The sequence below is a fragment of the Pseudomonas sp. NY15372 genome (genome assembly GCF_048068215.1).
Classification (GTDB): domain Bacteria; phylum Pseudomonadota; class Gammaproteobacteria; order Pseudomonadales; family Pseudomonadaceae; genus Aquipseudomonas; species Aquipseudomonas guariconensis_A.
Genome location: NZ_JBLUPY010000003.1, coordinates 170,711 through 228,381 on the forward strand (window position 1 = coordinate 170,711; position 57,671 = coordinate 228,381).

Annotated in this window: 43 protein-coding genes (2 of these 43 running past the window's edge); 18 read left to right on the forward strand and 25 right to left on the reverse strand. The window is 63.2% G+C overall.

The features are described 5' to 3' along the window. The 13 genes from ACNFG0_RS04015 to tagH all read right to left on the reverse strand — a co-directional run. Positions 1-220, reverse strand: partial view of an NAD synthetase gene (locus ACNFG0_RS04015; RefSeq protein ID WP_416764050.1) — the 5' end (the start) only. The gene continues 686 nt to the left of window position 1, outside the view; the window shows 220 of its 906 coding nt (coding positions 1-220); the start codon lies at positions 218-220; the stop codon falls past the left edge of the window. A 73-nt stretch (positions 221-293) separates the two neighbouring features. Next, positions 294-1,202: a type VI secretion system-associated lipoprotein TagQ gene (tagQ, locus tag ACNFG0_RS04020; protein WP_196143909.1), complete on the reverse strand. Its 909-nt coding sequence runs from the start codon at positions 1,200-1,202 to the stop codon at positions 294-296. Between the two features lie 77 nt (positions 1,203-1,279). Next, the gene (locus ACNFG0_RS04025) at positions 1,280-3,064 is read right to left on the reverse strand and encodes a formylglycine-generating enzyme family protein (protein WP_196143908.1); all 1,785 of its coding nucleotides are present in this window, start codon (positions 3,062-3,064) and stop codon (positions 1,280-1,282) included. Further along, positions 3,057-4,259 carry an FtsX-like permease family protein gene (locus ACNFG0_RS04030; protein WP_416764090.1) on the reverse strand — a complete coding sequence of 401 codons (1,203 nt, stop codon included), beginning with the start codon at positions 4,257-4,259 and terminating at the stop codon, positions 3,057-3,059. The genes ACNFG0_RS04025 and ACNFG0_RS04030 overlap by 8 nt, the downstream gene beginning before the upstream one ends. Then, a complete protein-coding gene (locus tag ACNFG0_RS04035; protein WP_230381023.1) occupies positions 4,259-4,975 on the reverse strand; it encodes an ABC transporter ATP-binding protein in 717 nt (238 codons plus the stop codon). Before ACNFG0_RS04035 ends, ACNFG0_RS04030 begins: the two co-directional genes overlap by 1 nt. Beyond that, positions 4,975-7,962 (reverse strand): protein kinase domain-containing protein, encoded by a 2,988-nt coding sequence (locus tag ACNFG0_RS04040; protein ID WP_416764051.1) that lies wholly within the window; start codon positions 7,960-7,962, stop codon positions 4,975-4,977. Before ACNFG0_RS04040 ends, ACNFG0_RS04035 begins: the two co-directional genes overlap by 1 nt. Positions 7,963-7,969: 7 nt before the next feature. Beyond that, a complete protein-coding gene (locus ACNFG0_RS04045; protein ID WP_196143905.1) occupies positions 7,970-8,689 on the reverse strand; it encodes a PP2C family protein-serine/threonine phosphatase in 720 nt (239 codons plus the stop codon). Continuing rightward, positions 8,689-9,348: a type VI secretion system-associated protein TagF gene (gene tagF, locus ACNFG0_RS04050; protein ID WP_416764052.1), complete on the reverse strand. Its 660-nt coding sequence runs from the start codon at positions 9,346-9,348 to the stop codon at positions 8,689-8,691. Before tagF ends, ACNFG0_RS04045 begins: the two co-directional genes overlap by 1 nt. Further along, positions 9,345-12,851: a type VI secretion system membrane subunit TssM gene (gene tssM / locus ACNFG0_RS04055; RefSeq protein WP_416764053.1), complete on the reverse strand. Its 3,507-nt coding sequence runs from the start codon at positions 12,849-12,851 to the stop codon at positions 9,345-9,347. The genes tagF and tssM overlap by 4 nt, the downstream gene beginning before the upstream one ends. Beyond that, entirely contained in the window at positions 12,848-14,167 is a 1,320-nt protein-coding gene (locus ACNFG0_RS04060) for a DotU family type VI secretion system protein (RefSeq protein WP_196143902.1), read from the reverse strand. The genes tssM and ACNFG0_RS04060 overlap by 4 nt, the downstream gene beginning before the upstream one ends. A 6-nt stretch (positions 14,168-14,173) precedes the next feature. Beyond that, positions 14,174-15,508, reverse strand: a complete 1,335-nt coding sequence (tssK, locus tag ACNFG0_RS04065) for a type VI secretion system baseplate subunit TssK (protein ID WP_416764054.1) — start codon at positions 15,506-15,508, stop codon at positions 14,174-14,176. 15 nt (positions 15,509-15,523) lie between these two features. Further along, on the reverse strand, positions 15,524-16,021 hold the full coding sequence (tssJ, locus tag ACNFG0_RS04070) for a type VI secretion system lipoprotein TssJ (protein WP_196154497.1): 498 nt from the start codon (positions 16,019-16,021) through the stop codon (positions 15,524-15,526). Positions 16,022-16,070: 49 nt separating this feature from the next. Beyond that, entirely contained in the window at positions 16,071-17,429 is a 1,359-nt protein-coding gene (tagH, locus tag ACNFG0_RS04075) for a type VI secretion system-associated FHA domain protein TagH (RefSeq protein ID WP_416764055.1), read from the reverse strand. A 395-nt stretch (positions 17,430-17,824) separates the two neighbouring features. Between tagH and tssA the strand changes: the two genes are divergently transcribed. The 16 genes from tssA (at position 17,825) to ACNFG0_RS04155 (ending at position 39,308) form a co-directional block, all read left to right on the forward strand. Next, positions 17,825-18,859: a type VI secretion system protein TssA gene (gene tssA, locus ACNFG0_RS04080; RefSeq protein ID WP_196143898.1), complete on the forward strand. Its 1,035-nt coding sequence runs from the start codon at positions 17,825-17,827 to the stop codon at positions 18,857-18,859. Between the two features lie 72 nt (positions 18,860-18,931). After that, positions 18,932-19,447, forward strand: coding sequence for a type VI secretion system contractile sheath small subunit (tssB, locus tag ACNFG0_RS04085; protein ID WP_196143897.1), 516 nt, complete (start codon positions 18,932-18,934; stop codon positions 19,445-19,447). A 10-nt stretch (positions 19,448-19,457) separates the two neighbouring features. Continuing rightward, a complete protein-coding gene (gene tssC, locus ACNFG0_RS04090) occupies positions 19,458-20,951 on the forward strand; it encodes a type VI secretion system contractile sheath large subunit (protein WP_196154499.1) in 1,494 nt (497 codons plus the stop codon). 86 nt (positions 20,952-21,037) lie between these two features. Further along, the gene (locus ACNFG0_RS04095; RefSeq protein ID WP_196143895.1) at positions 21,038-21,526 is read left to right on the forward strand and encodes an Hcp family type VI secretion system effector; all 489 of its coding nucleotides are present in this window, start codon (positions 21,038-21,040) and stop codon (positions 21,524-21,526) included. A gap of 70 nt (positions 21,527-21,596) precedes the next feature. Next, positions 21,597-22,037: a type VI secretion system amidase effector protein Tae4 gene (locus tag ACNFG0_RS04100; protein WP_196143894.1), complete on the forward strand. Its 441-nt coding sequence runs from the start codon at positions 21,597-21,599 to the stop codon at positions 22,035-22,037. A 23-nt stretch (positions 22,038-22,060) separates the two neighbouring features. Continuing rightward, positions 22,061-22,474: a hypothetical protein gene (locus ACNFG0_RS04105; RefSeq protein WP_196143893.1), complete on the forward strand. Its 414-nt coding sequence runs from the start codon at positions 22,061-22,063 to the stop codon at positions 22,472-22,474. Next, on the forward strand, positions 22,468-22,983 hold the full coding sequence (gene tssE / locus ACNFG0_RS04110; RefSeq protein WP_196143892.1) for a type VI secretion system baseplate subunit TssE: 516 nt from the start codon (positions 22,468-22,470) through the stop codon (positions 22,981-22,983). Before ACNFG0_RS04105 ends, tssE begins: the two co-directional genes overlap by 7 nt. Further along, positions 22,980-24,842, forward strand: coding sequence for a type VI secretion system baseplate subunit TssF (gene tssF / locus ACNFG0_RS04115; protein ID WP_416764056.1), 1,863 nt, complete (start codon positions 22,980-22,982; stop codon positions 24,840-24,842). Before tssE ends, tssF begins: the two co-directional genes overlap by 4 nt. Continuing rightward, entirely contained in the window at positions 24,806-25,855 is a 1,050-nt protein-coding gene (gene tssG, locus ACNFG0_RS04120; RefSeq protein WP_416764091.1) for a type VI secretion system baseplate subunit TssG, read from the forward strand. The genes tssF and tssG overlap by 37 nt, the downstream gene beginning before the upstream one ends. Continuing rightward, complete coding sequence (tssH, locus tag ACNFG0_RS04125; RefSeq protein WP_416764057.1) at positions 25,848-28,523, forward strand: type VI secretion system ATPase TssH; 2,676 nt, start codon at positions 25,848-25,850, stop codon at positions 28,521-28,523. The genes tssG and tssH overlap by 8 nt, the downstream gene beginning before the upstream one ends. Before the next feature lie 23 nt (positions 28,524-28,546). Next, a complete protein-coding gene (gene tssI / locus ACNFG0_RS04130) occupies positions 28,547-30,481 on the forward strand; it encodes a type VI secretion system tip protein TssI/VgrG (RefSeq protein ID WP_196143889.1) in 1,935 nt (644 codons plus the stop codon). Positions 30,482-30,496: 15 nt separating this feature from the next. After that, positions 30,497-30,931, forward strand: coding sequence for a DcrB-related protein (locus tag ACNFG0_RS04135; RefSeq protein ID WP_196154502.1), 435 nt, complete (start codon positions 30,497-30,499; stop codon positions 30,929-30,931). 13 nt (positions 30,932-30,944) lie between these two features. Next, positions 30,945-35,216, forward strand: a complete 4,272-nt coding sequence (locus ACNFG0_RS04140; RefSeq protein WP_416764058.1) for an RHS repeat-associated core domain-containing protein — start codon at positions 30,945-30,947, stop codon at positions 35,214-35,216. Further along, positions 35,216-35,566 (forward strand): hypothetical protein, encoded by a 351-nt coding sequence (locus ACNFG0_RS04145; protein ID WP_416764059.1) that lies wholly within the window; start codon positions 35,216-35,218, stop codon positions 35,564-35,566. Before ACNFG0_RS04140 ends, ACNFG0_RS04145 begins: the two co-directional genes overlap by 1 nt. A 467-nt stretch (positions 35,567-36,033) precedes the next feature. Then, positions 36,034-37,419 (forward strand): flavin-containing monooxygenase, encoded by a 1,386-nt coding sequence (locus ACNFG0_RS04150; protein WP_416764060.1) that lies wholly within the window; start codon positions 36,034-36,036, stop codon positions 37,417-37,419. Between the two features lie 224 nt (positions 37,420-37,643). Then, complete coding sequence (locus ACNFG0_RS04155) at positions 37,644-39,308, forward strand: FMN-binding glutamate synthase family protein (RefSeq protein ID WP_416764061.1); 1,665 nt, start codon at positions 37,644-37,646, stop codon at positions 39,306-39,308. Between the two features lie 144 nt (positions 39,309-39,452). On the opposite strand, the gene ACNFG0_RS04160 is transcribed toward ACNFG0_RS04155, so the two are convergent. Further along, positions 39,453-40,760 (reverse strand): OprD family porin, encoded by a 1,308-nt coding sequence (locus tag ACNFG0_RS04160; RefSeq protein WP_416764062.1) that lies wholly within the window; start codon positions 40,758-40,760, stop codon positions 39,453-39,455. Positions 40,761-41,271: 511 nt separating this feature from the next. On the opposite strand from ACNFG0_RS04160, the gene ACNFG0_RS04165 reads away from it, so the two are divergent. Next, positions 41,272-43,362 carry a TonB-dependent receptor gene (locus tag ACNFG0_RS04165; RefSeq protein ID WP_416764063.1) on the forward strand — a complete coding sequence of 697 codons (2,091 nt, stop codon included), beginning with the start codon at positions 41,272-41,274 and terminating at the stop codon, positions 43,360-43,362. A gap of 535 nt (positions 43,363-43,897) precedes the next feature. Here the strand turns inward: ACNFG0_RS04165 and ACNFG0_RS04170 are convergent. From ACNFG0_RS04170 to ACNFG0_RS04205, 8 genes are all read right to left on the reverse strand, one after another. Further along, positions 43,898-44,887, reverse strand: a complete 990-nt coding sequence (locus ACNFG0_RS04170; RefSeq protein WP_196143880.1) for a sulfate/molybdate ABC transporter ATP-binding protein — start codon at positions 44,885-44,887, stop codon at positions 43,898-43,900. A gap of 3 nt (positions 44,888-44,890) precedes the next feature. After that, entirely contained in the window at positions 44,891-45,763 is an 873-nt protein-coding gene (cysW, locus tag ACNFG0_RS04175) for a sulfate ABC transporter permease subunit CysW (protein WP_416764064.1), read from the reverse strand. A 14-nt stretch (positions 45,764-45,777) separates the two neighbouring features. After that, entirely contained in the window at positions 45,778-46,596 is an 819-nt protein-coding gene (gene cysT / locus ACNFG0_RS04180) for a sulfate ABC transporter permease subunit CysT (protein ID WP_196143878.1), read from the reverse strand. 187 nt (positions 46,597-46,783) lie between these two features. Continuing rightward, positions 46,784-47,791 carry a sulfate ABC transporter substrate-binding protein gene (locus ACNFG0_RS04185; RefSeq protein ID WP_416764065.1) on the reverse strand — a complete coding sequence of 336 codons (1,008 nt, stop codon included), beginning with the start codon at positions 47,789-47,791 and terminating at the stop codon, positions 46,784-46,786. 48 nt (positions 47,792-47,839) lie between these two features. Next, positions 47,840-48,022 (reverse strand): sulfur starvation response protein OscA, encoded by a 183-nt coding sequence (oscA, locus tag ACNFG0_RS04190; RefSeq protein WP_070092048.1) that lies wholly within the window; start codon positions 48,020-48,022, stop codon positions 47,840-47,842. 296 nt (positions 48,023-48,318) lie between these two features. Continuing rightward, on the reverse strand, positions 48,319-51,369 hold the full coding sequence (locus ACNFG0_RS04195) for an efflux RND transporter permease subunit (protein ID WP_416764066.1): 3,051 nt from the start codon (positions 51,367-51,369) through the stop codon (positions 48,319-48,321). Then, positions 51,366-52,433, reverse strand: coding sequence for an efflux RND transporter periplasmic adaptor subunit (locus ACNFG0_RS04200; RefSeq protein WP_416764067.1), 1,068 nt, complete (start codon positions 52,431-52,433; stop codon positions 51,366-51,368). Before ACNFG0_RS04200 ends, ACNFG0_RS04195 begins: the two co-directional genes overlap by 4 nt. Then, entirely contained in the window at positions 52,430-53,518 is a 1,089-nt protein-coding gene (locus tag ACNFG0_RS04205; protein ID WP_196143874.1) for an efflux RND transporter periplasmic adaptor subunit, read from the reverse strand. The genes ACNFG0_RS04200 and ACNFG0_RS04205 overlap by 4 nt, the downstream gene beginning before the upstream one ends. 146 nt (positions 53,519-53,664) lie before the next feature. On the opposite strand from ACNFG0_RS04205, the gene ACNFG0_RS04210 reads away from it, so the two are divergent. Further along, on the forward strand, positions 53,665-54,825 hold the full coding sequence (locus tag ACNFG0_RS04210) for an AAA family ATPase (protein WP_416764068.1): 1,161 nt from the start codon (positions 53,665-53,667) through the stop codon (positions 54,823-54,825). Positions 54,826-54,905: 80 nt separating this feature from the next. Here ACNFG0_RS04210 and ACNFG0_RS04215 read toward each other — a convergent pair whose 3' ends face one another. The 3 genes in view from ACNFG0_RS04215 to ACNFG0_RS04225 are tightly spaced (each overlapping or abutting the next) and all read right to left on the reverse strand, a layout consistent with a single transcriptional unit that may run on beyond the window. Further along, on the reverse strand, positions 54,906-55,799 hold the full coding sequence (locus ACNFG0_RS04215; protein ID WP_416764069.1) for an ABC transporter permease subunit: 894 nt from the start codon (positions 55,797-55,799) through the stop codon (positions 54,906-54,908). Continuing rightward, complete coding sequence (locus tag ACNFG0_RS04220) at positions 55,796-56,716, reverse strand: ABC transporter permease subunit (protein ID WP_196143871.1); 921 nt, start codon at positions 56,714-56,716, stop codon at positions 55,796-55,798. The genes ACNFG0_RS04215 and ACNFG0_RS04220 overlap by 4 nt, the downstream gene beginning before the upstream one ends. Further along, on the reverse strand, positions 56,713-57,671 hold the 3' portion of the coding sequence (locus ACNFG0_RS04225; protein ID WP_196143870.1) for an ABC transporter ATP-binding protein. It continues 184 nt past the right edge of the window; 959 of the gene's 1,143 nt are visible here — the last part of the coding sequence; its start codon lies off the right edge, out of view; the stop codon is at positions 56,713-56,715. The genes ACNFG0_RS04220 and ACNFG0_RS04225 overlap by 4 nt, the downstream gene beginning before the upstream one ends.

A 57,671-nucleotide genomic window follows, 5' to 3' on the forward strand; every position in this document is an offset into this window, starting at 1 on the left:
GCAGGATCACGCGCTTAGGCGCGACACTGCAAATCGGCTGGAACTCGCGCAGCACGATAACGTTGTAATCGGCATCGATGTACACGACGCCGGCACCGACGATGCCGGGGTCGGCGTCGATGGCCTTGAAGAGCTTTTGCTGGTTGACCATGCCCTGGACACGCTGCCGGGCCACGAATTGCGAGGCGCTGCCCAAGGGTTTGGGCAAGAGGTCTGTCATGGGGTAGTGTCCTTACTCATATACGGATGACGCTGTGTCGCGATAGGGGCGCTAGGCGCCCCCCGCTTCAACCTCACACGTTCGGGCAAGGTACCGGCGCCCAGTCACCCATGTCTGGGTTGCGGCACATATTGTTGACCTGGTCTACACCGGCCTTGGCCACTTGTTGGGCCTCGGTCTTCTTGGTGGTGGCATTCTGCAGAGTCTTCTCGGTGCTCACGGCTTCCTTCGGTACCGCCGGCAGCTTCCGCGACTTGGTCTTGGAGCCGGAGGTCTTCGCGGTCTCGGCCTGCGCCACTACGGTCACGTCCGAACGTGGTACGCCGACCTGCTTGAGATCCTGCTCGTAGGCCTGGGTGTAGTTGTCCAGGTTCTCTCCCAGACGACCGTTGACCGCAGTGATCAGGTTGTTCGATTCCTGCAGGCCCGAGACGATCTCGGCCAGGCGCTTGCGCCCTTCGGTGTCGTTGATGCGACCCGCCTTGCGACCGTCCAACAGGTTGGCGAACTCACGCTGGTAGCAGCTTTGCGAGGCTTTGGCGTAGGCCGTGGTGCGGTCCATGTCCGCCGCGCTCTTGTCGATATCGGTGGCGTAGGAGGCGATGCGCTGCTTGTCGTCGCTGATCTGCTTCTGGCGCTCGGTGTAGTAGCCCGCAGCACCACCCACCAGGGCACCGCCAGCGGCGCCGATGGCAGCGTTGCGACCGCGGTTGTCACCATCGACCAACGCACCGGTCAGGGCGCCGCCGACTGCGCCGAGCAGTGCGCCGGTGGCCACCGAGCGGGTCATGTTGGAGTCGGTGGCACGCAGGTGCTGCACGGGCTCGTAGCAGCTAGGGTAGTACTCAACCTTGGTGCTGGCGCCGATCCTGGAGACTGGCGAGCTGGCGCATCCGGTCAGCAGAACGCTGCTGAAGCCTGCGGCCAGCAACAGAGCGGTGCGGGTGTGGGAGGTGGAGATCAGCTTGCGTGTGAAAAGCATGGTCAGGTTCTCTCTTGGTTTGAACACGCCCGGGCAGCGTCATGCCAGCCCGGGATTCCTTTCTTGGTTCAGGTACTTCAGGGTCTCGGCGCTGCCGATGCGAGCAGCTCCTTGAGGATCGTCGCCGGGTCGGCTCGCCGGTTCTGGCGATACTCCCCGACGTGGCGGACGAACAAGGTGGCGCGGGTCACCAGGCTCTTGCCCAGGACCGGTTTGCGATTGAGCTCTTCCTTCACGCGCTGGAACTGCGCCTGGATCACCGCATCGGTGTAGCGCGTCCCGCTGGCCAGGTTGTCGATGTAGATCGCCACGGCGCCGTCCAGGGCGCTGCGGCCGTTGGCGATGGCAGCCGCAAACAGGCGCGCGCTGGCCTGGTCGCCCGAGGTCTGGGCCTGGCGCTGGGTTTTCTGCAGATTGGTCAGGCGAATGTTGTAGTTATTGATGGTCTCGGCCACCAGGGCTGCGGACTGGATCAGGTTCCCGGCCGCTTCCTCACGTTGCCGGGCAATCAGCGAGACATTGCGCTTGAGCTCTTCGTTGACCAAGCCCAGCTCGGCTTGCAGGCGCGGGTCGGCTGAAGTCGCGATAATGCCGTCCAGGCGCTTGGTGGGATCCTGGGCGTCGTCGATGGCGTCGGTCAGGCTGGCCAGGCGGCCCTCCTTCTGCCACTGCTCGAACAATTCCTGATAACGCGAGCGTGGCGCCGACAGGGCACCGATGGCCACCCGGAACCCCGTGGTCTCGTTGCGCTGCTCGGTGCCATCGGCGCCAAACAGGGGGTACTCTCGGCGCATGCCGGTGAACAGCGTGCCTTCGCCTTCGAGGTAGTTACCACCCTTGACCACGAAACCGCCGTAAGCGCCTTGGCGCCGGCCGGCATGAACCAGCTGGAACGACTCCTGGACCATTTCCGCGGCGTTGCCGATCACATCGAACAGCCCCAGCGGGTTCGGTTGGCGGGTACCGATCGGCATCAGCCGCGCAGCCTGCCCGGTGCCCCCGGCGACCTGATTGAACACCGCCCAATCGGCCAGGGGCCCTTCGCTGTCGCTGCCCTGGACCTTACGCGGGAACAACCGTCCTTCCAGTTCCTGGCGACTGACGAGCGAACCGCCACGGGCAGCGAACTCCCACTCCACTTCGGTAGGCAGACGCACGAAACCGACCCCTCCCTCCTCGGGCTTGCTGCCGCGGCCACTTACCGGTAGCAGGTCGCGGTGATGCTTCATCAGCCAGGCGCTGTAGACCGCGGCGAAACGCTCCGCTTCGAAACGCGACAGCTTGACCTTGGGCAGGCGGCCCGACGCTTCGGTCACTGGCTCACAGGCAGTGGCCGCCTGACCGCTGGCCAACGATTGGGCTTGGGCCATGACCTGTTTGTACTGGCGCTCGGTAACCTCGTACTTGCCGATGAAATACATCATCGGCTTGAGCGGGCTGCCCGCCTCGATCACGGGCAGGCTTGGCCCAACCAGCTTCTGCCAGGATGGCGCCAGGTCCGCCTGGCTGAACTGGCCATTGATGAAGTCACGCCGGTAACCGGAGATGAACGACTGCTTGTAGCCGGCCTCGCCCTCACTGAACGGATAGCCCAAACTGACCTCGCGATCATCCAGGCTGCCTTGGGCCAGCACATAGACATGGCGGAACACCATCTCACCGCCACAGGGCAGCGGCAGGCTGACGTCATCGCTCAAAGGCTTGGGGTTGTCCAACTTGCTGGTGGAAACGGGCGCAGCCTTGTTGCCGGCCTCGGCTGGGGCCTTGGTCTTGGCTTTGTCATCGTCCTCGGCCTGTGCGCAAGCGACCAGCGTCAGGGCGGCAACGACCAGGGCGGCGGCCCGTAGACGACATTCAGACATCACGGATTCCTTCACAGGTTTCGATCCGCGCCGCTCGCCAGCCACCCAGGATGGCAGCGACGGAGCTCGCCAAGAGGACGGCCAACAGCGCGATCAGATAGTGCATGGGCAGCAGGTGACTGGCGTATTCGCCTGGCCCCTGCGTGAAAAGACGGTTCAAGCCGTGTTCGGCCAGTAGGTACAGCAACGCCGCCAGGCCGGCTGCCAAAACACCGCTGTACAAAGCCTGGAGCACCACGAACGCCAGCAGCGCGGCGGTGCCGAAGCCCAGCAGGCGCAACACTGCCAGCTCGCGCCGCTTGCGCTCCACCGCAGCCAGCGCGCCAGCGGCAGTGGCAGCGACCGCACCGGCGATGGCCAGGGCAGCGATGATCCAGAACACCAGGTCCAGGTTGCGGCTCAAGGATTGCACTTGGGCGATCTGCGCGGCCTGGGTCGACACCAGCAACTTACGTTCGGCGAACAGCCGGCGCAGCGGCTCGACATCCGTGAGCGTCCGGGCATACAGGCGAAACGCCGGGTACACCCGCAGGGCCGGGTCACCCGCGGCCTCCCCGTGCCAGCCCAGGGCCGGCACGGCGCGGCCATCGCGATAGTCTTCGGCGGCCATCAACAAAGCCAGCGGGGCGAACAGACCATCCCGCTCGAACGCCGCCAATGGCAATACGGCTACCACCCGCACGGAGGCCTGGCGCCTCTGCAGCTCGCCTGCCTGCTGACGACCGAAGCTGGCCACCAGGGTATCGCCCGTCTTCACGCCCAGTTTTTCCGCGGCGGTGAAGCTGAGCACCACCTCCTGCAAGCCGGTCGGCTGCACTACGCCTTGCAGCAATGGATCGCCATCGGCAGTGGGCAGCATTTCAACCGTCACTAAACGCCCCTTGGCTGGTGACAACAATTCGGCGGTAGCGGCGATCTGGCGAGGGCGTGGGATCGCGAACGCCACATCCGCTCGGTTGGCCAGGGCGGTGACAAAAGCCGTATCGAAGCGCCCACCGCCCATGGGAATGATCTCGCGCACACCGGGGTCGCGCTGCAAACGCTCGGTGAGGCTGCCGACCAGGCCGAACTTGAGGCCGAACAGCACCAGCAATGGCGCGATCACCGCCACCAGCGCCAGCACACCGCAGGCCGACAGCCGCGCATCGTTGCGGTAGTCCTGCCAGGCCAACCCGGCGATCAGCAAGGGGCGTATCATGCCGACCGCTCCAGGGTCGCGGTGACGCCGCCGTCTGCATCGCGGCGACAAGCCATGCGCAAAACGACCAGGCCCGCGTTGCGCACCAAGGCCTCGTCATGGCTGGCAACGACGCAGGTGACGCGGTGCGCCTGGGCCTGGCGCAACAGCAGGTGCATGACGCGCTCGGCATTGACCGGGTCCAATGCCGCCGTGGGCTCGTCGGCCAACAACAGAGCCGGCCCGTGGGCCAGCGCACGGGCACAACTGACCCGCTGACGCTGGCCGAGCGACAACGCCGCCGGACGCTTGCCCAGTTGTTCATGGATATCCAGCGCCGTGGCCAGGCGCTCGACGCTACCGTCGTCGTCCAGGCCCAGCAAACGACGCGGCAGGCTGATGTTGCCACGCACGCTCAAGAAACCGAGCAGGCCGCCAGCCTGCAACACATAGCCCAGGTGTCGACTGCGCAGGGTTGCCAGGCGGTCGAGGCGACGCTGGCGCCAGAGCCCGGCAATGTCCTGGTCGCTTCCTTCGACGCCCAGGCTGAAGCATTCGGCTTTATCCGGCGCCAACACCAGGCCCAGCAGGTCGAGCAACGTGCTCTTGCCACAACCACTGGGGCCGACCAGGGCCAAGCACTCGCCCATCGCCACCTGCAGCCGCTCGATCTCCAGGCTGTAACGCTGGGCCCCCTGCCCGCGCGTCTTGTGCACTCCCTGCAGATGGATCATCACGGCAGGGTCGACAGCGGGACACGGTACAGAGCATCGCCCGGCTCGGCATTACCGAAGCGCACCCAGTTGGCCATGTCGTTGTGGAAGGTTTCGTACAAGCGGATCTTCGACTCCAACTCGTCGATGAAGTCCTCCTGCTCGGCGACGGAGAGCGACAGCCACAGGTCCTGGGTCATGCCCAGGGATTTGCTGCGGTACGGCAGACCGTCCAGGTACTCGCCCAGCACACCGCTCTGAGCCAGGTTGGCGCCCTTGCGCAGGGCAGCCGGATCACGGCTCATGTAGGCACTGGCGCTGGCGATCTCATTGAAGAAATCGCCTGGCGAACTGCGGGACTTGCGTGCGGCATCGACGATCAACTTGAGCGATTGCTGCAGGTCGTTGAGCTGCAGCTTGGTCAGCATCACGCATACCTGCAGCGTCGGCAACGCCGGGTTGGTCAGGTCGCGATCGGCTGTCCAGGCGCTTACCACCCGAGGTGCCTGGCTGGCGCTGCGACGTCCGAGGAAGTCCATATGCATGGCGTATCCGATGGCCTGCGACTTGGCCGCCAAGGTCGAAGCCGAGGTCAGTAACGGCGCAGGCTGCGGCTGCTTGTTGCGGACCTGATGGACCAACTCGGCGAACGTCGAGCCGATCTCCTTCACGCGCTCGCCGAACAGCGTCACGTCACCGCCCGGCACCGAGACGTAAAGGTCGCCGATACGTGGGTTGCTGTCGGCGGTGAGCACCCGGTACTGCTGCTCGGCCGAGCCATGGTTCTTCACCCCGGCTGGCGTGCGCAAGTGCAGGGCATAGATCTTGATCTGCTTGCTCAGGGCCGCCTGGCGGACCTCCGCTTCGTTCATCTGGGTGCTGCTGTACGGGTCGCTCTTGCGCAGCGCCCCTGCGTCGCTGACCAACAAGATCAGACGGCCACCATAGCCCGACCAATCCATGCCCTCGACAGCCTGCATGACGCCGGCAAAGGCGTCTTCGTTGAAGGAGTGGCTGGACACCGTAGTGGCCTTGACCTGCGACGCCGCCTTGAGAAAGCGTACCGGGTCACGGCCTTCCTCCAGCGTCACCAGGGTACGGCTCAGGTAATCCAGCCCTGGGGTGCGCCTGGTATTGTTGCGGAACCCCACCAAGCCAAAGCTGACGTTATCCAGCTCGCCCCGCGCGGCTAACTGCTGCTGCAGTTCGCTGACCACCTGGCGTACGCGGTCGATATAGGGCTGCATGGATACCGAAGTATCCACCACCAGGACCACGGCAGTGCGAAACCCCTTGTCATCAGCTGTCGCCACACCTGCCGCGTCGGGCGCTGCGGCGCTGCCACCCGGGTCGATCGAGGCGATGTTGAGCAATTGCACCGGTTGCCCTTCGGCGTCGAAGCTTTCACGGTAATCGAAGATCGGCATCAGGTAGAACTGCGTCTGAGGCACGGCACTGTCGGTCGGTTCCAGAGCCATCACCTGAGGCACCTGGTCCGGTGCGGTCTGCGCTTTGAGCAGTTCAGCGCGGGCCAGGCGGCTGTCGTCGAGCAACTGCTGCACATCCTCGGGCTGGCGCATGAACATCACGGGCGAACGTCCAGAGCGCTCGGTGAACTTGAGCACCAGGCTCTGCTTCCAGTCACTGGCCTGGCTGGCCTGTAACCAGCCGTCGCGCTGACCGTCACTGGCGGCCCCGACCTGCAACCAGGTCTGCCCCTGCGCATCCTTGCGCTGGTAGACGTACAGCACGCTGAAGGCCGGCAGGCTGTCGTGCGCCTTACCGCCGGGCGCATCGAACAGACGTGCACCTGGTTTGCTGAGTACACGCTGGAACAAGGTCTTCTTGCCGGGCATCAGCAAGGGGCGTTGATCATCGACGGCTACAGCCGCAGGGGTGCCAGCCTGGGTGGCGTCCGACACAGGCTGCTGCGCCACCGGGGCATCAGGCACGGGGGCGTCACCACCGTGTAGCCACCAGTAACCCGCGCCGCCCAGGCCAACGGCTGCCGCGATAGCCACCGCGAGCAAGGCCACGGCGGGTTTCTTTTTCGATGGGGCGACAACCGGCGCAGGGGATGGCGTCGGCTGTCGATGCGAAGGTGGCGTTTGCGGGATCTCGATGGAAACCGGGGTCAGCCCTCCGAGGTCACGTCCACCCTTGTCGGCCATGGGGCCAGGCGAAAGCGGGCGAACCAACGTACTGTCGGCATCCTGTGCCGGCAGACGATCGAGGGCGGCGAGCAGCGCCGCAGCATCGGCAAAACGCTCGCCAGGGTCCTTGGCCAGCAGCCCGCGCAGGATATCCTGATAGCGGCCATGTTCGATGGGCAGCTCCGGCAATGGCTCGGTGAGGTGGGCCAAGGCCGTGGACAGCGCATCGTTACCACTGTAGGGCAGCTTGCCGACAAGAATCTCGTAGAGCACCACACCAAGCGCGTAAAGGTCGGCACGGCCATCGATCTCCAGGCCACGGGCTTGCTCCGGGCTCATGTAGCTGGGCGTACCCACGGCAAAACCAGCCTGCGTGAACTGGGTGCGGTCATCCAATGACTTGGCGATGCCGAAGTCCGAAAGCACTGCGGTGCCATCGGCGCGGAACAGGATGTTGGCAGGCTTGACGTCGCGGTGCACCAAGCCTTGGGCATGGGCATAGCCCAGCGCCTGGGCGATCTGGCGGACGTACAGCAGCCCTTGCTCCGGTGCCAGGCCGGCGGCGATGCGCTCCTTGAGCGTGCCGCTGGGCAAGTACTCCATGGCCATGTAGTACAACTCGCCGACATTGCCGATGTCGTGGATGGTAGCGATGTGCGGGTGCGACAGACGAGCCAGGGTGCGCCCTTCACGCAGGAACCGCTCGCAAAAGGTAGGGTCGGCAGCCAGGCTCGCAGCCATCACCTTGAGTGCTACCTTGCGCTCCAGGGAACGCTGGGTCGCCAGGTACACACTGGCCATGGCGCCCTGGCCAAGCTCGCTATCGATATCGAATCCTGGGATGTGCATGTCCATGATGTCTTCAGCTCACCTTCACGACCACGGCGGTGATGTTGTCTGGAGCGCCCCGGGTCAGGCCGAGATGCACCAGGCTGCGTACCACCTGGTAGGGATCGGCGTGGCCGAGCACATCGGCGATCTCGTGATCCTCGGCGGTCTTGTTCAGCCCATCGCTGCACAACAGGTAGGTATCGCCGCGCTGCACGTGCAACGTGACAGCCTGCAACTCGAGTTGGTCTTGAACACCGATGGCGCGGGTGACGATGTTGCCTCGCGGATGCACGCGGGCCTCGGCCTCGCTGAGCAGGCCGCTGTCCTGCAGTTCCTGGACATAGCTATGGTCGTGGGACAGGCGCTCGATACGCCCTTCGCGCAAGCGGTACAGGCGGCTGTCGCCGGCCCATAGCCCAATGGCCTGCTGGTCCCGTGCGGCCAGCACCACTACGGTGCTGCCCATCATCGCCACACCGCGCCGCGTGGTCTCGTCACGGACTGCCCGGTTGACCCGATCAAGGGTATCGCGCACCACCTGAACGCATTGCTCCAGCGCCTCGACCTGTCGTATCTGTCTCAGGCTGTCGACCGCCAGGCTGCTGACATAGTCGCCGGCCGCATGCCCACCCATACCGTCAGCCACTGCCCACAAGCCATCGGCCGTCAGTTCCAGGCAGGCGTCTTCGTTGATCTTGCGCACCATGCCGACATGGCTGTAACTGGCCGCGGTGTAATGCATGGCGGTCATCAAGAGTATGCCTCGCTACCCAGGAGAAACCCGGCGAAATCCTCACTGCGGGGAAGCCCCACACAGCGCATCAGTCCGGGAGCGATACGTTCCGAACCCCTGCCCCACCACAAACTCATGCCTTCGCAGGCACATTCGGCCAGGGCCAAGGCACGCCCTTGCGGCGTAGTCGCATCCAACCGCTGCAGGCCGCCGACCGTCAGCCGGGCCGGCGCAGCCTGCGGGAGTGGCCAGGCGTCGCGAAACGGCTGCAAAGCCGCTTCGAAGTCCTCAAGCACTGCACCTGGCTCAAGCGTCGCCAATAATGCTGCCTCCACCTGCTCGAACCACTCCTCGCCTCCGGCCACTGCCGTCGCCAACGGCTGGCCAGGCTCCAGCACCTGCGCCACCGTCAATGGAAAATACCGCCCGACCCGGTCGATGCTCGGCATCAGCACCCCGACTGCCGCTTGCGGTCCACATAGCCCTGGCGCCAACGCAAAGCGCCACAACGGGCTGACCAGGTAGGCATCGAGCCAACTGTCGCCCAAATGCTGCTGGCTGGACTGGAGCCCCGCCGCCAGCCATTGGTCCCAGGGCTGGATGAAACTCTGCGGCAAGGCGCGACTGACGAAGTCACCGCGGCTTGCCAGCTTTCCGTAGAACCCCACGTCGTTCACAGATGCTCCGGCAGGCTGAAACCGCTGACCACTCGGCTGCGGAACGGGTTGAAGGCGCTGCTGGCACGCAGCTCGTAGGAGACACTCACACCGTCCACACGCAGGCGCAGGCTGAAGCGCTCGGGTGTGCTCCCGGCCACCAGGTCGGACTGGTCGAGCAAGCGGAACCAGGCCCATGGCCCTTCGAGCGTCAGCCCGGAACGACCGGTAGGCGATGGCGGTGAAATCGACAGGCGTACCACACCGATGCTGTTCGGGTTCGGCCACTGCAAGGCCACCGGGCGGCTCGGACCATGGTCGTAGCTGACCTGTTGGCCATCCAGGTCGAGCAGGAACTGGGTAATGGATGCATCCATCGCCACCGGCTTGAGCTCGAAGCGTACGCCGGGTTGCAAGCCGCTGGTGTTGCGGAAGAATGCATCACGGATGGTCGCCGCACGCTGGAAGGTGTACAGCACGTTGGCATTGATCCCCAGCTTCTGCGCCGCACCCGGCTGCCAGCTCCAAGGCGTGCTGGACATGTTGACGTATGGCTGCAGGTACTTGCGGAAGTAGTTGTCCATCACCCCGCCAACGCCGAAGAACTGACCGAAATCTTCCAGGGTGGCGTCCCGCGTACTACCAGCGACCATCGGGTAGCGACCACTGAGCGACTGGCGGTAGACCTTGACGACCTCACTGGTCCAGGCTGCATTGAGCTGGTTGCGTACGCCACCCATGACGATATTGTTGGTCGAGCCGACCACCGAACCCACCAGCCCCTGCACCACTTTGGGCTGGCGTGCGGCAGCGAGCGATACACGCTGAGCGGCGGCCTGGACCTGGTTCTTTGCCTCTCCCAGCAACGAATCGCCGCTGGCGCCCACCATGGCGCTCACCTGCACGTAGAGGGCGTTGAGGTCGGTAAGCAAGCCATCGATGGCGGCCGGCTGGTCCTCGCCGGTCTCCACCAGCGCGGCGAGTTCGGCGAAGTGCGCCGTTACCGGGTCGACCTCGCGAGCCGCCAGGCTGTCGCTGCTCGGTGGCGCATCGCCAAGCAGACCGTCGAGGCGCTGGCGCAACTGGTCGACGCCAGCCTGCTCAACCTTGCCCTGGACTTTGTCGAGGGTAGTGGGCTGCTGCAGGTTGGTTTCCTTCGCCACCGCCTGGAGCAGTTTCTTCATCGGAGAAGTCGCCCCAGACAGTACGCGCAACACATCGGCGGCCTGGCCGACGCTGGTGATCGGCACGAAATCAAGGTCGGCCAGCAGCGCATCCCAATTACGGATGTAGTCCTGGTAATACAGTTGCAGGACGTCATCGGCCAAGCGCTTGGCATCCCCCGACTCACCCGGTTCGCGACCGAGCACCCAGCGCTCTTCGGCCAAGGTCGCGCTGTGAGCGACGCTGGCGGCGAGGAAGGCCTTACGGTAACCCTCGACAGTGAAGATACCCGGCAGCGGGTCGTTCAACGGTTTGCCGCTCTTGAGCCGGAACACCAATGCCGCATCACGGCCAGCCCCATCGCTGATACGGAAATCGTCGACCCCGGCCGGCAACTTCTGGCGCTTGACCCGATCGTAGACACGCTGGGCCACCGGCAGCTGCTGCAACTGGCGGCGGGTGTCGTCTATCAGGCGCTGGTCGAGGCGCGCGTTGGGCGGGCGCTTTTCGAACAGTGCCGCCAGGTGTTGCTCCAGTGACTGGCGCAGGTCCGGGGCCATGTCGCGCGGCAGGTGACGCTCCCAGTCGAGGGAGATCCAGGCGGTAATGAAGTCCGGGTCGTAGTGTTCGCCATCGGCCAACATCAGGTACGCCTTCAGCCCTTCGTAGAGGTAATCGGAAGGACCGCCCGCATACAGTTGCTCTTCGATGCGGGTAACCAGCCGCGGAGCGAAAATGGCGATCAGCAGCTTGCGATACACACTGCTCGCCTCACCTTCGAGCATATCGCCCTGGTACAACCCCAGGCCCTCGGCCCAACCAGGCGGGTCGTCGGTCAGGCGGCGTACGGCATTGAGCAGCGGCAGTACATCGACCACGTTGCGCTGGGCCGGGCTCAGCTCCTGCACACTCCTGCCCAAAGGCTTGAGGCGGCTGTCGACTTCGGCGATGTACTGCTGGTTGGCCCGGTAGCTCAGCGTCCATAGCGTGCCGACCACCAGCACCAGGGCTACGCTCAGGGCCAGAGCGCCACGGGTGATCCATTTGCGCCGCTTTTCGACTTTCGGATTGTTGCCCACCAGCCCCCGCTCGACGAAGGCCACGGCGCTGAACAGTTTCTCGATGAAGTAGCTACGACCGGTGCCGTTCTGCCGTGCCAGGTGCGCACGGTCCAGGCCCATGCTCTGGGCCATGCTGCCGATCAATCGGTCGATCGGGCTGCCTTCCTGGGTACCGCTGGTGAAGTACACACCTCGCAGCAGCGCGCGCTCTTCGAAGGCATTGGGTCTGAAAACGCCATCGAGGAAGGTCTCGAGGTTACCGCGCAACGCGGCGAACTGCTGGACGAAGCCGTAGACCAGATCTCGTCGCGCCGGGTCGCGCTCTTGCTGCAGACGCTCGACCAGACGCTGGTTGAGGCGTTGTTCGAGCAGGCCGAACTCGTTGATGAACTGTGCCAGCGGGCCGTCGCCCTGCTGCCCATCATCCAACGGGAAGGTCATGCCCCACACCTGCGCGCGCTCTTCCTTGCTCAGGTTGTCGAAGAACTCCATGAAACCCGGCACCAGGTCGAGCTTGGTCAGCATCAGATAGATCGGAAAACGTACGCCCAGGTGGGTGTACAGCTCTTGTATCCGTGTGCGGATCGCCACCGCATGGGCAGCACGCTCGGCATCGCTGCCCAGCAGCAGGTCCGAAAGGCTGATGGCGATGAACGCGCCGTCGATCGGGCGGCGCGGGCGTTGGGTCTTGAGCAGGTCGAGAAAGCCCAGCCAGGCCGACTTGTCGACCTGTGCGTGGCTGTCTTGGGTGGTGTAGCGTCCGGCCGTATCGAGCAACACGGCCTGGTCGGTGAACCACCAATCGCAGTTACGCGTACCACCAACCCCGCGTACGGCGCCCTCGCCCATCTGCGCGGCAAGCGGGAAATGCAGGCCTGAGTTGACCAGCGCGGTGGTCTTTCCCGAGCCGGGCGGGCCGATGATCACATACCAAGGCAACTCGTACAGGTTGCGCCGCTCATCTCCGCCCAGACGTGCCTTCTTCAGCAACACCAGGGCTTCGTCCATGCGCTTGCGCAGGGTTTCCAACTCTTCGGCGGTGGCCACGCTGGCAGGGTCCGGCGCGGTTTCGACAGCCAGGCCTTCCATCACTTTGGCCGCCTGCCGGCGAGCCTGGACGATGCGCCATACCCTATAGGCAGCCCATGCCACGAACAACAGGATGATCAGCGCCCAACGCGTTGCGGCGGGTGCCAGAACGTCAAGCAACGGGCCAACGAACCAGATGATCAGGCCCAGGGCGATCAGGCCCAGCAGCGGGATCACCCAGCGAATGACAAAATTGAAAAACGCCTTCACTCGACGCCCTCCGCCAGAACGGTGATCTCAACCCGACGATTCTTCGCCCGGCCCTGCGCGCTGTCGTTCGACGCCAGCGGCTCTGTGTCGCTCAGCCCCTGCGCAGTGAAGCGCTCGGGTTGACCGGTGCGAGCGGCGAGGATGCCCTTGACCTCTTCGGCGCGAGCCTGTGACAGCGCCCAGTTGGAAGGGAAGCGAAGGGTGGCTATGCGCTGATTGTCGCTGTGGCCCGTGACCTTCACGTTGCCCTTCACCTTTGCCACGGCCTCGGCGATGCGCAACATCAGCGGCTGGAAGTCGCTCTTGATGCTGGCGCTGGCAGAGGCGAACAGTTCATCGCCGCGGATGGTCACCACCGAGCGGTCCACTGCATCCTCGACGGCGACCCGACCAGCCCTGATGTCCTCGGCCAGAAAGCGCGCCAGGCGCGGTCGCTCAACCGGCTTTGGTTGCACGACTGGCCGGTCCATGGCCTGCACCGGAATCTCCCCCAAGGCATGGATGCCGCGAAAGACCGGCTCGGCATCGGCAGCCAGCTTCAGGCGCAAGCCGAACAACACCAGCAGCAGGAGCGCCAGCGCCACCGCCAGGCCGACCCAAGGCGGTACAAACTGCGCCAGCCGGTCACGGGCCACGGTGACTCCGCGCCAATGCGGCGACAGCTCACGCTCGATATCGCCCCGCGCACTGCGAATGGTCGCGGCTGTGCGTTCGCGCAGCGCATCGAGCTGGGCGCGACCACCGTTCATGACCCGGTAGCGGCCTTCGAAACCGAGGCTGATGCACAGGTACAGCAGCTCCAGCAGGTTCAGCCGTTCACGCGGGCTCTGCAGGCAATGTTCCATGAGCTGGAACACCTTCTCGCCGCCCCACGCTTCGTTGTGCACAGTGATCAACAGGCTCTGCTTGCCCCAGTCGCTGCTGCTACCCCAGGGGGTGCTGAGCACCGCTTCGTCGAGCGCGGTGCACAATGCGTAGCGGGCCAGCAACACTTCGTTGCGTGGCACGCCACCGGCTTCGGCACGCTCCTCGAACTGGCGCAGGTAGGCCAAAAGTTGCGCACGCAGGCTGGCCGGAGCCGGATGGGCGATGGTATTGCGCAGGCGAGTGAGCAGCGCGAGCAGCGGGCCGGCCGCCTGTTCCAGCGGATTGAGGCCTTCGCCCTGGCCCGGGGCCAGGGGTTCGGCGGGCACATTCAGCGGCGCGAATGAAGGCTGGAGCGGCTCTTGAGCCGGTGTGCCCTGTTGTGGCCCGCGGCCACCGGGGCGCGGCATGAACTGAGTGCGGTCGTTGGCCAGCGGGTCGTCCGGTTGCATCGCGGCTTATCCTCGAATGGCCCAGAAGGCCAGGTTAAGGCCGGGAAACTCGCCGGCGATGTAGAAGGCGAAGCCACCGGAATGCTGCAGCTGTTTCCAATGTTCGCTACCTCGGTCGAGTTCGAAATAGGTGGAACCGGCATGGAACGGGATCTGCCGAGGGGCGACCGGCAACGGCAGCAGACCGATGCCCGGCAATTGCAGGTTGACCAAATCGCGGATGTGCTCCACCGAGCCAATCTTGCTCTGCTGTCCGAAGCGGCTGCGCAGTGTCTCGCTGGGTACGTCGGCGCGCACCACCAGCACGAAGCTGGCGCTGTCCAGCAGGCTGCGATCGGCCAGCATGCCGACGTGGATGCCGTAGGCCTTTTCGACGATAGGAATGGCCACCGCCTTGCTGTCGATCAGCATCGACAAGGCTTCGCGCAGCGCAGCCATCACCGGCGTGAACGTCGCGGCCAGGTCATCGTGCTGGTACACCGGAAAGCTCTCCGGACGCCGGCCATCCCGGGTGAAGGTGGCAAACTCACCCGCCAAGGCCACCAGTTCGCTGTACAGACGCTCTGGATGCAGTGGCGAGAGCTGGTTCAGGTGCTCGATCAGCGGCTGGGCGCGGTTGACCAGCTGCAGCAGCATGAAATCGGCGATTTCCGAGGCGCCACCGTTGGCCGACGCCACCACACGCCCCGCCAAGGCCTCTGCGCGTTGGTGCAACAGCCCCAGGAGCTCGCCACGAAACCCGGACAACGCGCCGTTGCCGCTGACGTCGAGCAGTGGCGGAATGTAGCTGTCGTCCAATACCAACGCACGGTCGGCACGCTTCTCGCGGATACGCACCACACCCAATGCGGCGTAGTCGCCCAGGCCATCCTCGGCGCGCAGCAGGCGCAGGGCACGACTACCCAGAGCCAGCGGCGCACGGTTCTCGAACGGGGCGTTGTCGTCACGCACTTCGCTGATACGGCTGATATAGCGCGCACCGTCGAGCCTCTCACCCTCATCGACGGTGTCCCGTGCGCCGGCACGCTTGAGCGGCAAGCAGAGATAGACCACTGCGTCGCGAACGTCGTCGGGAACCTCCAGTGGCGCTGGTGGCAGGTCGTCGCGAGGAATATCGAACGGCGTGCCATCAGGCAACAGGCCACGGGCACTGATGATCGCCAGCTTGCCCTGGGCCAGCAGCCCCTGGTCGATCAACAGCTCCGAGAACCCCCAGGCAGCGGCGCTGAGCGGACGGCTGCGGGCATCGACGAAATTCTCAAGGTAGCGGTCGTGCTGCTGGAAGTGCTGGGTCGTGATGAACATCCCTTCCGACCAGACCACGCGATTGTTCCAAGACATGGGTTCTCCGATTGCCTAGCGGGCAGTCTCAGGTTGAGGGATGGCCACGGCGCTGCGCACGGCATGCACATCGAGGCTGATCTGATAGTCGTTGGGCGGCACCGGCAGCACACTGCGCCATTGGGCCTGGTCGATCTCGCGATAGCCGACCACCAGGCCGACCTGTCGCGTGGCGGGGCTCAACGGGCGGGTGATACGCAGCTGTTCGCCGGGCTGGAGCAGAACCTCGTCCAGGTCGACCAGGTCCGCAGCCAGCGTTGCCTGGGCCCGCTCAGCCAGGGCGAAGTAATCGGCGCGAACGAACGCAGCGCTGTTCTTCAGCTCGTAGATGCGCACTCGCACGGGGGCGGGCGTGCCAGTAGCGCCCGGGTTGAGCCCGGCCGCAGCACTGAAATAAAGGGTAATGCCCGGCGCTACTGCGGCGCCGGTCGCCGCAGGTTCGACCGGCACGCCCTTGCTGCAGGCACTGAGCAGCACGATGGCCAGGGCTGCGATCAGTCTTGTTGCACTCATCCTCGTCCTCATGACGTATTGGTATTCTTCCTGTGCTCCGGGCCGTACCTCAGGAGCGTCGCAGGCGGCTGCTGTGAGCCTCGTAGGCGCGGCTGAACTCTCGGCCGAACAAGTCCTGGAAGTCGTCCTCGGCCTCCCTGGACATCTGCCCGTAGAGCTCGGTGAACTGCTGCCAGCAATGGGCCTGACGCGAGCCGCCGAACAGCTTCGCCAGGCCGGCGGCGGGTGCCAGACGCTCTTCCAGCCGCCCGGGCTCAAAACGCGACAACAGGTGCTTGATGGCGGCTTCGACGCCCGCCATCACCGCCAGCTGGTGCGCACGCAAGTCATCGAAACTGTCGCGAACCGCCTGGTCCGGAGCCATGAACGCCTGGCTGTTATGGCGTAGCAGCAACAGCAACGCTTCGTCAGCGTTGGGAGCGAATTTCAGCGGGTTGTTCTGCACCGGGGCGATGGTGGTTTGCTGCATGCGGAACTCGCCCTTCAAGCTACTGCGCGCGCGCAGCACGTCGACCAGGCCTTCGACCATCAGACGGTAGCTGCGGCCGATGGCTTCCATCTGGGCCACGACATCCGCGCCATCGATACGCAGGTGTTCGATACTGGCGCCTCGCAAGAACGCCTGCAGCAACGCATCGTTGCCTGCGGCCTGAGAGGGCCCGGGTTTCAGTGTCGCTGGCGGCACTGCGGGTTTCACGGTCGCGGGCGGCACAACGGCGGGCTCGGCGGCCAGCACCGCCTCTGGCACGGCCTGGGACACAGGCGCCGGGGTACTGTCCAACAGGTGCCAGTCGGCCGGAATCGCTCCCGGCGCAACCGGCGCCTGAGCCGGTTCAGGCGGCACTATCGGGGCAGGCGGGCGAAAATCATGCTGTTGAGCGGGGACATGGTCCGGCTGGCTGACAGGCGGGACACTGGAAGGCCCCAGGAAATCGAACAGGTCAGGCAGGGTGTCATGGCTCGAGGCACCCTGCAGGAAAGCCGCTGGCGCGCCGCAGATAGGTGCTGCAGGCACCGCAGCCTGATTGGCCATCAACGCCTCGAAACTCTGCGCTTCGGCCTGGCCAGCAATGGGCACCGACAGTCCCGAATCAATCCTCGCCTGGATTTCATAATCGCCAATTCGAATAACTTCGCCATCCATCAGCGGTTCACTGTTTCCACGACGCAAACGCACACCGGCATGCACTAACTCAACGCCATTGGTGCTATTGTCGGTCAAGTAATAGCGACCATCCTTGAACTGAATGACACAATGCCTCGAGGAAACCAGGCGCTCCGGATCGGGAAGCACCCAATCATTATCTGCCGCGCGGCCTACAGTGATGGCACCGGTTTCCAGCAACTTCTCCGGGCACTGCCCAGGGGTAATCTTGTGGTAACTGGTGATGGTCAGGCAAAGTGCCATCATGCCTCCTTGCGTATAACTGAAACTCTTATCCATTCATTTGAGTGAATGAACAAGCCCGACCCGATGGCCCGGCAAAGCCCCGTAAATACTGGGCAAAACACCGCCAACCCTAATCCGGAAGGTCGTATTAAACCTTACCGGCAATACACTTTCATATTGATCGACCAATGGTAACCATAGCTTGCCAAGTCGATCACAAGTGCCCATTCACGGCGCGTAGCTTACCTTGACATCATTTTGGAAATAAACCATAAATGCGCATCTTGAAAATTCCAAAGTGATATCACATCGATATCAGGCATATATTCAACGCTACGTTTGTGCGCTAGTTCACAAAAACAACTTTGCGCCAATGAAGCCCCGCCAAGGGCCGATATGGAGATCGAATCCTGGTGAACTCGCCGCTGCTGCTCGCTGCTGTTTCCGCAGACTTCCCCTGCGGCGACGACCTCGAATACGACCCCGATTTCCTGCAATTGGAGCGTGATGCCCAAGGTCGTCCCGAGCGCGTCATGGGCGATGCCGTACAGGCAGCCGAGCCCCCCCAGTGGCGCGACATCGAACAGGCTTGCACCACCCTGCTGCAACGCAGCAAGGACCTGCGCATCACCCATTTCCTCGTCCAGGCGAACCTGGCCTTGCACGGCTTGCCAGGCCTGGCCGCGAGCCTCGAGCTGATCCGCGACCTGCTGGGCGAATACTGGCTGCACCTGCACCCTCAACTGGATGCCGCCGACGACAACGACCCGACCGTACGCGTAAACGCCCTGGCTGGCCTTACCTGCGACACCAACATCGCCCTGCTGCGCGACACCGTGCTGGTACGCTCGCGCGCCTTCGGCCCGGTCACCCTCCGGGCGGCATTGCATGCCGCAGGTATCCAGCACTTCGCCAGCGAGCAATTGAGTGTCGAGGAGTTGGCTGCGGCCCTGCGAGATGTCGAGCCGGAACAGCTGGCGCAATGCCGTCAGGCCTTGCAGCTGGCACGCGAGGCTCTGGACACCATCGAGCACCGGGTCAACGACCAGGTCGGTTCGGCCAGTGGCGTCGACCTGTCGGCTCTCCGGCAGCCCCTGCGCCAGGCCCTGCAAGTGTTGATCGACTATGGCCCGGAGGGTACCGAACCGGCCGTTGCCGTCGACGACACCCACCCCGAAGTCAGCGCCAACGACGACCAACGGCCCGCGCCGGCTGCCCAACCGCGTGCCACCACTCGTTCCGACGAAGTGAACAGCCGCGACGACGTGCTGCAAAGCCTCGATCGCCTGCTCCAGTACTACGCTCGCCACGAACCGTCCAGCCCCCTGCCGGTGCTACTGCGCAGGGCGAAGCACCTGGTCAACGCCGATTTCGCGACCATCGTCCGTGACCTGATCCCCGATGGCTTGTCGCAATTCGAGAACCTGCGCGGCCCCGAAGGCGACTGACGCCGTTCGGGGCGCATAACACCGACGCCCGCAACAAACAGAGCCGCCGCATCGGCGACCAGGAGGAACAACGTGGCGAAAGACAGCTCCCAGAAATTTATCGCGCGCAACCGTGCGCCGCGGGTACAGATCGAATATGACGTCGAACTGTACGGCGCCGAGAAGAAGGTCCAGCTGCCCTTCGTCATGGGCGTGCTCTCCGACCTCGCCGGCAAACCCGCCGAGCCGCTGCCAGCGGTGGCCGACCGCAAATTCCTGGAGATCGATGTCGACAATTTCGACTCGCGCCTGAAGGCCATGAAGCCACGTGTGGCCTTCAATGTGCCCAACGAGCTGACCGGCGAAGGCAACCTGAGCCTGGACATCACCTTCGAGAGCATGGACGACTTCAGCCCCGCTGCCGTGGCACGCAAGGTCGATGCCCTCAACCAACTGCTCGAGGCCCGCACCCAGCTGGCCAACTTGCTGACCTACATGGACGGCAAGACCGGCGCCGAAGACATCATCCTGAAAGCCATCAAGGACCCAGCCCTGCTCCAGGCCCTGGCCAGTGCGCCTAAACCTGCCAACACCGAGCCGAGCGCCTGAGGAGACGGCCATGAACGATCCATTACGCGATACCCAGTCCCCATCGGTCGCCACGCAGGATGCGAGCGAATTCGCCAATCTGCTGCTGCAGGAATTCAAGCCCAAGACCGAGCGAGCCAAGGAAGCCGTCGAGAGCGCCGTGCGTACCCTCGCCGAACAGGCCCTGGCGCAGACCAACCTGGTTTCCAACGATGCCATCGGCTCTATCGAACAGATCATTGCCGCCATCGATGCCAAGCTCACCGCCCAGGTCAACCAGATCATCCACCACGACGATTTCCAACAGCTGGAAAGCGCCTGGCGTGGCCTGCACTATCTGGTCAACAACACCGAGAGCGACGAGCAGCTGAAGATCCGCGTGCTCAACATTTCCAAGAATGACCTGCACAAGACCCTGAAGAAGTTCAAGGGCACCGCCTGGGACCAGAGCCCAGTATTCAAGAAACTCTATGAAGAGGAATACGGCCAGTTCGGCGGCGAGCCTTATGGTTGCCTGGTGGGTGATTACTACTTCGACCAATCGCCGCCCGATGTGGAGCTGCTGGGCGAGATGTCCAAGGTCTGCGCTTCCATGCACGCGCCATTCATCTCGGCCGCCTCGCCTACCGTGATGGGCATGGGTTCCTGGCAGGAGCTGTCCAACCCACGCGACCTGACCAAGATCTTCACCACCCCGGAATATGCCGGCTGGCGCTCGCTGCGCGAATCGGAAGACTCGCGCTACATCGGCCTGACCATGCCGCGGTTCCTGGCACGCCTGCCCTACGGGGCCAAGACCGACCCGGTAGAAGCCTTCGCTTTCGAAGAAGACACCGACGGCGCCGACAGCAGCAAATACACCTGGGCCAACGCCGCCTACGCCATGGCAGTGAACATCAACCGTTCGTTCAAGCACTACGGCTGGTGCTCGCGCATCCGCGGCGTGGAGTCTGGCGGTGAAGTGCAGGGCCTGCCGGCGCACACCTTCCCCACCGACGACGGTGGCGTGGACATGAAGTGCCCGACCGAAATCGCCATTTCCGACCGTCGCGAGGCGGAACTTGCGAAAAACGGTTTCATGCCGCTGCTGCACAAGAAGAACACCGACTTCGCCGCGTTCATCGGCGCCCAGTCGCTGCAGAAGCCGGCCGAGTACGATGACCCGGACGCCACCGCCAACGCCAACCTGGCCGCACGCCTGCCGTACCTGTTCGCCACCTGTCGCTTCGCCCACTACCTCAAGTGCATCGTTCGCGACAAGATCGGCTCGTTCAAGGAAAAGGACGAGATGCAGCGTTGGCTGCAAGACTGGATCCTCAACTACGTCGACGGCGACCCAGCGCACTCCACCGAGACCACCAAGGCCCAGCATCCACTGGCAGCTGCCGAAGTGGTGGTCGAGGAGGTCGAAGGCAACCCGGGTTACTACAACTCGCGCTTCTACCTGCGCCCGCACTACCAGCTCGAAGGGCTGACCGTGTCGCTGCGCCTGGTGTCGAAGCTGCCTTCGGCCAAAGGGGCCTGATCATCGCGGAGCAGCCCGCTCCCAGGGTGGGGCTGCCCCTGCGATTAGCACCGAACCGCTAACCGACGCGAAATCCCGAGGACATCATGGCTGTAGATATTTTCATCAAGATCGGCGACATCAAGGGCGAGTCCCAGGACAAAGCCCACAAGGACGAAATCGACGTGCTCAACTGGAGCTGGGGCATGTCCCAGTCCGGCAACATGCACATGGGCAGCGGCGGCGGCTCTGGCAAGGTCAACATCCAGGACCTGTCCATCACCAAGTACATCGACAAGTCCAGCCCCAACCTGATGGCCCACTGCTCCAGCGGCAAGCACATCGACAAGGTCAAGCTGACGGTGCGCAAGGCCGGTGGCGAGAGCCAGGTCGAATACCTGATCATCAACCTCGAGGAGGTGATCATCAGTTCGCTGAGCACCGGTGGCTCGGGCAGCGATGACCGCCTGACCGAAAACGTGACACTGAACTTCGCCAAGGTCACCGTCGACTATCAGCCGCAGAAAGCCGACGGCACCAAGGAAGGCGGCCCGATCAAGTACGGCTGGAACATCCGCTCCAACGTCAAGATCTGACCGACCGCGCCCGCGCTGCTTTGGCTGGCGCGGGCGCCCTTCCCTCACCTCACCCGCTTACGGTGAACCCATGGCCAAGCCCTCTTTCATCAACCTGTGGAATGCCTACCCGACCGACTCCTCGCCTTGCGATGGCGGCTGGGATAACCAGTGCGCCATTCGCATGAGCATCGCGCTCAATGGCGAACATACCATCAAGGTGAACGCCGGCACCTACAGCGAACCGCGCTGTGCCCATGGCCATGCCCGGGGGGCGGAGTCGCTGGCCAACTGGCTGTGGAAGCACCATCTCGGCGCGCCGCTGCAACTGAGCGGCAGCGCGAGCGATCGCCTCAAGCTCAGCGAGAAGCGCGGCATCATTTTCTTCAAGGACTGCTTCGCCCGTGCCGGGCAAGCATTCGACAACCGCACCGGCGATCATATCGACCTGTGGGATAGAGGCCGGGTCACCGGCTATTTCGCCGATCAGGCACATCGTTCCAAGGCCGTCTGGTTCTGGGAGCTGAAATGAAACCTGCATGCAGAACCCTGCCGATGCTCCTGCTCGCATTCGCCTTGAATGCGTGTGCCCAGACGCCCGCTACCTCGCCGGGTGCAGCGCCTGAGGTCACCCTCGCCGGGCATACCCTTGCGCTGGTGGATCACGAAGGCCGCTGCGCGCTGCGCAAGGCCGATGCTTCGTTGCTGCAACTGGAGATGCCCTGGCCCTGCCAGCTCAGCCCGGAGCGAGACGGCGGCAAGCCACGCGTTGAGCACTTCAATGGTGCGCAGATCATCATTGTCAGCCATGTGCAGCCAGACCCGTCGCAACCTGGCCGTTGCCATAGCCAGTATCAGGCTGTTCGCCAGATCGGCACGCGCCTGGAACCCTCCATCCTGGCCCGTGGCGCCAGCTGCTCGAACGGCCCAGTGGATCAGAAAAACTTCGTGGGGCTGTTCGAGTGGTAGCCGAGATCGCCGCCCGCGACCGCCTGCAGCCTTCGCTGCTGGATCGCCTGACCGACGATGACCCGGGCAACCCGCAGGAAGCCCCGGACAAACGCGTGCTCAGCCTGCATCAGCTCAAGGCTTCGGTATTGCGCGACCTGGCCTGGCTGCTCAATACCACCTCGCTGCTCGACACCGGTAGCACGCTGAATACCGCTGCCGGCGCGTCGGTCGTCAATTACGGCCTGCCCGCCCTGGCCGGCAACAGCGCCTCGAACATCGACCTCATGGCGTTGGAGCGCATCATTCACCAGGCCATCGCCACCTACGAGCCGCGCATCCTTGCCCACACGCTGAAGGTTCGCGCCCAGGCTGCGCCCGGCGAAATGAACGCCAACGCCCTGAGCTTCGAGATCGAAGGTGACCTGTGGGCCCAGCCGGCCGCCTTGCCCCTGCTGCTGCAGACCGAAGTGGACCTGGAGTCCGGCCATGTGCGCGTGGCTCCCGCCGAGCGTCGGAGGCGCGTATGAACCCGCGCCTGCTCGAACTGTACAACCAGGAGCTGCAGCACATCCGCGAAAGCGCGGCGGAGTTCGCCAAGGAATATCCAAAGATCGCCGGGCGCCTGACACTCTCGGGAATCGACTGTGCCGATCCTTACGTCGAGCGTCTGCTGGAAGGTTTTGCGTATCTCACCGCGCGAGTCCAGCTCAAGCTCGACGCCGAATATCCGACCTTCACCAACAACCTGCTGGAAATCGCCTACCCGCACTATCTGGCACCGACCCCGTCGATGACCGTAGTCCAGTTGCAGACCGACCCCGACGAGGGCTCGCTCGCTACCGGTTTCCAACTGCCCAGGGACAGCGTGCTACGCGCCAACCTGGGCCGCAACTCGCAGACACCGTGCGAATTCCGCACCACCCAAGACGTGACCCTGTGGCCCCTGCAGGTCACACGCGCGGAATACTTCGGCAACCCTGGCGCGGTGCTCGGACGCCTGGCCGCCAGCGAGCCAAAAGCGCGCGCCGGCCTGCGCCTGACGCTACGCAGCGGCGCCGAAGTGCCCTTTTCCAGCTTGCCGCTGACGCACCTGCCGCTGTATCTCAATGGCGCCGATGAAACCCCGTTCCGCCTCTACGAACAGTTGCTGGGCAGTGCCTGCGCCGTGTTCGTGCGCCAGCCGGGAGCCGACTGGGTGGAGCGTATCGCGGTCGAGCAGGCGCTGCTCCCGTGCGGGTTCGACGACTGCGAAGCAGCGCTGCCAGTGGTGCCACAGGCGTTCCAAGGCTATCGCCTGCTACAGGAATACTTCGCTCTGCCGCAGCGCTTCCTGTTCGTCGACTTCGCTGGCCTGGAGCGGGCGGTAAAGCGATGCAACGGCCAGGAGCTGGAGCTGCTGGTGCTGTTCGAGCGCTTCAACCCGTCACTGGAAAGCAGCGTCAGTGCGGCACAGTTCGTGCCCTTCTGCACGCCGGCGATCAATTTGTTTCCACGTCGGGTCGACCGTATCCACCTCACCGATCGTGTCAACGAACACCACGTGATCGCCGATCGCACTCGTCCCACCGACTTCGAGATCCATTCGCTGCAGCAGGTCACCGGTCACGGTACCGGGCCCGACCAGGCATTCCTGCCGTTCTATGCGGTACGCGATCCATCGCGCTATGGTCGCGACCAGGCCTACTACATCGTGCGTCGCGAACCGCGCGTGCTGTCGAGCGAGCAACGGCGCAACGGCACACGCTCGAGCTACATGGGCAGCGAGACGTTCGTCAGTCTGGTCGACGGCCAGCAGGCCCCCTACAGCCATGATCTGCGCCAGCTCGGTATCAGCGCTTTGTGCAGCAACCGCGACCTGCCGCTGTTCATGAACGTCGGTGACGGGCGCAGCGACTTCAGCCTGGCCGACAGCGCCCCGGTAGGTGCCGTACGCTGTCTGGTCAGCCCCAGCCGCCCCAAGCCCAGCCATGCCCACGACAACCGCGCCTGGCGCCTGATCAGCCAATTGTCGCTGAACTACCTGTCGCTGGCCGAGCAAGGCCAAGGCGCCGCTGCCTTGCGCGAGCTGCTGCGCCTGTATGGTGACAACCAGGACAGTGCCCTGCATCTGCAGATCGATGGCCTGCGCGAGGTCAGCAGCAAACCCTGCACCCGCCGCCTTCCGATGCCGGGGCCGATCGTCTTCGGCCGCGGCCTGGAGATCACCTTGGAATTCGACGAGAATGCGTTCCGTGGTACCGGAGTGTTCCTGCTGGGGGCGGTGTTCGAGCGTTTCCTGACGCGCTACGTATCGATCAACAGCTTCACCGAAACCGTGCTACGCACCAGCGACCGTGGTGAGATCATGCGCTGGAAGGCCAAGCCCGGGCGCAGGCCAACCCTGTGAAAACGCTAGAGGCCATGCAGGCCGAGCCCTGGGCGTTCGACTTCTTCCAGGCGCTGCGTCGTCTCGAAACGGAAAACCCCGAGCTGCCGCGCTTCGGACACTCGCTGCGCCTGGCCGACGAACCGGTGCGCCTGGGCCAGCGCCTGGATTGCGGCTTCGCCCCCGCCACACTCGCCTCGGTGACACCAGCAGCAGAAGGCCCGGCGCGCCTGGAGCAGTTCTTCTTCGGCCTGGGTGGCCCCAACGGCCCACTGCCGCTGCACCTGACCGAATACATGCGCGAACGCCTGCGCAACCATGCCGACCCGACCAGCAAGCGCTTCCTCGATATCTTCCACCACCGCCTGCTGAGCTTGTTCTACCGCGCGTGGGCCGAAGCTCGCCCGACCGTCAGCCATGACCGCCCTGGCGATGACTACTGGGCCGCGCGCCTGGCCGCGCTCAGTGGCCGAGGTCAACCGGCGCTGCAGGGGCAGGGGCCATTGCCCGATACCGCCAAGTTGCACTGGTCCGGCCACTTGGCGGCGCAGACCCGCTATCCGGACGGGCTGTGCAGCATCCTGGCGAGCTACTTCGGCGTGCCGGTGAAGCTGGAGGAGTATGTCGGCCAATGGCTGGAACTGCCCGAACGCAGCCAACTTGGCGTACGCGCCCATCGCCTGGGCGTAGACCTGTGCCTGGGCCGCTACGTCTGGGACCGCCAGCACAAGTTCCGCTTGTGCCTCGGCCCGCTCACCCTCGACCAGTACCACGCGCTGCTCCCCGGTGGGCACGCGTTCGTCGAGCTGGCCGCATGGATCTGCGAATACCTGGGCCAGGAGCTGGACTGGGAGCTCAACCTCATCCTGGCGCAGGGCCAAGTGCCCGCGCTGCAACTCAATGCTGGCCAACGCCTGGGGTTCGATACCTGGCTCGGCCGCCCATCGCACGATGCAAGCGACCTGAAGCTTGCTCGGTACTACGCCGAGCAGCCGGTCACATCACCAGTCACAAGGAGTCAGGAACATGAGTGAAATCAGCCGCGCCGCGCTATTTGGCAAACTCAACAGCGTCGCCTACAAGGCCATCGAGGCCGCCACTGTCTTCTGCAAGCTGCGTGGCAACCCATACGTGGAGCTGGCGCATTGGCTGCACCAATTGCTGCAACTGCAGGACTGCGACCTGCACCGCATCATCCGTCAGTTCAATGTGGAGCCCGCACGCCTGGCCCGCGACCTGACCGATGCGCTGGACCGCCTACCGCGCGGCTCGACCTCGATCACCGACCTGTCCTCGCAGGTCGAAGAAGCCGTGGAACGCGGCTGGGTGTATGGCAGCCTGATGTTCGGCGAAAGCCAGGTGCGTACCGGTTACCTGCTGGTGGGTATCCTCAAGACGCCAAGCCTGCGCAACGCCCTGCTGGGCCTGTCGGGCGAGTTCGGCAAGCTCAAGATCGAGGCACTGAGCGAACGCTTCGACGAATACGTCGGCGATTCACCGGAGAACAGCCTGGCCGCCAGCGACGGTTTCAGCGCTGGTGCTCCGGGTGAAGCCAGCGCTGCCGTGACCCCGGCAGCGATGGGCAAGCAGGAGGCGCTCAAGCGCTTCACCGTCGACCTTACCGAGCAGGCCCGCAGCGGCAAGCTCGATCCTATCGTCGGCCGTGACGAAGAGATTCGCCAGTTGGTCGATATCCTCATGCGTCGTCGGCAGAACAACCCGATCCTCACTGGCGAAGCTGGGGTGGGCAAGACCGCCGTGGTCGAAGGCTTCGCCCTGCGCATCGTCGCCGGCGACGTACCACCGGCACTGAAAGACGTCGAGCTACGCAGCCTGGACATCGGCCTGCTGCAGGCGGGCGCGAGCATGAAGGGCGAGTTCGAACAGCGCCTGCGCCAGGTGATCGAAGACGTGCAGGCCTCGACCAAACCGATCATCCTGTTCATCGACGAAGCCCACACCCTGGTTGGGGCGGGTGGCGCCGCCGGCACCGGCGATGCCGCCAACCTGCTCAAGCCGGCATTGGCACGCGGCAGCCTGCGGACCGTGGCGGCAACCACCTGGGCCGAGTACAAGAAGCACATCGAGAAAGATCCCGCCCTGACCCGCCGCTTCCAGGTGGTGCAGGTGGACGAACCGAGTGAAGCCAAGGCCTTGCTGATGATGCGCGGCGTGGCCTCGACCATGGAGAAGCACCATCAGGTGCAGATCCTCGATGAGGCGCTCGAAGCCGCGGTCAAGCTCTCCCACCGCTATATTCCGGCGCGCCAGTTACCAGACAAGTCGGTGAGCCTGCTGGACACCGCCTGTGCACGCGTAGCCATCAGCCTGCACGCCGTGCCAGCCGAGGTGGATGACAGCCGCCGACGCATCGAGGCGCTGGAAGTCGAATTGCAGATCATCGCCCGTGAGGCGGCCATCGGTGTAGTCACCGAACAGCGTCGAGCCCAGGCCGACGCCCTGCTGACCGAGGAGCGCGAACGGTTGGTCCAGCTGGAAGGCCGTTGGGCCGAAGAGAAAGCCCTGGTGGACGAGCTGCTGGCCACCCGCGCGCAACTGCGCGAGCAAGTGGGCGTGGTCGACCAGGACGTGGACGTGCAAGGCAGCCACGAACTGCGTGAGCACCTCATCGACCTGCAACAGCGCCTCACCGCCCTGCAAGGCGAAAGTCCGCTCATCCTGCCAACGGTGGACTATCAGGCCGTGGCCTCGGTGGTTGCGGACTGGACCGGCATCCCGGTCGGGCGCATGGCACGCAACGAGATCGAGACCGTGCTCAACCTCGACTCGCACCTGGCTAAACGCATCATCGGCCAGGACCATGCACTGAAGATGATCGCCAAGCGCATCCAGACCTCCCGTGCAGGCCTGGACAACCCGAACAAACCCATCGGCGTGTTCATGCTCGCCGGCACCTCCGGGGTGGGCAAGACCGAGACTGCACTGGCTCTCGCCGAAGCCATGTACGGCGGCGAGCAGAACCTGATCACCATCAACATGAGTGAATTCCAGGAAGCCCACACCGTCTCCACGCTCAAGGGTGCGCCACCTGGCTATGTCGGTTATGGCGAGGGCGGCGTGCTGACCGAGGCGGTGCGTCGCCGCCCCTACAGCGTGGTGCTGCTGGACGAGGTGGAAAAAGCCCACCCCGACGTTCACGAGATTTTCTTCCAGGTGTTCGACAAAGGCGTGATGGAGGACGGCGAAGGGCGTCAGATCGACTTCCGCAACACCCTGATCCTGCTCACCACCAACGCCGGTACCGAGCTGATCGCGGGCCTCTGTAAAGACGCCAATGCCCTGCCCGATCCCGAGTCGGTGGCGACCTCGCTGCGCAAGCCGTTGCTGGAGATCTTCCCACCGGCGTTGCTCGGGCGCTTGGTGACCATCCCCTACTACCCGCTCAGCGATGTCATGCTCAAGGCCATCACCCGTCTGCAACTGGAGCGCATCCGCAAACGCGTGGAAGGCACGCACAAGGTGGGCTTCGCCTACGACGACGGGGTGGTCGACCTTATCGTCTCACGCTGCACCGAAACCGAAAGCGGTGGCCGCATGATCGATGCCATCCTGACCAACGGCCTGCTGCCGGACATGAGCCGTGAGTTCCTCACCCGCATGCTCGAAGGCAAGCCGCTGGCCAGCGTCAGTATCAGCCGCCGCGACAATGACCTGCATTATGACTTCGGCGCTGCCAGCTGACGGCGGCCCCTACAGGATCACCCATGCTGTTCACGCAACTCACGCGCCTGGCGCAGATCAACAGCCCTCTGGGGCCGGACGTGCTGATCCTCAGCGAGATGGGCGGCAGCGAGGAGCTTGGCCGCCTGTTCGACTATGAACTGCAACTGATCAGCGACGACCCAGCCATCGACCTCAACCAGTTGCTTGGCAAGCCGATGAGCCTGTCATTGCAGGTGAACGTCGCCAGCTATCGGTATTTCCATGGCATCGTTGCGCGTTGCAGCCAATCGGTCGACCGGGGCCAGTTCGCCAGCTACCGGGTGACACTGCGTCCGTGGCTATGGCTACTGACGCGCACGAGCGATTGCCGGATCTTCCAGCACCTGAGTGCCCCCCAGATCATCAAGCAGGTATTTCGCGACCTGGGCTTCTCCGACTTCGAGGATGCCTTGAGCCGTACCTACCGGGAGCGTGAGTACTGCGTGCAGTACCGCGAGACCAGCTTCGACTTCGTCAGCCGACTGATGGAAGAAGAAGGCATCTACTATTTCTTCCGTCACGAACAGGACCGCCACGTGCTGGTGTTGGCCGATGCCTACGGCGCGCACCAGAAGTCGCCTGGCTATGAGTCGGTGCCGTTCTATCCGCCGGACGGCCAGCACCGCGAACGCGACCACATCAACGACTGGTACCTGGCGCAGGAAGTCCAACCCGGCTCCCTGGAGCTCAACGACTACGATTTCCAACGCCCCAGCGCCCGCATCGACGTGCGTTCGGCCATGCCGCGCCCCCACCAGGCCGGTGACTATCCGCTGTATGACTACCCGGGCGCCTATGAACAGGCGCAGGACGGCGAACACTATGCCCGCACGCGCCTGGAGTCACTGCAAAGCCTGCACGAGCGAATCGAACTGAAGGGCAACGCCAGAGGCCTGGGCAGCGGACACCTGTTCGACCTCACCGGCTTCACCCGCCAGGACCAGAACCGCGAATACCTGATCGTTGCCGCCCGCTACTACGTGGTCCAGGAGCGTCTGGAGAGTGGCGCAGGCAATGGCTCGGCGCAGTTCGAGAGCAACCTGAGCTGCATCGACGCACAGCAGGCCTACCGCCCGGTGGCCAGCTCCCTGAGGCCGATCGTCAAGGGCCCGCAGACCGCCGTGGTGGTGGGCCCAGCCGGCGAGGAGATATGGACCGACCAATACGGCCGGGTCAAGGTACATTTCCATTGGGACCGCCATGACCAGTCCAACGAGAACAGCTCTTGCTGGATTCGCGTTTCCCAGGCGACGGCGGGCAAGAACTGGGGCTCGATCCAGGTGCCACGCATCGGCCAGGAAGTGATCGTCAGCTTCCTCGAGGGCGACCCCGACCGCCCGATCATTACCGGACGGGTATACAACGCCGAGCAGGCCGTACCCTACGACCTGCCCGCCGGTGCCACCCAAAGTGGCATGAAGAGCCGCTCCAGCAAAGGCGGCAGCCCGGCCAACTTCAACGAGATCCGCATGGAGGACAAGAAAGGTGCCGAACAGTTGTACCTGCATGCGGAGCGCAACATGGATACCGTGGTCGAGCAGAACGAGACCTTGTCGGTTGGAGCCAATCGTACCCAGACCGTCGGCATGCTCGAGACCATCACCATCGGCCAGGACCGCATCCGCGCCGTGCGCCGCGACGACATGCTGCTGGTAGGTGCGAGCAAGACCGACAGCGTCAGCACCAGCTACCTGATCGAGGCCGGCGAAAACCTGCGCCTGGTCTGCGGCAAGAGCGTGATCGAGCTCAACGCCAGCGGTCAGATCAACCTCAGTTGCGTGCAGTTCAGTTTCCATGCCAGCAAGGATGCAGAAATCAACACCGACGGCACCCTGGACTTGAATGTCGGCAGCGGCGCGCAGACCGCGCCCAACGATCAGGGCGTGAAATCGGCCATCGATGGCTCGGTGAAGGCGATCTTCTCCGACGGCAAGTAACGAGATACCTATCCCATGAACTACCGCGTCAACGAGTTTCGTTTTGCCCTGCCCGATGCGACGGTGCAAGACACGAGCATCAACATCCTGCGCTTCGAGGCGCTGGGCACCTCGCTGATCGTCAGCCGCAGTGTGCTCGCCGAAGACGAGACGTTGCAGAGCAATTTCGATGGCCAACTGCAGCGTCTGCAACAACAGGTCAAGGACCTACGTTTCCAACCGGCACGGGCCGTGCGCGTCGGTGCAGCCCAGGACATCGATGCCATCGAGCTGAGCAGCCAGTTCAGCAAGGGCCAGGACAAGGTCTACCAGTATCAGTTGGCCCTGGTACTGCCCGGCACGCGCAAGATGTTCGCGCTGAGCTACGTCAAACCGCAACCGCTGGGTGATGCCGAGGCTGCGCACTGGACGCTGCTCAAGCAATCGCTCGACTTCGACAATCTCGGCTGACAACACCCTATTTATGTCCGATGCACTCTGGGCCGCCCGCGAAGGCGACGCACTCATGCACACCTCGATGCTCGCCGATATCGTCGGCGGCGTGCTCGAGGTAGCCGCCAACGTCGCCATCGGCGCTCTAGCCACTGCAGCGGTGGCCGCGGCCCTGGGCATCACCGTGGTTACCGGGGGCCTGGGCTGCTTCGTGCTGGGCGCGGTGGTCGGCCTGGTGGTCGGCGTGGTCATGGCCAAGACCGGAGCGGATACGGGGCTCAGTCGATTATGCGAGGGCATCGGCAATGCGCTGTTCCCACCGACGGTGCAGGCGAACATCGCCACCGGCTCCAAGGATACCCGCACCAACGGTAAACCTTCTGCTCGCGCCGCCGGGGTAGTGCTCGCCCCTCCAGCGCCGTTGGAGGGCGGCGCCGAAGGCACGCCGGCCGAAGAGCCAGAAGAAACCTTCCTGGACATGGCCAAGGGTTTCTTCTCGCAAATGTGGCGCCCCACCGTCGCCACCCCGGCACCGAATACCGCTCCGGCGGACGATGACAAGGTCATCTGCAGCAAACACCCACCGATGCCACCTCAATTCCTCGCCGAAGGCTCCAGCAAGGTGATGATCAACGGCCACCCCGCGTGCCGAAGTGGCGACCGCAGTACGTGCGACGCTGTGATTGTCGATGCTGGATTGATTTCGGACAACGTGCGCATCGGGGGCGAGCCGATCGTCGTACGCGAGATCCGCAGCGGCAAGACGCCAGGGATCGGGTTGGCTATCACGGCGCTGATGATGCTACGGGGACGGGGGAGCAAGTTCTATAGCCAGTTCGGCTGCATGTTGATTGGTGGTATTGGCACGTACCTGACTGAACAGGTCAGCGGCGCGTTAACCTCGGCAATCGCCGGCTCCCCTAACCCTGTGCATAGTACGACGGGCGCCAAGATACTCGAGGGTGAGGAAGAGCTTGATTTCATCTTGCCCGCCCTGCTGCCCATCAGCTGGCAACGCTTCTACAACAGTCGTGACAGCCGTACAGACGGCCTGTTCGGAGCAGGCTGGAGCGTAGACTTCGAAGCAAGTGTCACGATCCGCAAGCACCATGAGGCAGGTGAGCACCTCCTGTTCACCGATGAGCAGGGACGTGTCATCGATATCGGGGCAATACCACCCGGCGATGCTGTATTCAGCGCCGGTGAAGGCCTGTGCGTACGTCGATCAATGAATGGCGAAGTGCTTATCGAGCGTGTCGACGGTTTGTATCGCTTATTCGAGCCATGTCTTCATGATGCCTATCAGCTGCGACTCAGCCAGGTGGGTGACCGAAACGAGAACCGTATTTTCCTGGAGTATGACGAACGAGAACGCTTGGTCGGCCTACGCGATACGCTCGAGCAAATAAACGTTTGTCTGCATTATTGTCCGCAGTGGCCCAAGCGTGTGGGCGAGATCCATCGAACCTATCCAGACGGTAGTTCGGAAGTACTCGTCAGCTATGTCTACGATACAAACGGTGACCTGTCTGGAGTTGTCGGCACAGATGGCGAACTGCGACGCCGCTTCGCCTATGACGAAGGTCGCCGGCTGATTGAACATCAATTGCCTGGAGGCCTTCGCTGTTTCTATGACTGGGTGCAAAGCGAAGATGGCTGGCGCGTATCTCGTCATTGGACCGACGATGGCGATGAGTACCGTTTCGACTACAACGTCCCCGCCGGGATCACGCAGATTACCGACGGACTGCAACGCACCACCCACGTTCACTGGAATCACCAGTATCAGATAACCCGGTACGACAACGCACTGGGACACACGTGGACGTTCGAATGGGACGATGAACGACAACTGTTGGCCGCCAACGACCCAATGGGAGGTCAATGGCGATACTTTTATGATGAGTCTGGCAATCTGCTGCAAACCGTTGACCCATTGGGTAGAAGCGAGTCGACGGTCTGGCTGGAACACTGGTCACTTCCAAGGGAGGAGATCGACCGCGCCGGCAATCGCTGGCGCTACCGCTACGATCAGAGAGGCAACTGCAGCAGCGAAACCGACCCTTTGGGCAATGTCACTCATTATCGCTATGACGCGCATGGGCAAGTCACACACGTCATCGATCCGGCAGGCAATAGTCGTCACTTGCGTTGGAATGGGCTTGGTATGCTCATTGAGGAGACAGACTGCTCCGGCTATTCGACGCGCTATCAGTACGACAAGCGCGGCCACCTGCAAGCGATAACCAATGCCCTGGGCCAGCGTACCGAGCTCCAGCACGATTCACGAGGGCGTCTGAGCGCCATCATGCATCCGGATGGACGCCGTGAAATATTGACCTATGACACCGCAGGCAAGCTCGCCAGCCATGGCAACTGCGCCGGACAGCACATTGAGTACCGGTACAACTCTCGCGGCATGATTACCCAGCAACTGGCCGCGAATACGCGACGACAGTTTACCTACGACCGCTACGGTCGCCTGCTTTCACTCACCAACGAGAACGGCGAGAGCTATCGATTCGAGTGGGACGACGGGGACCGCCTGACGTTGCAGCGCAACCTGGATGGTAGCAGCAGACGCTACGCCTACGACCCATTGGGCAATATTGTCGAACTGGCTTTCCTCCCATCGTTAGAGGGCCCAGCTGCGATCATTCATCGTTTTGAATACGACCCCGGCGAACGTCTGATAGCCAAGCATACCGACGATGGTCGGCACGAGTTCGAATATGACGCGCTCGATCAATTAAATTCCGTTCGCTTTCGCGACGGACAGGGAAAGGTGCAGGGACTGAGGTTCGTTTTCGATGCGTTGGGCCGGCTCTGTGAGGAACATGCCGACGACACGGTGCTCAAGCATCAATACGACAGCCTGGGCAACCCCACACGAACCTGTCTTCCCGATGGACGTTGGCTCAACCAGCTTTACTACGGCAGCGGCCACTTGCATCAGATCAACCTGGACGGTCGGACGGTATGCGACTTCGAGCGGGACCGCCTGCATCGGGAAACCATGCGCACTCAAGGGCATATGGTGATGCATCAGGACTATGACATGACCGGCCGTTTGCGCTCTCGACAGTGCCGTCCACACACCTTGCCCATACGGCTCCCGGCTCCGGTTCGCCAGGACTTCAGCTATGACAGCGCCAACAATCTCACAGGCTGGCTCTTTCAAACACCCGAATGGCAACAACAATCAATGCTGCACTACGACGGCAGAGGGCAGGTCGTCAGTTGCCAATATGGGCATCAAGGATTCGACGAACAATACGCCTATGATGCGGCAGGCAATCTCCTGAATGCTGGCACCCAGGTCCGTCATGACCAGCTGTTAAACTATCGAAACACCCAGTATCGCTATGACGCCTTTGGACGACTGGTCGAAAAGCGCAACCCTGAGCGGGGCGTACAGCTTTTCATATACGATGCCGAGCATCGATTACGTGAGGTGGATATACAATCGGCCGGTCGAACGCGCCGTGTACGGATGACATACGACCCCTTGGGCCGGCGTATCGAAAAGTCTGTGTTCGATGGCCACGATCAATTGCTCGATCAGGTGCACTTCACGTGGGATGGATTGCGGCTCCTGCAAGAGCGGCAACACGCACGGACCTCTCTTTACCTGTATGAAGATGACAGCCACGAACCTCTAGCCCGGGTAGACGGCACGGGCCAGTTCCAACGGATCCGCTACTACCACAATCATATTAACGGTCTCCCCGAACTGCTCTGCGAGGAAGATGGCCGTTCAGCCTGGCACGCCCATTTCCAATTATGGGGTAACAGTGTCGAGGAATGGCGCGCTCCGGACTTTATTGAAGATCAGAACCTACGTTTTCAAGGCCAGTACCTTGATAGGGAAACGGGCCTGCATTACAACACCTTCCGCTTTTATGATCCGGATGGTGCACGTTTCATTACACCGGATCCCATCGGTTTGCTCGGTGGGTTCAATCTCTACCAGTACGGCCCTAACCCCTTTGGTTGGATAGACCCCCTAGGCTGGAAAAAGAAATGTAGCTTCAGAAAACCCCGGCGGGTCAGAAGCAAATCCACTGGCCGCACCAAGGCGAAAAACCGAAATGAAGCCTTCGCCATGGACCATGTGAAAAAACACCCTGAAAACGGCATTGAAATTATCGCGGCCAAGGATATTGGCGACCCCCACTTCAAAGGGAAAGGCTGGTCTAAAATGGAGCGCAAGGTTAACGGGGTCAATATTCATTACATGGCCAAAATCGACCGCACCGGTAAAATGACTCACGTCACCGATTTCAAGTACAAGGACCAATGATGAACTTCACCTTTCGCACCAGTACCACGCAGAAGGCGCATTGGGAGGCGTGCGAGAAGCGCCATGTTCCCTATATCGAGATCAGTGACGTCAATGAGCGCTACCAGAACATCTTCTACGACGTGACCAATCTTCCAGGCGATCTGGAACAGATTTCCGAAGACGTGAAGAAGCTCTACAGCGCCTACATCGAGTTCTGCCTGATTCCCCGCAGCGATATTGAATACCTGTTCGACCAGTATTATTTCTTCAACCTGGTCGTGAAATCCGAGCATGCTCAGGGCCTGGCCCAACAGTTGTTCGTCTATTTGTGCGAAAAAATCGGTATCCCGTCGAACCCGCCATCCTAGGCAAATGGATGTACGCCAAACCACCCAATCCGGGTGATCGCGGTGTTCTATGCAGCAGGCCGAGGATACGCTCTACCCACGGCCCTACGAAGACAAACCTTGAAATGCTTTCCATCGATGCGCTATAGCTAAAAAGGCATCCATAAAGAAAAGAGGCATTACAAGCCCCCATGCACGAGATCACACGTATCTATCGGTCCCATGGCCCGCTTGCCGGTTTGCTCGGCAAGGCCACCGGGCCCTTCCCTGCCGTTGTCCGCTCCACCCTCGGCTGTTCTCCACTCTCGACACTGTTCCACACCTTGTCGATCCCACCTCGGGACATGCTGCTGGCGCACAAGCGCAAGCGTCCCGTGCCTCCGCCTACCTGCTGACACCTGAAGCCTTCGCCCATCCACAGCCCTAGGCCCATTGCCGTTCGGGGTTGGGGAGGTCTTGCCTTTGATTTGTGTTAACAGGACATCTTCATGACTATTCGTGTCGCCATCATCGGCGCCGGCCCGTCTGGCCTGGCGCAACTGCGTGCTTTCCAATCCGCCCATGCCAAGGGCGAGCCCATGCCCGACATCGTCTGTTTCGAGAAACAGGCCGACTGGGGCGGCATGTGGAACTACACCTGGCGTACCGGGCTGGACGAGCATGGCGAGCCGGTTCACGGCAGCATGTATCGCTACCTCTGGTCGAACGGGCCGAAGGAGTGCCTGGAGTTCGCCGACTACAGCTTCGACGAGCATTTCGGCCGGCCCATTTCGTCCTACCCGCCTCGCGAGGTGCTCTGGGACTACATCCAGGGCCGGGTGAAGAAAGCCGATGTGCGCCAGTACATCCGCTTCAACACCGTGGTCAAGGCGGTGCGCTTCGATGCTGAGCGCCGCACCTTCACCGTCACCGCCCACGACTATGCCGCCGGCCAGGGCATCGAGCAGGAATTCGATTATGTGGTCGTGGCCAGCGGGCATTTCTCGACGCCGAACGTGCCGTCGTTCCCGGGCTTCGAGCGTTTTTCCGGGCGCATCCTGCATGCCCATGACTTCCGCGATGCGCTGGAATTCGCCGGCAAGGACGTGCTGATCGTCGGCAGCAGCTACTCGGCCGAGGACATCGGCTCGCAGTGCTACAAGTACGGCGCACGCTCGATCACCAGCGCCTACCGCACCCAGCCCATGGGCTACCAATGGCCAAAAGGCTGGGAAGAGCGCCCGCAACTGCAACGCGTCGAGGGTGATGTGGCGCACTTCGCCGACGGTTCCAGCAAGCGAGTGGACGCGATCATCCTGTGCACCGGCTACCAGCACCACTTCCCGTTCCTGCCCGACGAGCTGACCTTGCGGACCCGTAATCGCCTGTGGCCGCTGGGCCTCTACCAGGGCGTAGTGTGGGAGGCCAACCCGCAGCTGATGTACCTGGGCATGCAGGACCTCTGGTACAGCTTCAACCTGTTCGACGCCCAGGCCTGGTTCGCCCGCGACGTGATGCTCGGCCGCATTCGCCTGCCCGACCAGGCCGGCATGCAAGCCGACAGCGCGCGCTGGCGCGCCGAAGAGGAGGCCTTGGAAACCACTGCATCGATGTATGAATTCCAGGGCCGGCATATCCAGCACCTGATCAGCCAGACCGACTACCCGAGCTTCGACATCGATGCCGTCAACCGTATCTTCCTCAAATGGAAGAACGACAAGAAGCACGACATCATGGGCTACCGCGACCGCTCCTACCGTTCGGTGATGACCGGCACCGCCGCCGTGCCCCATCACACGCGCTGGCTGCAGGCGCTGGACGACTCACTGGAGGAATACCTGCGCGAGACCGCCGAGCCGGGTGACGTGCGCGCTCTCAGGCAGGACAAGGGCTGAACCCAACCCGACTGTTGCAGGGCAACGAGGTACCGCGCTTCATTGCCCCTGCAACACCTTGAGCGCGGCCTCGGCCAGGAGCCCCTAACGGTTTTGTGTTCGGGGTGGTTCTTCATAAAGCGGTCTGCTTCACAGCCAGGTAACAGTCTTTTACCGAAACCCCTGGTTTTCCCCGCGTGGCCTTTGCCTATCCTAGATCGGGTCATCCCGTCAGCGATGGATCCATGAAACACGCATTCTCCACCCGTTACGCCTGCCTGGCCGCCTGCCTGCTGTTCACGTTCGCCAGCCTCCCATTTCTTGCCCGGCACGTCTGGGTCTGGCCATTCACGCTGGTGACCGCCCTGCTCAGCCTGGTCGGTCTCAACGACATGCGCCAGAGCCACCACGCAGTGCGGCGCAATTACCCGATCCTGGGCCATATTCGCTACCTGATCGAGACCATCCGCCCAGAGATCCGCCAGTACCTGATCGAGGGCGATGACGACAAGCTGCCCTTCTCCCGCTCCCAGCGCTCGCTGGTGTATGCCCGGGCCAAGAATGAAAGCGCCGAAAAGGCCTTCGGTACACTCAACGATGCCTACAAGCCTGGCTTCGAATTCATCAGCCACTCGATGCTGCCGGTGGCAACGCCGGACCCGGCCTCGTTTCGCATCGCCATCGGCGGGCCGCAGTGCCAGCTGCCGTATTCGGCATCGATCTTCAACATCTCGGCGATGAGCTTCGGCGCCCTCAGCGCCAACGCCATCGAGGCCTTGAACAAGGGCGCACGCCTGGGCCGGTTCGCCCATGACACCGGCGAGGGCAGCATCAGCCCTTACCACCGCGAGCATGGCGCAGATCTGATCTGGGAGATCGGCAGCGGCTACTTCGGCTGCCGTACCGAAGAGGGGCGCTTCGACCCGGCGCGCTTCGCCGAGCAGGCGCGCGATCCGCAGGTGAAGATGATCGAGATCAAGCTCAGTCAGGGCGCCAAACCGGGCCATGGCGGCATCTTGCCGGGGCACAAGGTCAGCCCGGAAATCGCCGCCACCCGAGGCGTTCGAGTTGGAGAGGATTGCATTTCGCCTGCCGCCCACAGCGCCTTCCGCACCCCGGTGGAGCTGTTGCAGTTCGTGGGTCGCCTGCGCGAACTGTCCGGCGGCAAGCCGGTGGGCTTCAAATTCTGTCTGGGCCATCCCTGGGAATTCATGGGTATCGCCAAGGCCATGCTGGCCACCGGCATCACCCCGGATTTCATCGTGGTCGATGGCAAGGAGGGCGGCACGGGCGCAGCGCCCAGAGAGTTCAGCGACAACATGGGCGTGCCGATGCGCGAAGGGCTGATGTTCGTGCACAACACCCTGGTGGGCCTGAACCTGCGTGACCGCATTCGCATCGGTGCGGCGGGCAAGATCGTCAGTGCCTTCGACATCGCCAGCGTGCTGGCCATCGGCGCGGACTGGGTCAATTCGGCCCGCGGCTTCATGTTCGCCATCGGCTGCATCCAGTCGCAGAGCTGCCACACCAACAAGTGCCCGACCGGGGTTGCCACTCAGGACCCACTGCGCCAGCGCGCACTGGTGGTGCCGGAGAAGGCCGAGCGGGTCGCGAGCTTTCATCGCAACACCTTGCATGCGCTGGCCGAGATGCTTGCGGCGGCGGGCCTCGAGCATCCATCGGAGCTCAAGCCCAAGCACCTGGCGCGACGTATCAGCCCCAGCCAGATCAGCCTGTTTTCGGAGCTGCATCAGTTTCTCAAGCCCGGCGAGTTGCTCGGCGGCTCGATCGAGAGCGAGTTCTATGGGCGGATGTGGCGGATGGCGCGCAGTGACAGTTTTGCGCCGCAAACGGTAGAGGCGGTGCCGATGGCGGCGGTGACACGCCGTAAGGAAACGACTCCAGCATAAGGAGCGCTGCGCGCCCCAATCGCGGGACAAGCCCGCTCTCACAAGTACTGCGCAGCTCTCAGGTTCGGCGCTGCTGTCCCGCGATTGGGAACTTGAAAAGAAAAGCCCCGGACGAACCGGGGCTTTCGAGAGACGCGATCAGGATCAGAAGATGCTGATCGGGTACTCGACGAATACGCGGACTTCGTTGCCGTCGTCGTTGTAGCCGTTCTGGCGAACTGCGGTATTGGTGCGTACGAAGGAGCTACGCAGCTTGACCGACAGGTCCTTGGCCGGGCCTTCTTGGACGACGTAACGGATCTGGTTGAAGATCTCGCGCTCCTTGCCCTCACCGAAGCCCTGCGGGTTGGCCGCGTTGCGGGTGTTGATGTTGTCACCCACGACATAGGCGACCTTGTAGGTCAGGCCTGGGATACCGAAGGCACCGAAGTCCAGACCGTAGCCCAACTGCCAGGAGCGTTCGTCCTCGGCGTTGAAGTCGGACCAGTAGGAGTTGGCCAGGTAGATGGTCGAACCACCGTCGCCCACGCCACCACGGTTCTGGTACCAGCCGTAGTTGTAGCCGGTGTCACCGGTGCTGCGCTGGTGCGCCAAGGTGATCGAGTGCGGGCCGAAGGCGTAGGTGGCTGCCAGGCTCCAGATGGTGTTGGAGTCGCCGTTCAGGCCGGCGGCACGCACGTACTTGTTGTCGATGTCCGACTTGTAGCCGTTGAAGTCCAGGGTCAGGGACTGGTCGGCCGCGATCGGGAAGACGTAGTTCAGGCCCAGGTAGTGCTTCTTCATGACATCTTCGTTGTCGGCGGTGTACAGCGCCGCGGTGAAGTTGTCGGTGAACTTGTAGCTACCGCCGAACACGTTGATCGACTTCAGGCCACCGCTGTCACGGCCCTCGGCGCTCTTGCGCGCTTCCTGGGTGAAGCGACCGGCGTTCAGCTCCAGGCCTTTGATCTCCTTGGAGGTAATCAGGGTGCCGGTGAAGCTCTCTGGCAGCAGGCGGGCGTCGTCGTATTGCAGCACGGGCAGGGCCGGCATCTGGTCACCGTACTTGAGCACGGTGTTGGAAACACGGAACTTCACTGCCGCGCCGCCACGGGCGAGGTTGTGCGGGGAGTTGGCCGGTGCAGTGTCGCTCGGCTTGAAGAAGTCGACACCAGCACCACCGTTGTGGCCCTTGCCGCCGTCCAGGCGAATGGCGTACAGGCCGAAGGCATCGACGCCCACGCCCACGGTGCCCTGGGTGAAGCCGGAATTGAAGGTGCCGATGAAGGCCTGGCCCCACTCGATCTGGTCGTCGGTGCCATGCTTCTTGTCGCGGTTGATGTAAGCGTTGCGCAGAAGGACGTTAGCGTGGCTGTCCTTGATAAAGCCCTTGCTTTCGGCCTGCTCGTTGGCCTGGGCCTGGGTCGCGGCGATCATCGCCAGTGCGACCAGGCTGATCCTGGTTTTCAACATCTTGTTTTCCTTATTTCTTAATCAAAAACGCTCTGCACTATGACGCCAGGAACCAACGCCCCTTCGTAGGTTCGACGCTATGCGGATCCAGACTGAAAGGCCCGCCATGGTCGGGAGCGGGCCTTGTTCAGAAGCATGGCCAAGTCATGGCCAGCAGGCGTTGGACGAATCCTAGCCGCCCCTGCTTCGGAATGTCAAAAAATCGTGAAATGCAGGTCGTTATAACCAAATTCTCTGGTTCATCCAGGGTATTTTCAGACATATCCCGGCCAGCTTGAGAAATTTCCTCTAGTAGATCGGCTTTCCGGTGAAACAGGATCCCTTCTGTGGTCTGCATGCCCACTTGGCGCTTATTCATCCGAGACATGGCGGCCCAGAGCGACGGCAACGGTGTTTTTTACAAACTGAAACATATGTAAAGACAAGCGCTGACAAATATCTGTGCAATCGCTAATAACTCCCATTAACATCCGCACCCTTTTTTCACATACCTTAGTTTGCGGATGCACCCATGCCTGTTCCTTGTCGTCTCTCACGCTTGACCCTGGGCCTGTCGCTGATTTGCAGCGCGGGCCTGGCCAGCGCTGCCACCACTTTCTTGCCGGAACTGTCGGTCACCGCCGACAGCGAACGGGAAGAAGACAATCCACGGGTACGCGAGGTCAGTACCGCCACGCGCACCTCGACCCCGGTACGCTACGTGCCCCAGGCGATCGACACAGTGAAGGCCCGCAACAGCCTGGACTACGGCCACTACAGCCTGGGCAAGGCGCTCGAAGGCATCCCCAACGTCAGCAGCGGCGCCGACACCCGCTTCGACAGCCTACGCATCCGCGGCTTCGACGCCAGCAACGACTTCTACCTGGACGGTGTGCGCGACGACAGCCAGTACACCCGCGACCTGCATAACATCGAACGGGTCGAGGTGCTCAAGGGCCCCGCTGCGGTGCTCTATGGCCGTGGCAGCCAGGGCGGTATCGTCAACCGGGTGAGCAAGGCGCCGGAGCATGGCCGCCGCTCCAGCGTCGAAGCCCAGGCCGGCAGCGAAGACCTGCGTAGCCTGTACGCCGACCTTAACGCCGACCCGACCGACACCATCAGCCTGCGCCTGAACCTGGGCAACCAGGACAACAACAGTTTCCGCGACGGCATCGACGGCAGCCGCCAGCTGTTCGCACCGTCCATGAGCTGGCAACTGACCCCTGAGCTGAACTGGTTGGTGCAATACGAGTACAGCCGCTATAACCGCACACCCGACCGGGGCATTCCAGGTAACCCGCTGACCGGCCGGCCCGCCGATGTCAGCCGCCATACCACCTACGGCGATACCCAGCGCGACTACATCGACGACCGCGCGCAGACCCTACGCTCGCGGCTGAACTACGAGCTCAACGATCAATGGCAGCTGCGCCACACGCTGAGCCTGTTCACCCTGGAAAGCGACTTCGACAACACCTACCAGACCGCCTATAACCCCGCCACCGGCCTGGTCAGCCGCCAGCGCTGGCAGCAGGACCTGAGCACCCGCAACCTGTTCAACACCGTGGAGCTGGAAGGCCGCGTGCAAACCTACGGGCTCGAGCACACGTTGCTGGTCGGCCTGGAGATAGGTGAGCAGCGACGCAATTCGCTGTTGCACTCGGGTGGCAGCAGCGTGCCCTCGGTGCCGCTGTCCGGTGCGACACCCGCGCATCAGCACAACGGCGCGATGAAGGTTTCCAGCGACAACCACACCGAGGTGCAGAGCGCCGGCCTGTACCTGCAGGACCAGATCCGCCTGAACGATCAATGGCAACTGCTCGCCGGCGTGCGCTTCGACCGCTTCGAAGTCCAGACCACCAGCAAGCTGAAGAACCTCACCGAAAAGCAGGAGAGCACCAGCACCAGCCCTCGCCTGGGCGTGGTCTATTCACCCTGGCGCGACCATTCCTTCTATGCCTCCTGGAGCAAGACCTTCTCGCCGGTGGGCGGCGGGCTGATCGGCATAACACCTGGTGCGCCCGGCAACGGCAACGATGCAGGCCCGGAGCTGACCCGGCAGAAGGAGATCGGGGTCAAGAGCGACTGGCTGGACGAGCGCCTGAGCACCACCCTGGCCATCTATGAACTGGAACTGTACAACCGGCGTACCCGCGACCCGAACAACCCGGACCTGATCCAGCTCAGCGGCCTGCAGCGTTCGCGCGGTATCGAGCTGACCGCCATGGGCAACCTCGTCGGCAACTGGTATGTACGCGGTGGCATCGGCTTGCAGGATGCGATCATCGCCAAGGACAACAACGGCCAGCAAGGCAACCGCATCAACGATGTGGCCAAGCGCAACGCCAGCCTGTTCGTTACCTGGAAGCCCGAGCTTGGCTGGTACGCCGAGACCGGCCTGACCCTGGTGGGCGAACGCTATGCCGACAACCAGAACACCGTCCTGCTGCCAGGGTATGGCCGCTGGGATGCCCTGGCCGGCTACCGCACCCGTGACTGGGACGTGCGGGCGGCCCTGAGCAACATCACCGACAAGACCTACTACAGTTCGGCGACCAGTGCCGGGCAGATCCAGTTCGGTGATCCACGCAGCCTGGTGGTGACCGGGACCTACGCGTTCTGATGATGACCTTTGGGGGCGCTGCGCGCCCCATCGCGGGGCAAGCCCGCTCCCACGGAGGTGCGTTGTTCTCTGCGCGACAGCGCAGCCCGAAGGGCTGGGTGATCTCCTACAAGATCATGTAGGCCCCAAGATTGGTGGAGGCCTGTGGGAGCGGGCTTGTCCCGCGATGGGGCCTCGCTTTCTCAATGCCAAACCGCGATCAAGGCCTCGAGCTCGGCCTCGCTGAGCAGCCCTTGTGGATATCGCCCACCCAACAGCCGCCTCGGATCGTCCACCTCAGCCCGAGTGTTTCCATGCTGCCTCAACCATTGCGCCAGGCGCCGGAACGACTCGTGATCCATCGTCGGACGAGAAACAGCTGCATTGTTCATGTCCACATGCTCTCCTGGGGCCGGTGAGCGCCTAAGGTACTGTGCTTTTGTTACAGAAAGGCATCGCCCTATCTCTCTGAAATCTATGAAAAAACGAAATAAAAAAAGGCCACCCCCTGCCAAGGAAAGTGGCCCTGAAACGCTTGCCTGCGGTCGGTCGCGGCTTAGATATTCGGCACCTTCTGCCAGACCTTCGGGCGGAAGAACAACGTCTCCCCGCGCGCCAGCCCGCTCAGGCTGTCGTGGTCCTTCACCACCTCCGCCTCGATCAACTCGCTCTGGCCCGGCACCTTCAAGGTAACGCGCGTGGTCGCGCCAAGCGGCCGGATGTCGCGCACTTCAGCGGCCTGGTGACCCTCGGTCTCGTGCCGCGACAGCGACACCTCGTGGGGGCGGAACAGCACATGCTGGCCTTCGCTCAGGCTCAGGCGGTTGGAATCGCCCAGGAAGTGGTAGACGAAATCGTTGGCCGGGTTTTCATACACCTCGCCCGGCGAGCCGATCTGCTCGATCACACCCTTGTTCATCACCACGATGCGGTCGGCCACTTCCATGGCCTCTTCCTGGTCATGGGTCACGAACACCGAGGTCAGGTTGATGTCCTCATGCAGGCGCGCCAGCCAACGGCGCAGTTCCTTGCGCACCTTGGCATCCAGGGCACCGAACGGCTCGTCGAGCAGCAGCACCTTCGGCTCCACTGCCAGGGCGCGGGCCAAGGCGATACGCTGGCGCTGGCCACCGGAAAGCTGTTCGGGGTAGCGGTCGGCAAGCCAGTCGAGCTGAACCATGTTCAACAGCTCATGGACCTTCTCGGCGATGCGGCTCTCGCTCGGGCGCTCGCCCTTGGGCTTCATGCGCAGGCCGAAGGCGACGTTGTCGAACACGCTCATGTGGCGGAACAAGGCATAGTGCTGGAACACGAACCCAACGTTGCGATCACGCACATCGTGGCCGGACACATCCTCGCCGTGGAACACGATGCTGCCCTGGTCCGGCGTCTCGAGGCCGGCGATGATCCGCAGCAGGGTGGTCTTGCCGCAGCCGGAAGGCCCGAGCAGAGCCACCAACTCGCCGCTGTTGATATCCAGGTTGATGTTGTCCAGGGCCTGGAAGGCGTTGAAGCGCTTGCTGACGTTACGAACTTCGATCGACATGAATTATTCCTCCGCTGCGCCGTGGCGCAGGCGGTTAATACGGTTCTCGCTCCACTGCTTGAGCAGCAGGATGAAGAGCGCCAGGATCAGCAGCAGGCTGGCCACGCTGAAGGCCGCGACATGGTTGTACTCGTTGTAGAGGATCTCCACGTGCAACGGCAGGGTGTTGGTAACGCCGCGAATATGCCCGGACACCACCGACACCGCGCCGAACTCGCCCATCGCCCGCGCGGTGCACAGCACCACGCCGTAGATCAGGCCCCACTTGATGTTCGGCAGGGTCACATGCCAGAACATCTGCCAGCCATTGGCGCCCAGCAGTCGTGCGGCTTCCTCTTCCTGGGAGCCCTGCTCCTGCATCAGCGGGATCAACTCGCGAGCGACGAAGGGCACGGTGACGAAGATGGTCGCCAGGACGATGCCCGGCAGGGCGAAGACGATCTGGATATCGTGGTCCTGCAGCCACGGGCCGAACAGGCCCTGGGCGCCGAACATCAGCACATAGACCAAGCCGGCGATCACCGGCGAGACCGAGAACGGCAGGTCGATCAGGGTGACCAGGATGCTCTTGCCACGGAAGTTGTACTTGCTCACGCACCAGGCCGCGCTGACGCCGAACACCAGGTTCAGCGGCACCGAGATGGCCACGGCGAGCAAGGTGAGCTTCAGGGCCGAAAGGGCGTCAGGCTCGAAGATCGCCTCGAAGAAGGTGCCGAAGCCGTTCTTCAACGCCTGGGACACCACGATGAACAGCGGCAACAGCAGGAACAGCACGAACACCAGCCAGGCCAGGCCGATCAATACGCGACGCGAGGTGGCGCTGCCCCTGCGGGCAGCGTTGGCCGCAGCGGCGGCGCCAAGGGATGAACTGGACATCTACCGGGCCTCCTTCAAGGGGTTTCGATACGGCGCTGCAGCAGGTTGATCAGCAGCAGCAGGATGAAGGAAACCACCAGCATCAGCACGCCGATGGCAGTGGCGCCGGTGTAGTCGTACTGGTCCAGCTTGACCATGATCAAGAGCGGCAGGATCTCGGTCTTCATCGGCATGTTGCCGGCGATGAAGATCACCGAACCGTACTCGCCCACGCCACGGGCAAACGCCAGGGCGAAGCCGGTCAGCCAAGCCGGCAGCAGCGCCGGCGCCAGCACGTGGCGGAACACCTGCAACGGCTTGGCGCCCAGGCAGGCCGCGGCCTCTTCGACTTCCCGCGGGATATCGGCCAGTACCGGCTGCACCGTGCGCACCACGAACGGCAGCGTGACGAAGGTCAGCGCCAGGGTGATGCCCAGCGGGGTGTAGGCGATCTTGAAGCCCAGGTCGGTGGCGAACTGCCCCACCCAGCCGGCCGGTGCGTACAGCGCCGTCAGGGCAATACCCGCCACAGCCGTGGGCAGGGCGAACGGCAGGTCGATCATCGCATCGATGACCTTGCGTCCCGGGAAGTCGTAGCGCACCAGCACCCAGGCCAGCAGGGTGCCGATCACACCATTGATGAGCGCGGCGAACAGCGCGGTGCCGAAGCTCAGTTTCAACGCCGCGAGTACTCGCGGTGCGCTGACCACGGCCCAGAACTGGTCCCAGGTCAGCTGCGCGGCGTGTACGAACATGGCAGCCAGCGGTATGAGCACAATCAGGCTGAGGTACACCAAGGTGTAGCCCAGTGTCAGCCCGAAGCCGGGTATGACGGGGGAAATACGACGTGACATAAAGGTCCCTGGTTGAACGCACGAAGCCCGAGAGCGCTCTCGGGCTGGTGCAGGCTTCTGAATCCTGGGGCTGCTTTGCAGCCCATCGCTGGCAAGCCAGCTCCCACAGGCCTGAGAGCCGCGCGATTCCTGTGGGAGCCGGCTTGCCGGCGATGGGCCGCAAAGCGGCCCCGCTTTTCCTTGGCGATCACTGTGCCTGATAGATCTGGTCGAAGACACCGCCGTCGTTGAAGAACTTGGGTTGTGCAGTCTTCCAGCCACCGAAGTCCTTGTCGATGGTCACCAGTTCCAGTTTCGGGAATTGCTTGCCGAACTCGGCCGCAACTTTCTCGTCACGCGGACGGTAGAAGTTCTCGGCGGCGATCTGCTGGCCCGCCGGGCTGTACAGGTGCTTCAAGTACTCGGTGGCGATGTCGATGTTGCCCTTCTTCTCGGCGTTCTTGTCCACCACCGCCACCGGCGGCTCGGCGAGGATCGACAGGGAGGGCACGACGATCTCGAACTTGTCGCTGCCGCCGTCTTCCTTCAATGCCAGGAAGGCCTCGTTCTCCCAGGCCAACAGTACATCGCCCTGGCCATTGTTGACGAAGGTGATGGTCGAGCCCCGGGCACCGGTATCGAGCACCGGCACATGCTTGAACAGCGCCTGCACGTATTCCTTGGCCTTGTCCTCGCTGCCACCGGTCTTCAGGCCATAGGCCCAGGCCGCCAGGAAGTTCCAGCGTGCACCGCCGGAGGTCTTGGGGTTTGGAGTGATGACGGAGACATCCGGCTTGATCAAGTCGCCCCAGTCCTTGATGCCCTTGGGGTTGCCCTTGCGCACCAGGAACACGATGGTCGAGGTGTAGGGGGTACTGGCATCCGGCAGGCGGCTTTGCCAGTCGGCGGGCAGGCTCTTGCCGAGCTTGGCCACCTCGTCGATGTCACCCGCCAGGGCCAGGGTCACCACATCGGCGCGCAGGCCATCGATCACCGCCCGCGCCTGCTTGCCCGAGCCCCCGTGGGACTGCTGGATCTTCACCTTGTCGTCTGGGTGCGTGGCCTGCCAGTGCTTGATGAACTCGGCGTTGTACTGCTGGTAAAGCTCGCGGGTCGGGTCGTAGGACACGTTCAACAGTTCGTAGTCCTTGGCGATCGCGGAACCGGCAAAAACGGCACTGGCCAGGGCGGCAAGCGCATAACGGCGGATGGACATGGTGAAGCTCCCGATTGGCATTTTTTCTAGTTTGTAGGTGATGCGCGATCAGCCGGACTTGTTGCCGGGCTGCTGCAGGCGGAACTTCTCCTTGCGCTCGATCTGCACGACCTGGGCGTTGTGCACGGTGATCTCTACCGCGCCGAAGCGCAGGTCACGCAGGGCGCTCTGGATCTCACGCAGAATGGTGGCTTCGTCCTGGCCGTCGATGCTACGCACGGATGCACTCATGCTCGTTCTCCTTGTCAATGAAGTGCCGGGCAGAGGAAGGGGATTGCGCCTGGCTTGAGGGCAATCTTAGAGAGCGGCATTTATTCTGAAAAATACTGTTTAAGAATTTTTATATAACTATTTTAAAAATTCTACGCCGCCCCTTTCTGTAGGAGCGGCCTTGTGCCGCGATGGGGCGCGAAGCGGCCCTGAATCCAGCTTGCGCGAGATGCCTGGTGAACCGCATTGGTTAATTCAAGGGCCGCTTCGCGCCCCATCGCGGCACAAGGCCGCTCCTACAGGGGCGCGTGTTTTGGTCAGGCTTTTTCCGGCTCGCGGATCTTGTACCAGGCCACGTACAGCGCCGGCAGGAACAGCAGCGTCAGCAGCGTTGCACTGATGATGCCGCCGATCATGGCGTAGGCCATCGGCCCCCAGAACACTTCCCGGGCGATCGGGATCATGCCCAGGCTGGCGGCGGCGGCGGTGAGCAGGATCGGCCGGCGTCGGTGGTTGGTGGCCTCCACCACCGCATCCCAGGGCGAAAGGCCCTGTTCGCGGAACTCGTCGATCTGGGTGACCAGGATCACCGAGTTGCGGATGATGATGCCGGCCAGGGCGAGGATGCCGAGGATCGCCACAAAGCCCATGGGCGTACCGGTCGGCACCAGGGCCAGGACCACACCGATCAGTCCCAGCGGCGCCACGCTGACCACCAGGAACAGCTTCTGCACGCTGTGCAGCTGGATCATCAGGAACGTCGCCATCAGGAACAGCATCAAGGGGATCACCTTGGCGATCGGCCCTTGGGCCTTGCTGCTTTCCTCCACCGTGCCGCCGGTGGCCACTTCATAGCCGACCGGCAGTTGGCTGGCGAACTCGTCGATCTTTGGCTTGAGCTGGGCGACCAGGTCGGTGGGCTGGATGTCGCCGTTGACCGAGGCCTTGATGGTGATGGTCGGCTTGCGATCGCGACGCCACACCAATGGCTGCTCCAGTTCATAGCGCACCGTGGCGAACGCCAGCAACGGGATCGATGTGCCGTTGGGGGTGAGGATCTGCAGGTTCTGCAAGGTGTCGGGCGAGCCACGCTCGCTGTCTTCGGCACGCGCAACCACATTGACCAGATAGATGTTGTCGTTGACCTGGGTGACCGGCACACCGGTGACGATGCTGTTCATCACGTTGGCCACATCCTCGGACGACAGCCCCAGCTGGCGCGCCTTGTCCTGGGCGATCTCGACCCGCAGCACTTTGCCGGGCTCGTTCCAGTCGTAGATCATCTCGCCGATATGCTCGTTGGCATCGAGCAGGGTCGCAAGCTCGATGGCATGCCGGCGCACCTGGTCGATGTCCTTGCCGCTGACCCGGTACTGGATCGGCCGGCCTACCGGCGGGCCCATTTCCAGCGACTGGACGTTGGTGCCGATGCCGACGAAGTCCTTGCGCAAGCGCTCCTGCAGGCGCGCCATGAGCTCACCACGTTCCTCGAAGCCCTTGCTGACGATCACGAACTGGGCGTAGTAGGGATTCTGCAACTGTTGGTCCAGAGGCAGGTAGAAGCGGATCGCGCCCTGGCCGATGTAGGTGCTCCAGCGCTCGATGGTCGGGTCACCCTTGAGCGTCGCCTCGAAGCGGTCGACCACCTTGCGGGTTTCCTCGATCGAGGCATTCTGCGGCAGGTTGAGGTCAACGAGGATCTCCGGGCGGTCCGAGGATGGGAAGAACTGGTTCTGCACGAAGCGCATGCAGACCACCGACAGCACGAATAACACGATGGTACCGATCACGGTCAGCCAGCGGTTGCGCATGCACCACAACAGGCCGTGCTCGAACGCCCGGCCCACGCGCCCGGGCTCGGCTTCATGGGCCTTGAGTTTGTTGCTGTTGAGGATATGCACGCCCAGCACCGGGGCGAAGAACACCGCCACCACCCAGGACACCAACAACGCCACCGCGATCACTGCGAACAAGGTATAGGTGTATTCGCCAGCGGAACTGGCGTTGAGCCCGATCGGCACGAAGCCGGCCACGGTCACCAGGGTACCGGTCAGCATAGGGAAGGCGGTCGAGGTATAGGCGAAGGTCGCTGCCTGCTCCTTGCTTTCGCCCATCTCCAGGCGCGTGACCATCACTTCCACGGTGATCATCGCGTCATCCACCAGCAGGCCCAGGGCGATGATCAACGCACCGAGGGAGATCCGCTGCATGGTGATACCGCTGTACTCCATGAACACGAAGACCATGGCCAGCACCAGCGGAATGGAGCAGGCCACCACCAGGCCCGCGCGCACGCCAAGGCTGACGAAACTCACCGCCAGCACGATCACCACCGCCTCGAACAGGGCACTGGTGAAGCCGCCGACCGCCTGCTTGACCACCACCGCCTGGTCCGACACGGTATGCACGCCGATCCCCACCGGCAAATCGTTGATCACGCGGCCCATGCGCGCCTTGAGCCGCTGGCCGAACACCTGGATATTACCGCCGGCCTTCATACCGATGGCCAGGCCGATCGCGTCCTGCCCGTTGTAGCGGAACATCGGCGACGGCGGGTCGACATAACCGCGCTCGATGTCGGCGATATCGGCCAAACGGAAGAAACGATCGTTGATCCGCAGGTTGACGGTCTCAAGGTCCTTTTCCGAGGCGAACTGCCCGGTGGTACGCACGGAGATGCGCTCGGGGCCGGCTTCGATGACCCCGGCCGGCGTCACCGCGTTCTGCGATTGCAGGGCCTGCATGACCTGGCGCTGATCGATCCCCAGCGCCGCCAGCTTGCGGGTCGAGAAGTTCAGGTAGAGCACTTCGTCCTGGGTGCCGACCATCTCGATCTTGCCAATGTTGGGCACATCACGGACTTCGGCCCGAGCCTGCTCCACGTAGTCGCGCAACTGGCGCATGGTCAGGCCGTCGGCGGTAAAGGCATAGATCGAGCCGAACACGTCGCCGAACTCGTCGTTGAAGCCCGGCCCCTGGATACCCGATGGAAACTGGCCGCGGATGTCCTGGATCTTCTTGCGCACCTGGTACCAGATCTGTGGGATGTCCTTGCCCTTGGTGGTATCCCGCAAGTTGACATAGACCGTGGATTCGCCCGGGCGGGTATAGCTCTTGGTGTAGTCGAGGGAGTCGAGCTCCTCGAGCTTCTTCTCGATGCGGTCGGTGACCTGGTACAGCATCTCGTCCTGGGTGGCGCCGGGCCAGCGGGTCTGGATGACCATGGTCTTGATGGTGAAGGACGGGTCTTCTTCTCGCCCGAGGTTGAAGTACGAGAAGATCCCCATCAGCAGCCCGACGAACATCAGGTACCAGACGAAGGATTGATGCCTGAGTGCCCATTCGGACAGGTTGAAGCTTCCTTTCATTGCGCGTCCTCGTCGAATGCGACCTTCTGCCCTGGCTTGAGGCTGTTGACGCCAGCGGTGACCACACGCTCGCCCGGTTGCACGCCAGAAGCCAGGACGATGCTGCTGGCGGTGCGCTCGATCAGGGTGACGTCACGGGTCGCCACGGTCTTGCGTTGCGGGTCGATCACCCATACCTGAGGCTTGCCGGCGCCTTCGAACAGGGCACTGAGCGGCAGCTCGCTGCGCGGCGACACGGCGGAGGTCAACGTGACGCTGATCGCCGTGCCCAGATGGAAGGCATCCGGGGTGCTGGCCAGCGTCAGCCGCGCACGCCGGGTGCGGGTAGTGGCATCGGCCTGGGGCTCGAGCTCGCGCAGGGTGGCGGTGGTGTTGATGGCAGGGTCCAGTTGCGAGGCGACGGTGAAGGTCAATGCCTTGCTGAGCTGCTCGGCGAGGGTGATCGGCAGGTCGATCACCGCTTCCTTTACGTCCGGCCGCGCCAGAGTGACCACGGCCTGGCCGGCGCTGACCGTCTGCCCGGCCTCGGCCTGCCAGGCGGTGACCACGGCGGCGTGGTCGGTGCGCAAGGTGCTGTAGTCGAGCTGGTCGCGGGCCTGGCTGACCGCCGAGCGGGCCTGTTCCAGAGCAGCACCGGTGGTCTTCAGGTCGGTCTGGGCGATGTCCAGCTGAGCCTGGGCACCCACGCCCCGATCGTAGAGTTGCTGTTGCCGACGCGCGTTGGCCTGGGCGTTGATCCACTGCGCCTCGACCTTGGCCAGATCGCCTTCGGCAGCACGCAGTTGGTTCTGCTGGTCGGTCGGGTCGAGGGTGGCCAAGGTGTCGCCGGGCTGCACCTGGGCACCTACATCGACCCAGCGACGCGCGATGCGCCCCGATACCCGAAAGCCAAGGGTGCTCTCGAATCGTGCCTGGATGCTGCCGGCGAACCGGCCCAGCTGTGAGTGCACCTGCGGCTCGACCACCACGGACAGTACCGGGCGCACCGGCACGGGGGCTTCTTCATCACTGCTGCACGCAGCCAGCGTAACACCGGCGCACAGCACCAGCAGCAAGCGTTTCATGGGGCGGCTCCTCCATCCTTGGCATCGACTTTCTCCACCTGCATACCCGGATGCAGCAACTGGCCGCCACTGACGACGACGGTTTCGCCACTCTTGAGGCCCTCGGCGACGACGATCTTGCCCGTGAGATAACGCGAAACCTGGACCTTGCGCAGGTCGACCTTGTCGCCCTCGCCCACCACCCATACCGCCGGCTCGTGCAACGCCTTGGTCAAGGCCGACCAGGGCAGTTCGATGCTCGGCCGGCCCTGGGCGTTGGCCGTTGCCGTCACCGGCGAGCCCAACTGCATGCCCGGCGGCACGTTGCGCAAGGCCACCTTGACCTGCACCGTGCCGCTCTGGGCGGACACCGTCGGGGTGATTTCACGCACACGGCCTTCGGCCTTGACCTGGGGGTTGTCCAGCAGGCTCACCGTCACGCCTTCGTCGCTGGGAGGTGCCACCAACAGAGACTCGTAGACATTGAACACCGCATCACGGTCGCCATCACGGGCCAGGCTGAAGATCGGCATGGTCGCCTGCACCACCTGGCCGACTTCGGCCTGGCGCGCGGTGATCACCCCATCGGCTTCGGACACCAGGGCCGTATAGCTCAGTTGCTCGCGGGCATTGGCCAGCTGCGCCTGGGCGGCCTTGAGCGCGCTCTGGCTGCTGCGCAGGGCCGCTTCGGCGGAGTCGTACTCGCTCTGGCTGGTATAGCCCTTGGGCAGCAGCTTCTGCTGGCGGACGAAGGCGGCACTGGCCTGGGTCACCCGGGCCTGCTCGGCGAACACCTCGGCCTTGGCCGAGTCGACAGTGTTCTGCAGGTCCTTGGGGTCCAGGCGCGCCAACACCTGGTTGGCCTTGACGTGGTCACCCACATCGACGCTGCGGGAGATGATCTTGCCGCCCACGCGGAACGACAGGTCGGTCTGGACCCGCGCCTGCACATCACCGGTGAGGGTCACCCGGGCGGCGAAATCGGTGGGTTGTACCTGCAGCACGCCGACCCTGGGCAACTCGGCGGTGGATTCTTCCTTGCCACAGCCTGACAGCATGGACAGCAGCCCCAGGCAAACGACCATCAGCGGACGCGTTACCGTCATGCAGTCTCCTTGCTCGTGCCAAATGGATTGAGGGACGCCAGTGAAGCGTAGATCAGGCTTTCACAACTGGCACTGATGTGGATCCATCAAAACATTCATCGACGGGATCGGGGATACTGGCCACTCCCCGGAAGCAGGAAACTCGCATGCTCACTACCCTGGCCATTGCCAACTACCGCTCGATCAACCAGTTGATCATGCCCCTGGGGCGGTTGAACGTGATCACCGGTGCCAATGGCAGCGGCAAGTCCAACCTCTACAAGGCGTTACGCCTGCTGGCGGAGACCGCGCGCGGCGGCGTGGTCAATGCGCTGGCAGCCGAGGGCGGGCTGGACTCGACCTTCTGGGCAGGCCCTGAAAAGATCAGCCGACGCATGCTCAAGGGCGAGGTCCCCGTGGAAGGTGGGCCACGCCAGCATGTGCGCCGTCTGAAAATGGGCTTCTCCGACCAGGATTTCGGCTATGCCATCGGCTTCGGGCTGCCAGAACCAAGTCGCTCGAAGTTCGCCCTCGATCCCCAGATCAAGCACGAAGCGATCTGGGCAGGAGCCCTATGCCGCCCAGCCAGCCTGCTGGTGGAGCGCAGCGGCGCGATGTGCCGCGCTCGCGAAGGACGCCAATGGCAGGTCATGAGCCAGCACATGACCGAATTCGACAGCCTGTTCGATCAGGTGGGCAGCCTGCAGGGCTCGCCTGAAGTCCTGCTCTTGCGCGAGCGGATCCGCAGCTGGCGATTCTACGACCATTTTCGTACCGACGCGGATGCCCCTGCCCGTCACTCACGCCTGGGCACCCGCACCCCGGTGTTGCATCACGACGGGAGAGACCTGGCCGCAGCGTTGCAAACCATCAAGGAAATTGGCGATTTCGACGCACTGCAAACGGCGATCAACGATGCCTTCCCCGGTTCGAAAATCGACATCGATGCCACCCCCGGCGGTCTGTTCAGCCTGCGCTTTCACCAGGCCGGGTTGCTGCGCCCGCTGAGCGCCGCGGAACTGTCCGACGGCACCCTGCGCTACCTATTGCTGGTGGCCGCCCTGCTCACACCGCGCCCGCCCAGCATGATGGTGCTGAACGAGCCGGAAACCAGTCTGCACCCGGACCTGTTGCCCGCTCTGGCGCGCCTGATCCGGCAAGCGGCACAGCATTGCCAGGTATGGGTGGTGTCGCATGCCCCGCGGTTGGTGGCGGCGCTTGAGGAAGACGAGGCGTGCAATTCGATTCGCCTGGAGAAAGAACTGGGGCAGACAGCGATGGTCGGGCAAGGAATGCTCGATGAGCCGGCCTGGTACTGGCCGGATTGAATCATCGCGAGGCAAGCAGACGCTGTAGCTGTGAAGCGGGCTTGCCCCGCGAAAGGGCCGCAACGCGGCCCCAGGGTGAATCAGGCGGACGCCGCGACCTGGGCCGGGCGCTGGACCTGGGATGACTGGACATTCGCCATGGCACCTTCCTCGATCGCCTGCTGGATCGCGCGGCGGCGGCGCTCTTCGGCGCGGCGGCTGAAGTACCAGATCAGGAAGGTCATCAGCGACACCGACAGCAGGATCAGGCTGGCCACGGCGTTGATCTCCGGCTTCACGCCCAAACGCACCGCGGAGAATACCTCCATCGGCAAGGTGGTCGAACCCGGGCCGGACACGAAGCTGGCCAGCACCAAATCGTCCAGCGACAGGGCGAAGGACATCATGCCGCCCGCCGCCAGCGACGGCGCGATCATCGGGATGGTGATCAGGAAGAACACCTTCCACGGCTTGGCGCCCAGGTCCATGGCAGCCTCTTCGATGGACAGGTCCAGCTCACGCAGGCGCGCCGACACTACCACCGCCACATAGGCGGCACAGAAGGTGGTATGGGCGATCCAGATGGTGACGATGCCGCGCTCCTGCGGCCAGCCGATCATCTGCGCCATGGCCACGAACAGCAGCAGCAGCGACAGACCGGTGATCACCTCAGGCATCACCAGCGGCGCGGTGACCAGGCCACCGAACAGCGTGCGGCCCTTGAAGCGGGTCACCCGGGTCAGCACGAAGGCCGCCAGGGTGCCCAGCGCCACGGCAGCGACCGCGGTATAGCAGGCGATCTCCAGCGAGCGCATCACCGAACCCATCAGCTGGGCGTTGTCGAGCAGACCAACGTACCACTTCACCGACCAGCCGCCCCATACCGTCACCAGCTTCGAGGCGTTGAACGAATAGATCACCAGGATCAGCATCGGCAGGTAGATGAACAGCAAGCCGAGCACCAGCATCAGCTTGGAGAAACTGAAGCGCTTCATGCCCTGCCCTCCATTTCTTTCGCCTGGCTGCGGTTGAACAGCAGGATGGGTACGATCAGGATCGCCAGCATCACCACTGCCAGGGCGGATGCCACCGGCCAGTCACGGTTGTTGAAGAATTCCTGCCACAGCACCTTGCCGATCATCAGGGTTTCCGGGCCGCCGAGCAGTTCCGGGATCACGAATTCACCCACCACCGGGATGAACACCAGCATGCAGCCGGCGATGATGCCGTTCTTCGACAGTGGCACGGTGATCTTCCAGAAGCTGTTGAACGTACTCGAGCCAAGGTCGCTGGCCGCCTCGAGCAGGCTCGGGTCGTGCTTGACCAGGTTTGCGTACAGCGGAAGGATCATGAACGGCAGGTACGAATAGACCACGCCGATGTAGACCGCCAGGTTGGTATTGAGGATCTGCAGGGGCTGGTCGATCAGGCCGGTCCACAACAGGAAGCCATTGAGCAGGCCGTTATTGCTGAGGATCCCCATCCATGCGTAGACGCGGATCAGGATCGCGGTCCAGGTCGGCATCATGATCAGCAGCAGCAGGACGGTTTGCGTCTCCTTGCGTGCATTGGCGATGGCATAGGCCATCGGGTAGCCGATCAGCAGGCACAGCAGGGTGCTGAAGAAAGCCATCTTCAGCGAGCCGAGGTAGGCCGAGATGTACAGCTCGTCCTCGGTCAACAGGCCGTAGTTGGCCATGTTGAGTACCAGCTGGAGCTTGTCCTCGACGTAGCTGTAGATTTCCGTGTAGGGCGGGATCGCCACGTCGGCTTCGGCGAAGCTGATCTTCAGCACGATGAAGAACGGCAGCATGAAGAACAGGAACAGCCAGATGAACGGGACGCCGATCACCAGATGGCGGCCCTCCGGCTTCACCTTGTTGAATGCTCGCTTGAGCTTGCGGATGTTCATGAGCGCAGTACCACGCCGCTGTCGTCTTCCCACCACACGTACACGTCGTCGCCCCAGGTCGGGCGAGTGCCCTGGCGCTCGGCGTTGGCGACGAACGACTGCACGACCTTGCCGCTGGGCAACTCGACGTAGAACACCGAATGGCCGCCCAGGTACGCGATGTCGTGGACCTTGCCGCGCGACCAGTTGTGCTCGAAGTCTGGCTGCTGGGTCGTGACCAGCATTTTTTCCGGGCGCAGTGCGTAGGTGATGTGCTTGTCCTCGACCGAGGTCGAAACACCATGGCCGACGTAGATCTTGCGCTCGAGCTCGGGCGAGGCGATCAGCGCATGGCCTTCGGCGTCATCGATCACCTCTGCCTCGAACAGGTTGACGTTGCCGATGAACTCGCACACCAAGCGGCTGGTCGGGGTCTCGTAGATGTCTACCGGCGAGCCGATCTGGGCGATCCAGCCCAGGTGCATGATGGCGATGCGCTGGGCCATGGTCATGGCTTCTTCCTGGTCGTGGGTCACCATCACGCAGGTCACGCCCACGCGCTCGATGATCTCCACCAGTTCCAGTTGCATCTGCGAACGCAGCTTCTTGTCCAGGGCACCCATCGGCTCATCGAGCAGCAGCAGCTTGGGGCGCTTGGCCAGGGAGCGGGCCAGGGCCACGCGCTGACGCTGGCCGCCAGAGAGCTGGTGCGGCTTGCGCTTGGCGTACTGGGTCATATGCACCAGCTTGAGCATCTCGGCCACGCGGGCCTCGATCTCGGCCTTCGGCATCTTGTCCTGCTGCAGGCCGAAGGCGATATTCTGCGCCACGGTCATGTGCGGGAACAGCGCATAGGACTGGAACATCATGTTGATCGGCCGCTCGTAGGGGGGCATGTCGGTGATGTCGACGCCATCGAGGAAGATCCGCCCTTCGGTCGGGCGCTCGAAGCCAGCCAGCATGCGCAGCAAGGTCG

Excerpts from the sequence above, each read along its gene's own strand:
- tssK (WP_416764054.1), bottom strand. The coding sequence starts at position 15,508 with ATGTCTTGGAACAATCGCGTGGTCTGGTCGGAAGGGATGTTCATCACG.
- ACNFG0_RS04205 (WP_196143874.1), bottom strand. The coding sequence starts at position 53,518 with ATGACGGTAACGCGTCCGCTGATGGTCGTTTGCCTGGGGCTGCTGTCC.
- ACNFG0_RS04210 (WP_416764068.1), top strand. The coding sequence starts at position 53,665 with ATGCTCACTACCCTGGCCATTGCCAACTACCGCTCGATCAACCAGTTG.
- ACNFG0_RS04135 (WP_196154502.1), top strand. The coding sequence starts at position 30,497 with ATGAACTACCGCGTCAACGAGTTTCGTTTTGCCCTGCCCGATGCGACG.
- ACNFG0_RS04165 (WP_416764063.1), top strand. The coding sequence starts at position 41,272 with ATGCCTGTTCCTTGTCGTCTCTCACGCTTGACCCTGGGCCTGTCGCTG.
- ACNFG0_RS04150 (WP_416764060.1), top strand. The coding sequence starts at position 36,034 with ATGACTATTCGTGTCGCCATCATCGGCGCCGGCCCGTCTGGCCTGGCG.
- tssC (WP_196154499.1), top strand. The coding sequence starts at position 19,458 with ATGAACGATCCATTACGCGATACCCAGTCCCCATCGGTCGCCACGCAG.
- tssJ (WP_196154497.1), bottom strand. The coding sequence starts at position 16,021 with ATGAGTGCAACAAGACTGATCGCAGCCCTGGCCATCGTGCTGCTCAGT.
- ACNFG0_RS04060 (WP_196143902.1), bottom strand. The coding sequence starts at position 14,167 with ATGCAACCGGACGACCCGCTGGCCAACGACCGCACTCAGTTCATGCCG.
- ACNFG0_RS04195 (WP_416764066.1), bottom strand. The coding sequence starts at position 51,369 with ATGAAAGGAAGCTTCAACCTGTCCGAATGGGCACTCAGGCATCAATCC.
- tssH (WP_416764057.1), top strand. The coding sequence starts at position 25,848 with ATGAGTGAAATCAGCCGCGCCGCGCTATTTGGCAAACTCAACAGCGTC.
- tagQ (WP_196143909.1), bottom strand. The coding sequence starts at position 1,202 with ATGCTTTTCACACGCAAGCTGATCTCCACCTCCCACACCCGCACCGCT.
- ACNFG0_RS04040 (WP_416764051.1), bottom strand. The coding sequence starts at position 7,962 with ATGGACATGCACATCCCAGGATTCGATATCGATAGCGAGCTTGGCCAG.
- ACNFG0_RS04215 (WP_416764069.1), bottom strand. The coding sequence starts at position 55,799 with ATGAAGCGCTTCAGTTTCTCCAAGCTGATGCTGGTGCTCGGCTTGCTG.
- ACNFG0_RS04170 (WP_196143880.1), bottom strand. The coding sequence starts at position 44,887 with ATGTCGATCGAAGTTCGTAACGTCAGCAAGCGCTTCAACGCCTTCCAG.
- ACNFG0_RS04025 (WP_196143908.1), bottom strand. The coding sequence starts at position 3,064 with ATGTCTGAATGTCGTCTACGGGCCGCCGCCCTGGTCGTTGCCGCCCTG.
- ACNFG0_RS04045 (WP_196143905.1), bottom strand. The coding sequence starts at position 8,689 with ATGACCGCCATGCATTACACCGCGGCCAGTTACAGCCATGTCGGCATG.
- tssF (WP_416764056.1), top strand. The coding sequence starts at position 22,980 with ATGAACCCGCGCCTGCTCGAACTGTACAACCAGGAGCTGCAGCACATC.
- ACNFG0_RS04095 (WP_196143895.1), top strand. The coding sequence starts at position 21,038 with ATGGCTGTAGATATTTTCATCAAGATCGGCGACATCAAGGGCGAGTCC.
- ACNFG0_RS04145 (WP_416764059.1), top strand. The coding sequence starts at position 35,216 with ATGAACTTCACCTTTCGCACCAGTACCACGCAGAAGGCGCATTGGGAG.
- ACNFG0_RS04220 (WP_196143871.1), bottom strand. The coding sequence starts at position 56,716 with ATGAACATCCGCAAGCTCAAGCGAGCATTCAACAAGGTGAAGCCGGAG.
- ACNFG0_RS04140 (WP_416764058.1), top strand. The coding sequence starts at position 30,945 with ATGTCCGATGCACTCTGGGCCGCCCGCGAAGGCGACGCACTCATGCAC.
- tagH (WP_416764055.1), bottom strand. The coding sequence starts at position 17,429 with ATGGCACTTTGCCTGACCATCACCAGTTACCACAAGATTACCCCTGGG.
- ACNFG0_RS04155 (WP_416764061.1), top strand. The coding sequence starts at position 37,644 with ATGAAACACGCATTCTCCACCCGTTACGCCTGCCTGGCCGCCTGCCTG.
- ACNFG0_RS04160 (WP_416764062.1), bottom strand. The coding sequence starts at position 40,760 with ATGTTGAAAACCAGGATCAGCCTGGTCGCACTGGCGATGATCGCCGCG.
- ACNFG0_RS04185 (WP_416764065.1), bottom strand. The coding sequence starts at position 47,791 with ATGTCCATCCGCCGTTATGCGCTTGCCGCCCTGGCCAGTGCCGTTTTT.
- tssI (WP_196143889.1), top strand. The coding sequence starts at position 28,547 with ATGCTGTTCACGCAACTCACGCGCCTGGCGCAGATCAACAGCCCTCTG.
- ACNFG0_RS04200 (WP_416764067.1), bottom strand. The coding sequence starts at position 52,433 with ATGAAACGCTTGCTGCTGGTGCTGTGCGCCGGTGTTACGCTGGCTGCG.
- cysW (WP_416764064.1), bottom strand. The coding sequence starts at position 45,763 with ATGTCCAGTTCATCCCTTGGCGCCGCCGCTGCGGCCAACGCTGCCCGC.
- ACNFG0_RS04100 (WP_196143894.1), top strand. The coding sequence starts at position 21,597 with ATGGCCAAGCCCTCTTTCATCAACCTGTGGAATGCCTACCCGACCGAC.
- cysT (WP_196143878.1), bottom strand. The coding sequence starts at position 46,596 with ATGTCACGTCGTATTTCCCCCGTCATACCCGGCTTCGGGCTGACACTG.
- ACNFG0_RS04035 (WP_230381023.1), bottom strand. The coding sequence starts at position 4,975 with ATGATCCATCTGCAGGGAGTGCACAAGACGCGCGGGCAGGGGGCCCAG.
- ACNFG0_RS04105 (WP_196143893.1), top strand. The coding sequence starts at position 22,061 with ATGCTCCTGCTCGCATTCGCCTTGAATGCGTGTGCCCAGACGCCCGCT.
- oscA (WP_070092048.1), bottom strand. The coding sequence starts at position 48,022 with ATGAGTGCATCCGTGCGTAGCATCGACGGCCAGGACGAAGCCACCATT.